Genomic DNA, 55,469 nt, shown 5'->3' with positions numbered 1-55,469 from the left:
CGTCGTCGCGGTGCTGAACACCATCGTCACCACCGCGCTCGGCGCGATCGTGGCGCTGCTGTACAATCTCAGCGTCAAGATCACCGGCGGCCTCCTGGTGGGCTTCACCAACCAGTAGGGCGCACGGTCCGGCCGATTGGGATTCCTGCTCGATGTCGGGTAGAGTCTCCTCTGGCCATTCCGGGGGTATAGCTCAGGCGGTTAGAGCGCTTCACTGATAATGAAGAGGTCCCAGGTTCAAGTCCTGGTACCCCCACCCGGTCCGAACGGCCCGTCACCTCGCGGTGGCGGGCCGTTCGACTCTCGGAGACGGATCGCCCCGTCTCCGGCCCGGGGCCTTAGCTCAGTTGGTAGAGCGCCTGCTTTGCAAGCAGGATGTCAGGAGTTCGAATCTCCTAGGCTCCACACTTCCTCCCCTCTCGCGGGTGCTCCCCCTTCGTCGGCCCTTCTGGTCTCCCGGCCCATGGCACTCCGGGTCCTCCGCCGTCGCGGGGTCACCGTGTCGAGGTCTTCGGCGGCCTCTCCTGTCGCCCGCCGCGCGGCCATGCGATCGAGGTCGCCACTCGGACGGCCGAGCCGCCCGCTCAGCGGTCCACGCAGGCGAGGCCCAGGAACTGCTGGACCGAGAGGGTCTCGGACGTGCCGTCGCGGATGTCGCCGACGATGATCTCACCGACGGAGAGCGTGTCGAACTGCTCGGCCGTGAAGACGACCGGGCGGGCGAGCACGGAGCGGTCGGTCGCGTAGGCGCCCAGCGCGAGGTCGACGCCGAGCGGGAACCGCTCGATCACCGTGTCGGCCGGCCAGACCGTGGATCCGGAGAGGTCGGTCGCGCCCAGCTGCGTGACCGGGGACGGGGAGACCCAGCGGGTGACCCTCCGCAGCCCGTCGCCGATGGTCAGGGGAGCGGAGTCGGAGGCGGCGAGGTCGAGGCCGTCGACGGACCCCGAGCACACGACGACGACCCCGAGGACCTCTCCTCGCTCGCCGCCCCGTCCGAGCCCGACCGCGGCCGTGGTCACCGGCTCCTCGGAGGCGCACCCCGAGAGCGCCAGGGCGCCGAGCAGCACGACGGTGCTCGCGAGCGCGGCGCGACGGTGCATGGGTCCTCCCGCGGCCACCCTACGCGGGCAGGGCGAGGGCCAGAGCGGCGAGAGCCTGCGGGAGGGAGGGGGCGCCCTCCGCTCGGAAGACCACCTCTCCGGCCGTGTCCCGCACGACGACCGTGGGGGTCGAGCGGATGCCGGCGGCCTCGGCCTCGACGGGGTGGAAGGCCACGTCGCGCTCGCGGATCTCGGCGGCGGGGACGAGCTCCGCGGCGCGCTCCAGCACCGAGCGCGCGGCATGGCAGGCGCCGCAGAAGGCGGAGGTGTAGAGCTCGACGATCACGACGAAGGGAACACCGGGGCGCGGCCGGGGATTCCCGGGCACCGTCAGCGGAGGAGCCAGGCCTCGTTCATGGTGAGGGCCGCGTCGACGAGCTCGACGCGCTCCAGCTCCTCGACGTCGCTCAGGGGGAACCAGGCGGCGGCGTCCGTGGAGCCGTCCACCTCGTGCGTGAGCTCGCCGCCCACGATGCGGGCGCGGTAGACGACGCGGATGGCGTGCAGGGGGCCGGCCTCGGGATCGCTGCGGCGGTGCGCGGGGATCACGTGCGAGTCCACGCCGATGAGGGCCTCGAGCTCGGCACGGTAGCCCGTCTCCTCGAAGATCTCGCGGACCGCGGCGTCGGCGGGCGACTCGCCCTCGTCGATCCCGCCGCCCGGAAGCGTCCAGGCCGACCACGGCCCCTGGCTCCAGTGCGCGAGCAGCATCCGCTCGCCGTCGATGATCACGCCGTACGCGGCGACCCGGATGTCCACCGCAGAAGCCTAACCCGGGCATGCGAAGGAGCCGGACCCCCTGAGGGGCCCGGCTCCAGCGACGAGAACGTCAGGAAGCGGTCGAGGCCGCGTTCTGCGCGGCGCTCTGCGGCTCGTCCTCGGCGACCCACAGCTCGTCGTCGGCGCGGAACGTCTGCCAGACGGCGTAGCCGATGCCGCCGACGGCGACCAGCGCGGCGCCGATCGCGAAGACCGTGCCGACCTTGCTCTTCTTCTTCGGGGGAGTGGTGAGCTCCTCCCAGCGCGCCTTCGAGATCTCGGCGAGCTTCGCGCGGTTCTTCGAGTCCTTGGCGGCCTCGAAGGCGGCGGCGGCCGTGCCACCGACAGCGGCGAAGGTCGGGACGACCTTGTGCTTGTAGGCGTGGCGGGCCGAGGAGTACGTGCCCTCGACGGCCGAGACGCCGTTGTCGTAGACCGGCTTGACGCGCGAGTCGTACGTGTCCTTGACGAAGGGGACGAGCTCCTTCTTGGCGTACTTCGACGCGTGGCGGCGGCTCTTCTCGAGCACGGAGGCCGCGTGCGCCAGCACCTCCTGCTGCTCGCCCCAGACCGCCTCGGCGTTCTTGCGAAGACGCTTGAGATCCTTCTTGTGCTTACGTGACAGACCCATGTTGGTCCTCCATCGGCTACGAGCAGCGAACGCCTCAATACTGCCACTCATCGATCGGCGTCCGCATCGCGCACCCAGCGCATTGACACCGGGCGTTGCAGGGGCCTACAGACGCGCTGTGCGAGAATCCGATCATGCCTTTGCACACCGCAGTCGCGACGTTCCACACCAACAAGGGCGACATCGTCGTCAACCTCTACGGGAACCACGCTCCCAAGACGGTCCGCAACTTCGTCGGTCTCGCGACCGGCGACATCGAGTGGACCCACCCCGCCACGGGTGCGAAGACGAAGGAGCCGCTCTACAACGGCACCGTCTTCCACCGCATCATCCCCGACTTCATGCTCCAGGGCGGCGACCCGCTCGGTCAGGGCATCGGCGGCCCGGGCTACCAGTTCGACGACGAGATCAACTCGGAGCTCGACTTCACCCAGCCCTACATCCTCGCGATGGCGAACGCCGGCAAGCAGGCGGGCCGCGGCACCAACGGCTCGCAGTTCTTCATCACCGTGGCGCCGACCACCTGGCTCCAGGGCAAGCACACCATCTTCGGCGCCGTCGCCGACGAGGAGTCGAAGAAGCTCGTGCAGTCGCTCTCGGCGGTCCCCACCGACGGCCGTGACAAGCCGCTCGAGGACGTCGTGATCGAGAGCGTCGAGATCACCGAGGTCTGATCGCCTCATCCACCACTCATTCGAGGGCCGGGTCCGTCAGGGCCCGGCCCTCGTTCTCCCCGGAGGCACGTCCGTGACCCAGGTCCCGCCGAGCAGCACCTACTCCTGCTACCGACACCCCGACCGGCAGAGCTTCGTGCGCTGCCAGCGGTGCGGCCGCACCATCTGCGGCGAGTGCCAGACGCCCGCTCCGGTCGGCGTGATCTGCCCGGACGACATGGCGCAGCAGCGCGCCACCGCGCCGCGCACCCGCGGTCCCCTCCTCTCCCGCGTGCGGGCCATGACCCGCGCCGACCAGCCGACGGTGACCTACGCGATCATCGCGCTCTGCATCGTGCTGTGGATCGTCGAGATCCTCCCCTTCGTCGGCGGGCCGGCGGTCAACGCGCTCCTGTACGCCCCCGCCTACACGCTCCCCGGCTTCGGTGCCGGCTTCGAGCCGTGGCGGATGCTCACCTCGGTGTTCCTCCACAGCACGTCGCTCTTCATCGTCATCCCGTTCCACCTGGTGCTGAACATGTACACGCTGTGGGTGTTCGGCATGGTGCTCGAGCGCATGCTGGGCCGCGGGCGCTACCTCACCCTCTTCCTCCTGAGCGGTTTCGCCGGATCGGTGGGCGTCCTGCTCCTCGCGGACCCGCTGACCCCGGTGATCGGCGCCTCCGGTGCGATCTTCGGGCTGATGGGCGCGTACCTGGTGATCCTCCGGCATCTGGGCGGTCAGGCGTCGCAGCTGCTGGTGCTGGTCGGACTGAACCTCGTCATCGGGTTCCTGCCCGGGATGAACGTGGCGTGGCAGGCGCACGTCGGCGGTCTGGTGGCCGGCGCGCTCATCGGGCTGGTCTTCACGAAGACCCGGCAGCGCGCCCAGCGGCGCACGCAGAACCTCCTCGTCGGGCTCATCGGAGTCGGACTGGTGGCGATCACCGCGGGCGCCTACGTCCTCGGCTGATCCCGTCCCCTCCCGCAGCGGCGGGTCCGGCAGTGCCTTGCGCACTCCCGGGCCCGCCGCTTCGTCGTTCCCGCGGCGACCGTCTCCACCGCTGTCCACAGGTGCTCTCAACAGGTGGGGAGGAAGTTATCCACAGAGTTGTTAACACTGGGGAGAACGTCCCGGGTGTCCTCCTCGGGAGGACGATCCGGGGACGGCGACGCGTCCGAGGACCGGCGGACTGGTGCGGATCCGGGCCCTCCTCGCCTCGAGCAGGCCAGCGCGGCGGAAACCGCGGAGTTCTCCACAGGAGATTCCACAGCTGGGGATAATTACAGCGGTGTAGTTCTCCGGCGGACGGCCACCAGGGCCGTCGCCTCACGGTCGTCGTCGCGGTGCAGCGAGGTGGCGAACCCGGCCGCCTGGAACGCGGAGGCACTCGCCGCGGCCTGATCCGCGCCGACCTCGATCACGACGACGCCGTGGGGTGCGAGCCACGCTCCCGCCTCCTGAGCGATGCGGCGGTGGAGGGCGAGCCCGTCCGACCCGCCGTCGAGCGTGAGCATCGGCTCGTGCACCCGGGCCTCCGGCGGCATGAGCGCGATCGCCGCGGTGGGGACGTAGGGGGCGTTGACGACGACGACGTCGATCCGCCCGCGCTCACTCCGGGGGAGAGCGTCGAAGAGGTCGCCCTCGTGGACGTCGGCGCGGCCTGCGAGCGTGCGGCGCGCGCAGGCGACGGCGGCGGGGGAGAGGTCGGCGGCGAGCAGGCGGACGTCCGGCCGCTCCTCCGCGATCGACCGGGCGAGGGCGCCGGATCCGCAGCAGAGGTCGAGCACCACGGCGCCGCCCGGGAGGACCTCCAGGGCGCAGTCGACCAGCCACTCGGTGCGCACGCGGGGCACGAAGACGCCGGGTGCGACGGGGACGCGCAGGCCGCGGAAGGCGACCCAGCCGAGGATCTGCTCGAGGGGCTCGCCCGTCTCGCGGCGGCGGAGCAGCAGCTCGAGGTCGGAGGAGGAGTCGGCGGCCTCCTCGAGCAGGCCCGCCTCCTCCTCGGCGAAGACGCAGCCGGCGGCGCGCAGACGCTCCACCGACGACGAACGCCCCGTCGGCGGACCGGACGGGGCGTCGTTCACGACTGGGGGAGGCTCAGCGCCAGCGCGTCGTCATCAGGAAGCCGATGAACGCGATGCCGAAGCCGATCAGGATGTTGAGGTTGCCGAGATCGGGGATCGGCAGGGTGCCCTGGCTCACGTAGAAGACGATGATCCAGGCGAGTCCGAGCAGCATGAAGCCGAACATCACCGGCTTGAACCAGACCGGATTCGGTGCGTTCTCGCCGGTCCGGGCCTCGTCGCGCTCGGGCTTCGGGCTCTTCGTCGCTCGTGCCATGCCGACCACTGTACCGGGCGGAGGCTCCGGGCCGGGAGCGCCGGGGCTGCGCGGGTGCTGTGCGGACTCGCGGAGCGGCCGGTGCGGGCGCTCGAGTGGTCCCCTCGGCCCTCCTCAGGCGGCGACTCGGGAGGGCTCTCCACAGGTCCGGATCGTGCGCCACAGCCGGTCACGGCTCGCGCCTAGACTCGTCGCATGACCGCCCAGAACTCCGACGGGGCGGCTCTGCGGCCGCGAGCGAAGCGACGGAGGGCCCGCCCGGTCCGACGACTCTCGTTCTTCGGAGTCGTCGGCGAGCTCCTGATGACCGCCGGCGTCCTGGTCCTGCTCTTCCTGGCCTGGCAGCTCTGGTGGAACGACGCGGTGATCGCGGGCCGGCAGACGACGCAGGCCGCGGAGCTCCGCGAGACCTGGGGCGACTCCTCTCCGGCACCGCAGCCGACCGAGGCCGCCCCGGCGGAGCCGGTCGTCGCGTCGGTCGCCGCCCTCGACACCTCCTTCGGCAACCTCTACATCCCGCGCTACGGCGAGGGGTGGGTGCGCACGATCGCCGAGGGCATCGACGCCGAGAACGTGCTCGACGAGGGGAGCATCGGCCACTACCCCGGGACGCAGATGCCCGGCCAGGCCGGCAACTTCGCGCTCGCCGCGCACCGCAGCGCGTACGGCGGAGGCATGCACCTGATCGACGAGCTCCAGCTCGGCGACCCGATCTACATCGAGACGGCGGACGGCTGGTACACCTACCGCTTCCGCAATCTCGAGTACGTCCAGCCCTCCGACGTCCAGGTGATCGACCCGGTCCCGTGGACTCCGGACGCGGCTCCGACCGACCGCCTGATCACGCTGACGAGCTGCAACCCGCTCTACTCGACGGCCGAGCGGATCATCGCGTACGGCGTCTTCGACTCGTTCCAGCCGCGGTCCGCGGGCGCCCCCGCCGAGATCGCCGCCTCGCTGGCTCAGGAGGGCTGACCGTGTACGCAGCGCTGTGGCGGCTTCTGCCCGGGCCGTGGTGGGTCCGGCTCCTGATCGTCCTCGTCCTCGTAGCGGCGGTCCTGGTCGCGCTCGACGAGTGGGTGTTCCCCTGGGTGCAGTCGCTCGTGCTCGACCGGAACGTGACCGTCGGCTCGTGACCGGCGGCGCGGCCCCGCGGATCCTGGTCGTCGACCACCACGACAGCTTCGTCTTCACGCTCGTCTCGTATCTCCGCGAGCTCGGTGCCGAGGTCGACGTGGTCGAGTTCGACGACCTCGGGACGACGGCGCTCCTGGCTCTCGCGGAGGAGGCGGACGGAGTCCTGGTCTCACCCGGACCGGGCCGCCCCGAGGACGTCCCCGCGTCGACGGCGCTCGTGCAGCGGGCGGAGGCGACCGGGCGGCCGCTGCTCGGAGTCTGCCTCGGCCACCAGGTGCTCGCCCACGCTCTCGGCGCCCGCGTCACGGAGGCGCCGGAGCTGCTGCACGGCCGGACGTCCGCGGTCCTCCACGACGGAGATCCGCTCTTCGACGGCCTGCCCTCCGGCTTCGCCGCGATGCGGTACCACTCGCTCGCGGTCGACGGCGAGAGCCTTCCCGAGGAGCTGCGGGTGACGGCGCGGACACCGGAGGGAGTGGTCATGGCCGTCCGGCACCGGAGTGCTCCGCTCGTGGGCGTGCAGTTCCATCCGGAGTCGGTCCTCACCGAGGGCGGGCGGCGCCTTCTCGAGAACTGGCTGCGCGAGGTGACGTCGATCCGGTCGTCCGTATCGGCCGACGACACGCCCGGACTCTCGATCTCGACTCGGTGAGGCGGAATTCGCCGGGCTTATCGGGCTCATTATCGAGTCGAGAGCATTGAGAATGATCAGCGACCACCGTCCCCCGAACGGGGATGCCGCCCTGAGTGCGTTCTCACGTAGAAATCCGCCATCTGACGGCTAAATGACGGCGGGCGGAGGAGAACGCCGCGACAGGGTATGAGGGTGACCTTGTCCACCCCCTTGCGCACCCCCCGATCAGGTGGCGGGATTTGACGGGCTCCCGGCGGAGGATGCGGCCCCTTTTCCCTGCATAATCAGAGGGCGTCGACAGGGGGTCGGCGCCACAAGAGAAGTCCGGGGGGACCAGATGGTCGCATCGATCTCCTGGGCTTTCTCGGGAATCCGAGAGCTCGAGAATCTCGGACCGCGCATCGTCGTCAAACCCGGCACCGTTCCGAGCATCACCGGTTCGGGATTCGGCACCGCCGATCTGAGCGTCGTGCTGATGACGGTCTCGCCGCTGCGCGTCCTCCGCGGGACGTGGCCGGCCGACGACACCTCCTTCCTCACCTTCAGCTTCCTCATCGACGGCTTCGTGCGCATGGTCGCCCCGGACCGAACGGTGCTGCTGCGTCCGGGCTCGATCTCGTACCAGCAGGGGACGACGACTTTCACGACCGAGTCGACGACTCCGGCCACGATCCTCCACCTCTCACTGCGCGCCGACGAGATGCGCCGCTACGGCTTCGACACCTCGGCCCCGGTCTACGCGCTCGATCCCGACGCCCGGTCCACCCGCGCCGCGTACGCCTTCACGACCGCCTTCGCCCTCGCGGCGGAGTCGGGGACGGGGCTGCCCGGCGAGGGCGAGGTCACCGGCTTCGCCCACGTGGTCAAGCAGCTCCTCACCAGCGCGTTCCTCGCGGCGGCGAGCTCGCAGCCCGGCACCACGAGCGTGCGAGCCGCCACGCTCGGGCGCGCGCGCACGGTCATCGACCGGACGCACCGCACGCCGCGCTGCACTCCGGAGGCGGTGGCCGACGCGGTCAACGTGTCCACCCGCTCCCTCCAGCGGCTCTTCGAGGATGCGGGCACCACGGTCGCGAGCGAGATCGAGCGATCCCGGGTCGCCAGCGCCGTGGAGCTCCTGCGCCGCCGCCCGCGGGAGGTCCCGCTCGAGGCGATCGCCGCCGCGTCCGGATTCTCCTCGGCGGACCACCTCCGCCGTGCGCTCAAGCGCCGCGAGGGGCTCACCCCGAGCGACATCCGCGGCCGGATCGCACGCCCCGCCGACGGATCGGCAGGCGGCGAGGTCGTGCGGCTCCAGCCCCCGCTCGCCGACGCGCGCCGGGCGTAGCCGTTCACCTCGGGGCTGTCGGCCTCGCGGAGCATCGACCCGACGAGCAACGTCCGGACGAGCCCTTCTCGGCGCGCAGAGCAGCGGCCCGGCCTCCACCGAGCGCCGTCGGCCGACGCCGCAGCCGCAGCGGGCCGCAGGCCGGGTCAGCCCGCGCAGTAGCCGAGCTGGACGGTCGATCCCTGCGGGACGTCGCCCGGAGCCAGGGACTGGGTCGTGATGGGCGGGTTCGCCCGGGTCGCGTCGCAGGTCTCGTCCGGGACCTCGACCCCCACGAGCTGCAGCTTCTCGGAGGCGAGGGTGGCCAGCGCGCTGCTGAGGGACGTCCCGACGAGGTCGGGGAGCGTGACCTGGCCGGAGGAGACGGTGAGGTCGACCGGCGTGCCCTGGGCGACCTGCTGTCCCGCTCCGGGGGAGGCGGAGAGCACGACGTCGCCCGGGACGGTCGGCGAGTTCTCGCGGGTCTGGGAGCCCTCGACGAAGCCGACGGCGGTGAGCGCGTCGATGGCCTCGGCGAGGCTCTGCCCGACGGTGTCCGGCACGGCGACGGGCTGCGGACCCTGGGACACGACGATGCGGATGACCGTCTCGGGCGCGACGATCGTGCCCGAGCCCGGATCCGTGCGGATCACCTCTCCCTCGGGGACGGTCGAGCTGTACTCCGCGACCTGGCTCGGCACGAGGTCGAGCTCGGTCAGGGTCGACTGGGCGCTGTCGTAGGTGGTCTCGGTGAGGGTGGGGACCTCGCGCGACTGCGAAGGCAGCGTCGACGCGGGCTGGAGCGTCAGCACCCAGATCACGAGTGCGGCGACGATCACGGCCAGCACGACGATCGAGGACCAGATCCAGAGGACCGGCGGGCGGCGCTGGGTGCGGACGATCGAGTTGTCCTCGGCCAGCTGGCGGAGGGCGAGCTCGGAGTCGTTGACTCCACCCTGGCTGCGGGCCGCGAAGAGCGAGGTGGTCAGCTCGTCGATCGGGCGGTGGTCGGGGAGGCGTCCGGCGGCGGCGTCGCGCAGGTCGTCGCGGAACTCCGCAGCTCCCTGGAAGCGCTCGTAGCGGTCCTTGGAGAGTGCTCGGGCGACGACCGCGTCGAGCGCCGGCGTGACGGCCGGGTTGATGGAGCTCGGCGCCGGCGGCGTCTCGCTGACGTGCTGGTAGGCGACGGCCACCGGGGTGTCGCCGCGGAAGGGCGCACGGCCGGTGAGGAGCTCGAAGAGCACGATGCCGGCGGAGTAGAGGTCGCTGCGGGCGTCGACCTGCTCGCCCTTCGCCTGCTCGGGGGAGAAGTAGGCCGCGGTGCCGAGGATCGCCGTGGTCTGAGCGACCGTGGCGGCGGAGTCGGAGACGGCGCGGGCGATCCCGAAGTCCATCACCTTCACCTGGCCCGACGGGGTCAGCATGATGTTGCCGGGCTTGATGTCGCGGTGGACGACGCCTGCGCGGTGCGAGTACTCGAGGGCGGTGAGGATGCCCTCCGTGATGCGGACGGCCTCGTCCACGTCGAGGGGGCCCTCGGCGATCAGGTCCTTGAGGAGGCGGCCCTCGATGTGCTCCATGACGATGAAGGGCCGGCGCGACTCGGCGCCGTTGTCGTCGAGCGAGACCTCCTCGCCCGCGTCGAAGACCCGGACGATCGTGGGATGCGACATGCGCGACGCGGACTGCGCCTCCTGGCGGAACCGCAGGCGGAAGGCGGAGTCGGAGGAGAGGGAGAGCTTCAGCTCCTTGATGGCGACGGTGCGGCCGAGCCGGGTGTCGGTGCCGAGGTACACCTCGGACATCCCGCCGCGGCCGAGCCGGGGCCCGACCTGGTACCGTCCCGCGATCAGGCGACCCTCATCCGTCACGCGCACGCTCCCGCCCTGTACTTCCGTGTGGTGCGGCCCCGAGGAGCCACGGCAAGTGTACCTATGGGCCCCTGGTGTTCCGGGCGGGGGCGCGACGCGACGGCCGCGAGGCGCCGGGCCGGAGCGGTGCCCCGGCCCGGCGCGCCGCCGCTACTCGGAGGGGGTGGGCGTCGAGGTGGCCTTCGAGGTGGGGGTCGGCGCCGGGGTCGGAGCCGGCTCCTCGACGGTGACGGTGAGGGTGGGCGAGGCCGCCGACTCCGACTCGCCGCAGAGCACGGTGTACGTGACGTCGATCGTGCCGGCCGTGGTGCCGGCCTGGATCGTCGCGGTCGTCGAGTTCGACGGGTTGGTGCTCGTCACGCTCGCGCCCTTACCGGTCGCGGTCACCCGGTAACCGCTCACGGAGGTTCCGCTCGGGCACTGGTTGTAGTTGCTCCAGGTGACGTTGAACGTCGCGCCCGCCTCGACGCTGGAGGCGGCGGGGGTGACGGTCGGCACGGCGGTCGGTGCGTCCGGGGTCGCGACCTCGGTGAAGACGGAGACCTCGATGGTCGTGCCCTTCACCACGTTCGCGGTGGGGTTCACGTCCTCGACGAGTCCGACCTGCTCGGCGGTGGGGGCGCTCGGACCGTCCGCGCGGCGGACGCCCATGCCCAGGGCCTCGAGCTCGGTCTCGACGTCGTCGAAGGAGCGCCCGACGTAGTCGGCCTTGTCGATGACGACCGTGTTCGAGGTCGGCGTCGGCGTGGGAGTCGGAGTCTCGGACGGCGTCGGCGACGGGGCCGTGCTGGTCGTCGCGGTGGGGGAGGCGGCCGGGTCGCTGCTCCCGCCGGTCGTCAGGGCGAAGATCGTGCCCGCGATGACGACGGCGAGGATCACGATGAGGGCGATCAGCGGCCAGGTCCAGGGGCTGCGCCTGCGCGGCTCCTCGGAGGCCTCGAGCGGCTCCTCGATCGGCACGAACGGAGCGGCGGCCGCGGCCGCGGGCGCGCCGGAGGGGAGCACCGTGGTCGCCTGCGTCGCGCCCTGGTTGGAGGGGAGGACCGTGGTCGCCTGCGTCGCGGGCAGGTCGCTGAGGACCGCGGGGACGGCCAGCGCCGCTCCGCGCACGTCGCCCGAGCGCAGCGCCTGGGCCGCCCGCGCGAGGTGCGCGGCGGTGGCGGGGCGGTCGGCCGGCTTCTTGGCGATGCAGGAGTAGACGAGATTGCGCACCGGCTCCGCGACCGTGACCGGCAGCTCCGGCGGGGTGTCGTTGATCTGCGCCATCGCGATGGCGACCTGCGACTCGCCCGTGAAGGGGCGGCGCCCGGCCAGGCACTCGTAGGCGACGATGCCCAGCGAGTAGATGTCGGTGGCGGGGGAGGCGGGCTGGCCGCTCGCCTGCTCCGGGGACAGGTACTGGACCGTGCCCATGACCTGCCCGGTCGCCGTCAGCGGGACCTGGTCGGCGATGCGCGCGATGCCGAAGTCGGTGATCTTGACGCGGCCGTCCGGCGTGATGAGCAGGTTGCCCGGCTTCACGTCGCGGTGCACGAGGCCCGCGGCGTGCGCGGCGTGCAGGGCGAGCGCGGTCTGCGCGACGATGTCGAGGACCTTGTCGGTCGAGAGGACGCGCTCGCGCTCGAGGACGGTCGAGAGCGCCTCGCCGGGGACGAGCTCCATGACCAGGTAGGCCGACCCGTCCTCCTCGCCGTAGTCGTAGACGTTGGCGATGCCCTCGTGGTTGACCAGCGCCGCGTGGCGGGCCTCGGCGCGGAAGCGCTCGAGGAAGCCGGGGTCGCCGAGGTACTCGTCCTTCAGGATCTTGATCGCGATGGTGCGGCCGATGACCAGATCGGTCGCCTGCCACACCTCTCCCATGCCGCCGATGGCGATCCGGGACTGCAGCTCGTAGCGTCCCCCGAAGGTGAGGCCTGTCGTGGGTCTCATTTGTTCAGCACCGCCTCTAGTACCTGTTGTCCGATGGGTGCGGCGATCAGGTTGCCGTACCCGGTCTGGCCGAGCCCTCCACCGTTCTCCACGAGCACGGTGATGGCGTACTGCGGGTCGTCCGCAGGCGCGAAGCCGGTGAACCAGAGGGTGTACGGGTCGTCCCCGCCGTTCTCGGCGGTACCGGTCTTACCGGCCACAGTGACGCCCCCTATTGTTGCATTCGTCGCCGCGCCGCCCTGGACGCTGGCGACCATCATCGCCTTGACGGCGTCCGCGGTCTGCGTGCTCACCGCCCGGCCGAGCGACTTCTCCTGGAACTGCTGCAGCACGCTGAGGTCCTGCGAGCGGATCGAGTCGACCAGGTTCGGCTGCATCACCTCGCCGCCGTTCGCGATCGCCGCGGAGACCATGGCGATCTGCAGCGGCGTCGCGCGCACCTCGTACTGCCCGAAGGCGGTGAGGGCCGTCTGGGCGTCGTCCGTCTTCGTCGGGTAGGTGCTCGCCTCGACCGACATCGGGATCTCGAGCTCGGTGTCGAAGCCGAACTTCTCGGCCTGCGAGCGGATCGCGTCCGCTCCCAGCTGCACGCCCATCTCGGCCATCGGGACGTTGCAGGAGAGCGAGACGGCGGTGGCCAGCGTGACCGTCTCTCCGGAGCCGCAGAGACCGCCTCCGGAGTTGATCACCTGCGACGAGGAGCCGGGCAGCGTGTACGACTCGACGTTGGGGAAGCTCGAGTCGGCCGTGAAGCGGCCGGACTCGAGGGCGGCCGAGGCCACGACGAGCTTGAAGACGGAGCCGGGCGGATTGAGCGAGCCGCCGATCGCCCGGTTCACGAGGGGCTCGGAGGAGTCGTCGTTCAGCGCCCGGTAGGCGGCGAGGACGTCGTCGGTGTCGTGGGAGGCCAGCGCGGTGGGATCGAAGGTGGGCTTCGAGACCATCGCGAGGATGCGGCCGGTGGCCGGCTCCGTCACGACGACGGCCCCCGTGTAGTCGCCGAGCGCGTCGAAGGCGGCCTGCTGGGCGACCGGGTCGATCGAGAGCTCGACCGACGCGCCCTTCGGGTCCTGGCCAGTGACGAGGTTGTTGATCTCGTCGAAGAACTGCGAGTTCGAGGTGCCCGAGAGGTAGTCGTTGAGCGTGCGCTCGATGCCGGTGGTGCCCTGATTCAGGGTGAAGTAGCCGGTCACGGCGGAGTAGAGCGGGCCGTTCGCGTACTGCCGCTGGAACTTGTAGAGGTCGTCCGACGGCGTCGAGGAGGCGATCGGCTGACCGCCGGCGAGGATCGCGCCGCGCTCGGTCGAGAAGCTCTCGTAGAGGGTCCGCGTGTTGCGGCCGTCCTCGTCGAGGGAGTCGGCCTGGATCACCTGGATGGTGGTGGTGGAGAGGAAGAGGGCCACGAACATCGTCAGCACGACGAGGCTCACCCGTTTGAGTTCTCGGTTCATCGACGGATCACACCACCAGACGAGGCTGACTGCGGACTGTGTCGGACAGGCGCAGCAGCACCGCCACGATCATCCAGTTCGCCACGAGGGAGGAGCCGCCGGCGGCGAGGAACGGCGTGGTCAGGCCGGTCAGCGGGATGACACGGGTGACGCCTCCGATGACGATGAAGCACTGCAGGGCGATCACGAACGAGAGGCCGACTCCCAGGAGGCGCCCGAAGTCGTCCTGCCCGGCGAAGCCGATGCGGAACCCGCGCGAGACCAGCAGGAGGTAGAGGCCGAAGATCGCGAAGAGCCCGGCGAGGCCCAGCTCCTCGCCGAGGCTCGCGATGATGTAGTCGGACTGCGGGACCGGCGTGAGATCCGGCATCCCCTGGCCGAGGCCCGTGCCGAGCAGCCCGCCGTGCGCGAGGCCGAAGAGGCCCTGCACGAGCTGGTAGCTGCCGCCCGGATCCGCCCCGTAGCGCTCGGCGCTGAAGGGCTCGAGCCAGTTGGCGAAGCGGTTGCCCACGTAGTCGAGCGTCTGGCTCGCCAGCAGCGCGCCGCCGAGGAACAGGCCGACGCCGATGAGGACCCAGCTGGTGCGCCCGGTCGCGACGTAGAGCATGACCAGGAACAGGCCGAAGTAGAGCAGAGCCGTCCCCAGGTCGCGCTGGAAGACGATGACGCCCATCGTGACCGCCCAGACCACCAGGATCGGGCCGAGGTCGCGCAGGCGCGGGAAGCGCATCCCGAGGACGGTGCGGCCCACCATCGAGAGGGAGTCGCGGTTGCGCACGAGGTAGCCGGCGAAGAAGACCGCGAGGGCGATCTTGGCGATCTCGCCGGGCTGGAAGCTCGCCACGTCGCCGATCCCGATCCAGACGCGCGCGCCGCTGACCTCGCGGCCGATGAAGGGCAGGAGCGGCAGCAGGAGCAGCACGATCGCCGCGAACCCGGCGACGTAGGTGTAGCGGAACAGCACGCGGTGGTTGCGGATGACCAGCAGCACCACGATCGCCGCGACGACGGCCAGGGCGCTCCAGAAGATCTGCCGCACCGCGACCGACTCCCAGCCGGTCGCGCCGTCGGCGATGTCGATCCGGTAGATCTCGGCGACGCCCAGGCCGTTCAGCACGGTGGCGATCGGGAGGAGGAAGGGGTCGGCCGCCGGGGCCGCGAAGCGCAGCACGACGTGCACGGCGAGCACGAGCGCCGAGAGGCCGGCGCCCAGCGAGACCAGCGTGGTGTCGATCGAGCCGAGGGCGCCGAGCTGCACGAGCACGATCGCGCCGGCGTCGATCAGGCATGCGCCGATCAGGAGCAGGAGCTCGAGATTGCGCAGCTTCTGGCGGAAGAAGCCCTGCCGCTCGGGGGCGGGGCGGGCGGTGGCCGTGGCGGCGTCCGTCATGGTGCTCCGTTCGCGTCCGTGAGGCGCTCGACGATGTCGACCGCGCCGGCGTAGGAGTCGGCGCTGATCGTCTGCTCCAGCTGCTCGACGTCGTAGGCGCGGAGGGAGTCGAGCGGGATGCCCGTGTCCTCCTTCACCTCCGAGAGCGAGAGCGGGCCGACCGACTGCTGGATGCCCTGGTAGATGATCACGGTGTCCCCGTCGGTGCCGACGTAGAAGCGGGACTGCGTCCAGTCGTAGGCGAAGAGGATCCCGAGGAATCCGATGATCAGCACGAGGGACAGGCCGACGAGCCAGGTGATGCGGCGGCGCAGGTGCCGGCGGCGGTCCTCCTCGATCAGCTCGTCGAGGTAGTCCTCGGACGCGGGCTCGAAGTGGGTGGGGCCCTGCGCGGCGGGAGCCCGGGTGTGCAGGCGGAGGCCGGGGATCCGGACGCGGTTCTGCGAGTCGTCGGTGCTGAAGGGCGTGGGCGCGGCGGCCGATCCGACGACCACCGGCTCCTCCACGGGGGCGAGGATGCGCGCGGTGTCGCCCGCCCCGGGGATGTCGAGGACGACGACGGTGACGTTGTCCGGGGCGCCGTGCGAGAGGCTGTCGCGGATCAGGCGGTCGGCCACCTGCTGGGCGGTCTCGTCGCGGCTGAGCTCCTTGAGGATCTCGTCGTGCGGGACGACGCCGGAGAGGCCGTCGGAGCAGATCAGCCAGCGGTCGTGCGGCTCGGTCTCGAGCGTGAGCGTGTCGATCTCGGGGTTGGTGTGCACATCGCCGAGGACCCGCATCAGGACGGAGCGGCGCGGGTGCGTCATCGCCTCCTCCTCCGTGATGCGGCCGGAGTCGACGAGGCGCTGCACGAAAGTGTGGTCGGTCGTGACCTGCTCGAGTCGGCCGTCGCGGAGGACGTAGATGCGGGAGTCGCCGATGTGCGCGATCGCCACCGACTCGCCGACGCGGGCGATCGCGCTGACGGTGGTGCCCATGCCGGTGAGCTCGGGGTGGTCGACCACGGCGTCTGCCAGCAGGGTGTTGGCCGCCAGCAGGGTGCGCTTGAGCTCGTCCTCGGCCTCGTAGGTGGAGGCGTAGACGCGGTCGGCCTCCGCGACGCGCTTGATCGCGATGGAGGAGGCGACGTCGCCGCCCGCGTGGCCGCCCATGCCGTCGGCGACGACGAAGAGCTGCCGGCCCGCGTAGCCGGAGTCCTGGTTGTTGGAGCGGATCCTGCCGACGTGCGAGACGGCGGCGCTCTCGCGCACCGCGCCGTGGCCGGAGCCGCTCTCCGGAGTGGGGGCCACGCGCTACGACCGTCGCAGTTCGAAGGTGGTGGTGCCGACCTTCACGGGCGTGTCCAGCGGCACCTTGGTGGGCGCGCCGACGCGGCGGCCGTCGAGGAAGGTGCCGTTGGTGGAGTCGAGGTCCTGGATCATCCACTCGTCGTTCCAGAGGAGCAGGCGCGCGTGGTGGGTCGAGGTGTAGTCGTCGCGGATGACCAGCGTCGACTCCGCGGAGCGGCCGATCGTCAGCGGGTCGCCGGTCAGCTCGAGCTCGGTGCCCCGCTTGGGGCCCGAGGTGATCACGAGGCGCTGCGCCGTGTGGACCGTGGCGGCGCCTCCCTGCTCGGCGCGCTCGGCGGCGGCCTCGCGGCTCCTCCGGGCCGAGGGGGCCGACGGGGAGGCGGGCTGCGCGGGCGCGGGAGCCGGGGCGGCCGCGGCGACCACGGGCTGGGCCGCCGTCACGAACGGGGCCTCGGGGGACGCGGCCTGCGCGCCGGGCGGCAGCTTGCGCACGCGCTGCCCGAACAGGTCGGAGCGCAGCGCGTAGACGATGCCGAACACGAAGAACCACAGCAGCGCGAGGAACGCGATGCGCAGGAGGAAGAGAGTGAGCTCGCTCATAGCCGGTCGTCCCAGAATCGCTCGGAGCCGCGTCCGGCTGCCCTGCCGGACGACGGGCGGTCGGTGCGTGCGGGCGCGGAGCCCTGCACGACGCGGTAGACGATCGAGGTGCGCCCGATCGTGATGGTCTGCTCGGGGGCCAGGGGCGCCTGCGTGACGGGCCGGCCGTCGAGCTTGGAGCCGTTCGTGGACCCGAGGTCGTGCACCTGGGCGCGGGAGCCGTCCCAGAGGATCTCGACGTGCTTGCGGGAGGTGCCCGAGTCGTCGACGGTGATGTCGGCGTCGCTGCCGCGGCCGATGACGGTGCGCGCCTTCGTGATCGGGTGGCGCCGGCCGTCGATGTCGAGGACGGGCGTGTAGGCGACGGTGCCCTTCACGCTGCGGGAGTCGACCTCGACCATGCCGTCGCTGAGCGCCGGATCGACGGCGAGGGAGATGTCGATCGGGCCGGGGAAGCGGAAGCCCTGCTTGGTGGCGTGCTCGGTGGCGACCGTGGTGAGCTCGTCGATCAGCGTGGCGCCGAGGCGCTGCATCCGGTCGAGGTCGGTCGCGGACATCCGCAGGACCAGGCTGTTGGGGACGAGGATGCGGTCGCGGCTGACCACGGCGGCGGAGGTGTCGAGCTCCCGGCGGAGGGCGGAGGCGAGCTCGACCGGCTGCAGACCCGACTTGAAGGTCCGCGCGAACGCGCCGTTGACGACGCGCTCGAGTCCCTTCTCGAAGTTGTCCAGTATGCCCACAGTCTTCCGATCTTCCGGTTCTTCGCCTTCTCGGCGGTCGCGCACGGATCGAGATGTCTGCGCGCCCGTCGCCGCTTCCTCTTCTTGGTCTGCGCCGCGCACGGCTACGGGCATGTTACTGGGATGGTCTGGATGCGCGATCCTCCGCGGTGGTTTCGCGGCCGGAGTGCCGTGTGCGCGCTCTCACCGGGGCGGCCCGGAGGCGGCTCCCGGGGGAGCGACGGCCCGGGGCGGCGGGTGCCGGTTCGGCTCGGAGGCCGGGGGATGCTACGATTTCTCGTCGGCGCTTCGGTGCCGCTGGTGAGCGCGAGTGGCGGAATAGGCAGACGCGCACGGTTCAGGTCCGTGTGCCCGAAAGGGCGTGGGGGTTCAACTCCCCCCTCGCGCACCAGAGTTCATGAGAACCGGAGTTCGTGAGAACCGGGTTCGAGAGAACCGGGCGAGAAGCCCCCGATCGGATGTCCGGTCGGGGGCTTCTCCCGTTCCCGGGTGCGGTGCGCTCCGGGGCGGGCTCCTGTCGTGTCGTTCTCGCGGACGGCGTCCCGCGGAGGCGCGGTGTTCACCGGGAGGTCGGCGGAAGGTCGTCCGGCGCGGGCACGCTCGCGGGGTGATCGCCCTCCGTGCCGACGTGTCCGCCCTCGATCCGCGGGCGCTGCCCGAGCTGCTCCGACGCCTCCGTCGGCACCGGAGCGTGCAGGTGGGGGAGTGCCAGTGGATCGCGGTGCTGCCCGGATCGGGCCCGGTGCTGCTGACCTCCGGCGACCGGCTCGTGCTCGACCTGCTGATCGAGCGGCGCGCGCTGCTCCCCGTGGTGATCGACGCGCTCGAGGCGGAGCTGCGCAGCGGCGGCTTCCGCGAGCGGATCGCGCTGCGCTGGAGCATGCCGGACACGGTGCCCGTGCCGCTGCGCTGACGAGCCGCGGTCAGCGGCGGGTGAGCTCCACGACCGGGATGATGCGGGTGGTGCGCTTCTCGTAGTCGAGGAAGCCGGCGGAGGCGGTGGTGAAGCGGGCCCAGCCGGCGTCGCGCTCCTCCCCGGCGAGGACGCGCGCCCGGACGTCGACGGTGCCGTCGTCGGGGGTCTCGATCGCCAGGTCCGGGTGGGCGATCGTGTTGTGGAACCAGGCGGGGTGCTTGGGCGCACCGGCGGCGGACGCGGCGAGCAGCCAGACGTCCTCGGAGGGGTGCAGCGCCATCAGCGGAGTCACGCGCTCCTCACCGGAGCGGGCGCCGCGGTGGTGCACCAGCACGAGGCTCCTCCCGAAGCCGCCCGTGGTCACGGTCCCGCCGTTCGCGCGGAACTCCTCGATGATCGTGTCGTTCCAGTCGGCCATGCTCGTCCTCCTCGACGCGGTGCCGGCACTCGAGTGCCGGGGTCAGGCTCGGGCGCCCAGGGCGTCCTCGCGGCTGCTGCTCCCACCCGGCGGCTGTGCGCCCCCGGTGACGGCGGCGGGATCCGCCAGCGCCCGCCGCCAGGGTAGCTCCGCGGCGCCGACGAGTTCCAGCCTCGAGCGCAGGGCGGCCCGCTCGATCCGCACGCCGCGCGCGAGGTCGCTCAGAGCCCGGGCGGAGACGCGGGCGGCGAGGCGCTCGCGGTCGACGGTGAGCAGCGAGCCGAGGAAGCCGCCGAGCACGACCGCGGTGGGGTTGAAGAGGTTGATGTAGGTGGACAGGCCCTCCGAGAGCAGGTCGACCTGGCGGGCGACCTCGCCGAGGACGGCGGGGTCGCGGGAGGTGCCCAGGGCGATGTCGAGCTCGTCCTGGTCGAGGACGCGGGCGCCGAGGACGTCGAGGAGGGAGCGCATCCGGACCTCGGCCTCGAGGCAGCCGCGCCGGCCGCAGCCGCAGAGGCGGCCGTTCGTGGCGACGAGGGTGTGGCCCAGCTCGGCCGCGAACCCCGAGGAGCCCTGGAGCGGGACGCCGCCGATGATGACTCCTCCGCCGATGCCGCCCGCGCCGCCGGTGACGTAGACGACGTCGGCCACGCCGTGCGCGGCTCCGAAGAGGGACTCGCCGATGGCGCCGAGGGTCGCGTCGTTGCCGACGGCGACCGGGAGGTCGAGGGCGCGGCTGAGCTGGGTGGCGAGGTCGACGTCGCGCCAGCCCAGGTGCGGGGCGCGGTGGACGAAGCCGGAGTCGGCCTGGACGAGGCCGGGGACGGCGACGCCCGCGCCGACCAGCGTGCGCAGCGACTCCCGCTCGGAGCGGAAGCCCTCGACGATTCCGGTGACGACGCGGACCACCGTGGCGGGGCTCGCGGGCTTGGGGGTGTCGAAGCGGACGCGGCGGAGCAGCTCGCCGTGCAGCCCGACGAGGCCGACGATGATCGCGTCGGTGTCGAGGTGGACGCCCACGGCCGCGAACCGGTCGCCGGGGACGACGGTGGCGCTGGGGCGGCCGATGCGGCCGTCGGGCGCGGTGGTCTCCTCCGCCACCCAGCCGAGCTCGCTCAGCTCGCCGACGAGGTTCGCGACGGCGGAGCGGTTCAGCCCGGTGAGGCGGCCGAGCTCGGCGCGGCTGGTGGGACCGGAGCGGTGCACCAGGGTCGCGAGGCTCGCGAGGTTCGTGCGGCGCAGCAGCGCGTTGCTGGAGGCTCCGACTGCTCCTGCCATGATCGCCTGCCTGTCGCTGGACCCCGACGGGTCTCGGATGCACTCGGGCGCGGCTCCCCCGAGGAGAAGCCGCGCCCGAGAACTGTAGAAGAGAAGGACGAGGAGCGCCGCTGGGCGGCGCCCGGCGTTCGTCTAGCGGCCGCCGGCGCGGCGCTTGTTGAAGATGTCGAACGCCACCGCGAGCAGGAGCACGAAGCCCTTGATCGCCATCTGCCAGGCCGCGTCGACCGAGAGGATGGAGAGGCCCATGTTGAGCACGCCCATCACGAGTCCGCCGATGACGGCTCCGACGACGGTGCCCACGCCTCCCTGGACGGCGGCGCCGCCGATGAAGACCGCGGCGATCGCGTCCAGCTCGTAGTTCTGTCCGGCCGAGGCGACCGCACCGCCGGCGCGGGCGGTGCTGACGATGCCCGCGACTCCGGCCAGTGCGCCCATGTTGACGAAGATGAAGAAGTTGACCCACTTCGTCTTGACGCCGGACATCATCGCGGCGAACAGGTTGCCGCCCATCGCGTAGATGTGGCGGCCGAAGACCGTCCGGCCGAGCACGAAGCTGTAGGCGAGGATCAGCACGGCGAGCACGATCAGGATGATCGGGGTTCCGCTGTAGCCGGCGAGCAGCCAGGAGAGGGCCATGATCGCGATGACGGCGATGGCCGACTTCGCGATCAGCGAGCCGATGGGCTCGCGGGGCAGCTCGAGACGGCGGAGGGTCGCGCGGCTGCGGAGCTGCTGGGCCACGAGGACGACGCAGACGATCAGGCCGAGGACCAGGGTGAGCGCGTCGCGGCCGGCGATGCCGCCGAGGACGCCCGGCAGCCAGCCGGCGCCGATCGCGGTGAATTCGGTGGGGAGGCCGTTGATCGTTCCGCCGGTGAGGAGGACGAGGGTGAAGCCGCGGAAGATCAGCATGCCAGCGAGGGTCACGATGAATGCCGGTATGCCGACGAAGGCGACCCAGAAGCCCTGCCATGCTCCGACGGCGGCGCCGGTGACGAGGGCGACGACGACGGCCGCCCACCAGGGCAGGCCCCAGTTGTTCATCGCGATCGCCGAGATGGCGCCGACCATCGCCACGACCGAGCCGACCGAGAGGTCGATGTGGCCGGCGATGATGACCATCACCATGCCGATCGCGAGGATCAGCACGTAGGCGTTCTGCTGGATCAGGTTGTTGACGTTGCCGGGCAGGAGCAGGCGCCCGCCGGTCAGCACCTGGAAGAGCAGGATGATGATGGCCAGCGCGGCGAGGATGCCGTACTGCCGGAGGTTGATGTTCAGCCGGCGCGAGCGCTTGGGCGGGGTGGAGGGCGTGTTGGCGGGCGTGTCCGCCGGCGCTGTGGTGGTCGTGGCGCTCATCGGGCCTGTTCCTTTCCGGCGGTCATGTAGTGCATGAGGTGCTCCTGGGTGGCGTCGGCGCGATCGATCTCGCCCGTGATCCGTCCCTCGGAGATGGTGTAGATGCGGTCGGCGAGGCCGATCAGCTCGGGCAGCTCGGACGAGATGACGACGACCGCCTTGCCCTGGGCCGCGAGCTCGTTGATGATCCCGTAGATCTCGTACTTGGCTCCCACGTCGATGCCGCGGGTGGGCTCGTCGAGGATCAGCACGTCGGGACCGGAGAAGATCCACTTCGAGAGGACGACCTTCTGCTGGTTGCCGCCGGAGAGCTTCCCCGTGACGGCCGAGACGGTCGGCGCCTTGATGTTCATCTTCGATCGGTACGAGTCGGCGACCTTGTACTCGCGGTGCTTGTCGATCACGCCGAGCCGGGCCAGGCGCGAGAGCGCGGCGGCCGAGACGTTGACGGTGATGTCGCCGATGAGGTTGAGCCCGTAGCGCTTGCGGTCCTCGGTCGCGTAGGCGAGGCCGTTGCGGATCGCCTCGTCGACGGTGCGGGTCTGGATCTCCTCGCCGTCCTTGTAGACGCGGCCGGAGATGCCGGTGCCGTAGCTCCTCCCGAAGATGCTCATCGCGAGCTCGGTGCGTCCGGCGCCCATCAGGCCCGCGAAGCCGACGATCTCGCCGGCGCGGACGGTGAAGGAGGCGTCGTCGACGACCACGCGGTTGATGTCGACGGGGTGGTGGACCGTCCAGTTCTCGACGCGCAGCTTCTCCTCGCCGATCTGCGGGTCGCGCGGCGGGAACATGCTGTTGAGGTCGCGGCCGACCATCGCGCGGATGATCCGGCTCTCGGACGCCTCCTCGCCGGCCATCGGGAAGCTCTCGATGGTGCGGCCGTCGCGGATGATCGTGACGGTGTCCGCGATGGCGCGGATCTCCTTCAGCTTGTGGCTGATGATGATGCAGGTGATGCCCTGCTTGCGGAGCTGGTCGATCAGGCCGAGCAGGTGGTCGCTGTCCTCGTCGTTGAGGGCGGCGGTGGGCTCGTCGAGGATGAGGAGCTTCACCTCCTTGGCGAGGGCCTTGGCGATCTCGACGAGCTGCTGCTTGCCGACGCCCAGCTCGAGGATCTTGGTCGCGGGGCTCTCGGCGAGGCCGACGCGGGCGAGCAGCTTGGCCGCCTCCGCGTTGGTCGCGTTCCAGTTGATGACGCCGCGGGTCGACTTCTCGTTGCCGAGGAAGATGTTCTCGGCGATGGAGAGGTAGGGGCTGAGGGCGAGCTCCTGGTGGATGATCACGATGCCGTCGGCCTCGCTGTCGTTGATCGACCGGTACTGCGCCTCCTCGCCCTCGAACTCGATGGTGCCCTCGAAGCTGCCGTACGGGTACACGCCGGAGAGGACTTTCATCAGGGTCGACTTGCCGGCGCCGTTCTCGCCGCAGATGGCGTGGACCTCGCCGGGCTGGACCGAGAGCGAGACGCCGTCGAGGGCGCGGACGCCGCCGCCGAACTCCTTGACGATGTCGCGCATGATGAGGATGGGACTGGCCAACAGGGCCTCACTTCGTTGGGGGGGAGTGGTGTGCGGACGGGGAGGCGGGGGCGGGGAGGATCACTCCTCCCCGCCCCCGCCCGACGGATCAGAGTCCGACGTCGCCGGCCTTGAGGAAGCCGGAGTCGACGAGGACCGACTGCACGTCGTCCTTCGTGACGACCTGCGGCTCCAGCAGGTAGGACGGGACGACCTTCTCGCCGTTGTCGTAGGTCTCGGTGTCGTTGACCTCGGGCTCCTCGCCCGCGACGATCGACTGCACCATCTGGAAGACGCGGTCACCGAGGGTGCGGGTGTCCTTCCAGACCGTCATGGACTGCTCGTCGGCGAGGATCGCCTTGACGTTGGCCTTGTCGGCGTCCTGGCCGGTGATGACCGGGTAGTCGGCGCCGGGGGTGTAGCCGGCCGACTTCAGCGAGGCCTCGATGCCGATGGCCAGGCTGTCGTTGGGGGAGAGCACGACGTCGACCTTCTGGCCGCCGGTGTAGAAGGACGAGAGGCGGTTGTCCATCTCGGACTGCGCCTTGTCGGAGGCCCAGCCCTGGATGCCGATCGAGGCCCAGTCGTCGTCCGACGCGGGCGACTTGCCCGAGGGGACGGTGAGCTTGCCGCTCTCGATGTAGGGCTGCAGGACGTCCCACGCGCCGGAGAAGAAGAACTTCGCGTTGTTGTCGTCGGGGCTGCCGGCGAAGGGCTCGAGGGTGAAGGGGCCCGCGGCGTTCTTCAGGTCGAGGGTCGACTCGATGTACTGGCCCTGGAGCTGGCCGACCTTGTAGTTGTCGAAGGTCGCGTAGTAGTCGACGTCCGCGGTGCCGTTGATGAGACGGTCGTAGGCGATGACGGTGGCGTTCTGCTTCTTCGCCTCGGCGAGGACGGGCGCGAGCGCCTCGCCGTCGATCGCGGCGATGACCAGGATCTTGGAGCCGCCGGCGATCTGGTTCTGGATCTGCGAGATCTGCTGATCGGTCTTGTTGTCGGCGTACTGGAGGTCGACGGTGCAGCCGTCGCCCTCGAGCTGCGACTGGAGGCCTTCGCCGTCGTTGATCCAGCGCTCGAGGCTGCGCGTGGGCATCGAGATGCCGACGGTGCAGTCGCCTTCCGCGCCGGCGCCGGCAGCGGCGCCTCCGGAGTTGGCGGGGCTCGCGGAACAGGCCGCGAGGCCGAGGGAGATGATGCCGGCGGCGGCCAGCGTGGTGATGCCGCGGGAGAACTTCATGGAGTGCATTCCTCTCTGAAAGCAGTGTCCGAGGGAGAGGACGACAAGAGGCGTGCACGTGTGGCGCACGTCGTCGTGTCGTCGCCCGGGAGGGCGGGAGAGCCCCGAGGGGCTTTGTCCACGGAGAGAACATATTCCTTCGATCGGGGGGAGTAAAGCGCGGGCGGCGAATTTGTTCAGGCGATGCCGAAATGTGATCTTCGGGACGTCGACCCCCGCCGTTGCTAGGGGAGAACGCTCTCACCGCTCGGCTCCCGCCCGGCTCGCGCCCCTCCGCCGGGCGCCCGCCGCCGTCCGCGTGAGGGAAACGCGAGGACTCCGGGCCGGGCCGTAGGGGAACCGTGAGGACCGCTCCGAGGAGCCCCCGCGAGGTGTTGCATCGCTTCCTGTGCCGCTTCCCGGCAGGCGTCCGGTCCCGGGCGTCGTCCGCTCCCCGGATGGAGTCCTCCGTGCTCGACCTCGCCTACCTCCTCGGCGTGCTCGCCCTCTTCTCGCTCATCGCTCTCGCTGCGAAGGGGGTCGAGCGGCTGGGCGGACCGCCCCCCTCGGCGACCCGCGGGACCCGCGAGAAGGAGGCGGGCCGGTGATCGTCTTCGACGCCCTCGCGGCCGTGCTGGCGCTCGCCGCCGTCGTCTACCTCGTCGCGGCCCTGATCCGACCGGAGCGCTTCTGATGGATCCGCTCCTCGCCGTCCTCCAGGTCGCGACCGTCGGCCTGGCCGTCGCCCTCCTCCACCGCCCCCTCGGCGACCACATGTTCCGCGTCTACACCTCGACGCGCGACCTCGCCCTCGAGCGCGGCGTCTACCGCCTCATCGGCGTCGACTCCGCGGGCGAGCAGAGCTGGCGCGCCTACCTCCGGGCCGTGCTGGCCTTCTCGCTCGTCGGCGTGCTCCTGCTCTACGGGATGCAGCGCCTCCAGGCGGTCCTGCCCGGCTCCCTCGGCCTGCCCGCGGTGCCGGAGGGGCTGGCGTTCAACACCGCCGTCTCGTTCGTCACCAACACCAACTGGCAGTCCTACTCCCCGGAGGCGACCCTCGGCTTCGCGGTGCAGCTCGGCGGCCTCGCCGTGCAGAACTTCGTCTCGGCGGCCGTGGGCCTGGCCGTGGCGGTGGCGCTGATCCGCGGATTCGCGCGCCGCTCCTCCGGAACGCTCGGCAACTTCTGGGTCGACCTCGTGCGCGGCACGCTGCGCCTCCTGCTGCCCCTCGCGGTGGTGGCGGCGGTCGTGATGATCGCGGGCGGCGTGATCCAGAACCTGAACGGCCCGCTGACGGTGACCACACTCACCGGCGGCGAGCAGAGCATCCCGGGCGGCGCGGTGGCCTCGCAGGAGGCGATCAAGCTGCTCGGCACCAACGGCGGCGGCTACTTCAACGCCAACTCCGCGCACCCGTTCGAGAACCCCTCGGCGTGGGTGTCGCTGCTGCAGATCGTGCTGATCCTCGCGATCCCGTTCTCGCTGCCGCGCACCTTCGGCCGGATGGTCGGCGACGTGCGGCAGGGCCGCGCGATCCTCGCGGCGATGGCGACGATCTTCGTCGTGTCGCTCGCGGCCCTCACCGCGCTGGAGGCGGCGGGCGGCGGATCCGCGGCGCAGGCCGCCGGAGCCGCGATGGAGGGCAAGGAGACGCGCTTCGGCATCGCCGGCTCCGCCCTCTACGCGACCGCCTCGACGCTCACCTCGACCGGCGCCGTCAACGCGATGCACGACTCCTTCACCGCGCTCGGCGGCATGCTGCCGATGCTCAACATGATGCTCGGCGAGGTCGCCCCCGGCGGCGTCGGCTCGGGCCTCTACGGGATGCTCGTGCTCGCGGTGCTGGCCGTGTTCGTCGGCGGGCTGCTGGTCGGCCGGACGCCCGAGTACCTGGGCAAGAAGCTCGGCCCGCGCGAGATCAAGCTCGCGAGCCTCTACATCCTCGTGACGCCGACGCTCGTGCTGGCAGGCACGGCCCTGAGCTTCGCGATCCCGGCGGTGCGGGAGGACGTGGAGAGCACGTCGATCCTGAACCCCGGGCTGCACGGGCTCTCGGAGGTGCTCTACGCCTTCACCTCCGCGTCCAACAACAACGGATCGGCGTTCGCGGGGCTGACGGCGAACACGCCCTGGCTCAACACGGCGCTCGGCGTCGCGATGCTCCTCGGCCGCTTCCTCCCGATCCTGCTGGTGCTCGCCCTGGCCGGCTCGCTCGCGGCGCAGTCGCCGGTGCCCTCCAGCGCCGGCACGCTGCCCACCCATCGGCCGCAGTTCGTCGGCCTCCTCGTGGGCGTCACGGTCGTCGTGACCGCGCTCACCTACTTCCCCGTACTCGCGCTGGGCCCCCTGGCGGAAGGACTGCGACTCCGATGACCACTGCACTCACCGAGGCCCCCGCGGAACCCGCGCGCCCCACCCGCGCCGCCCTCGGGCCGCGCCAGCTCGCCGCCGCCCTCCCCGGAGCGCTGCGCAAGCTCGATCCGCGCCTGATGTGGCGCAACCCCGTCATGTTCATCGTCGAGGTCGGCGCCGTGCTGACGACGGTGCTGGCGATCGCCGAGCCGTTCCTCGGCGGGCCGGAGGAGTCGGGCGGATCCACGGTGCCCGTCACCTTCACGGCCGGCATCGCGATCTGGCTCTGGCTCACCGTGGTGTTCGCGAACCTCGCGGAGTCGGTGGCCGAGGGCCGCGGCAAGGCCCAGGCCGAGAGCCTGCGTGCCACCCGCACCAGCACTCCGGCCCGGCGCGTGGCCGACTACGACCCCGCGGACCCCTCCGCCCTGTCGGCCCGCCTGGTCGAGGTCTCCTCGGCCGAGCTGCAGCTGGGCGACGTGGTCGTGGCGGAGGCGGGCGACCTCGTCCCCGGCGACGGCGACATCGTCTGGGGCATCGCCTCCATAGACGAGTCGGCGATCACGGGCGAGTCGGCCCCGGTCGTCCGCGAGAGCGGAGGCGACCGCAGCGCGGTGACGGGCGGCACGCGAGTGCTCTCGGACCGGATCGTGGTGCGCATCACCTCGCGGCCGGGCGAGACCTTCGTCGACCGGATGATCGGCCTGGTCGAGGGCGCGTCGCGGCAGAAGACGCCGAACGAGATCGCGCTCGACATCCTCCTGGCGAGCCTCTCGATCGTGTTCGTCGTGGTCGTGCTGACCCTGAACCCGATCGCCTCGTTCGCGGGAGCCTCCGTGAGCGTCCCGGTGCTGGTCGCCCTGCTCGTCTGCCTCATCCCGACCACCATCGGCGCCCTCCTCTCGGCCATCGGCATCGCCGGCATGGACCGGCTCGTGCAGCGCAACGTGCTCGCGATGTCAGGCCGGGCGGTGGAGGCGGCGGGCGACGTCACGACGCTCCTGCTCGACAAGACGGGGACGATCACCTACGGCAACCGCCGCGCGGTGGCGTTCCTCCCCCTCGACGGAGTGGCGCAGGCCGCCCTCGTCGACGCGGCCGCCTCCTCCTCGCTCAGCGACCCGACGCCCGAGGGGAAGTCGATCGTCGACCTCGCGGGAGACTCGGGCCGCCCCGCCGTCGAGCCCGCTCAGGCCGCCGTGGTGCCGTTCACCGCGCAGACCCGGATGAGCGGGCTCGACCTCCCCGACGGCTCCTCCATCCGCAAGGGCGCCGGCTCGGCCGTGCGCGCCTGGGTGGAGGAGGAGGGGCCGCTGCCGTCCGCGGTCGCGGCGCGCCTCACGGTGCTCGTCGACGGCGTCTCGGAGAGCGGCGGCACGCCCCTGGTCGTCGCGGTGAAGGACGCCCACGGCGCCCGCCTGCTCGGCGTCGTGCACCTGAAGGACGTGGTGAAGGACGGGCTCGCCGAGCGCTTCTCGGAGCTGCGCGCGATGGGCATCCGCACCGTGATGATCACGGGCGACAACCCGCTGACCGCGAAGGCGATCGCGGCGGAGGCGGGAGTCGACGACTACCTCGCCGAGGCGACCCCCGAGGACAAGCTCGCCCTGATCCGGCGCGAGCAGGAGGGCGGCGCGCTGGTCGCGATGACCGGCGACGGCACCAACGACGCCCCGGCCCTCGCGCAGGCCGACGTGGGCGTGGCGATGAACACCGGCACCTCGGCGGCGAAGGAGGCGGGCAACATGGTCGACCTCGACTCCGACCCCACCAAGCTCATCGACATCGTGCGGATCGGCAAGCAGCTGCTGATCACCCGCGGCGCGCTCACCACGTTCTCGATCGCGAACGACGTGGCGAAGTACTTCGCGATCATCCCGGCGATGTTCGCGGGGGTCTTCCCCGGGCTCGCGGTGCTGAACGTGATGCAGCTGCACTCGCCGGCCTCGGCGATCCTCTCGGCGATCGTGTTCAACGCGCTGGTGATCGTCGTGCTGATCCCGCTCGCGCTGCGCGGAGTGGCGTACCGCCCGGTCGCCGCCTCGCGCATCCTCAGCCGCAACCTCCTGGTCTACGGGCTGGGCGGAGTGATCGCTCCGTTCCTCGGGATCAAGCTCGTCGACCTGATCGTCGCCGCGATCCCCGGCTTCTGACCCGTCCGTCCCGACCACCGAAGACAGAGAGAAGAGACCATGTTCCGTCCCTACGGTGTCGCGCTGCGCGCGATGATCGTGCTCACCGTGCTGCTGGGAGCGGCGTACCCGCTCGCGGTGCTCGGGATCGGGCAGCTCGCCCTGCCCGCCCAGGCGAACGGCTCGCTGCTGCGCCAGGACGGCGCGGTGATCGGCTCGTCGCTGATCGGCCAGTCGTTCACGGACGCCGACGGAGCGCCCCTGCCGGAGTGGTTCCAGTCGCGTCCCTCCGCCGCGGGCTACGACGCCGCGGCCTCGACCGGCAGCAACCTCGGCCCCGAGAACGCCGACCTGGTCGCGTCCGTCGAGGAGCGCCGGGCCGCGATCGCCGCCTCCGAGGGCGTCGACCCGGCCGCGGTGCCGGCCGATGCGCTGACCGCCTCCGCCTCGGGGCTCGACCCCGCGATCAGCCCCGCCTACGCGCAGCTGCAGGCGCCCCGCGTCGCCGCCGCCCGCGGGCTCGACGTGAGCGCCGTGCGCGCGCTGGTCGAGGAGCACACCGCGGGCCGCGAGCTCGGGTACCTCGGCGAGCCGACGGTGGACGTGCTCGAGCTCAACGCCGCTCTCGCGCGGCTGTGACCGCTCCGGTGGCGCCTCCGGCTCGTAGAATCGCGATCGGCTCGTCGGGACCGTCCGATCGAGCGGATCGACGCCGGTCCCGCGAGCCCGGGACGCCCCGGAGCCGCGAGCACGAGGGGAGGCCGGGAGCATGACGAAGGGCCGCCTGCGCGTGCTCCTCGGAGCCGCGCCCGGAGTGGGCAAGACCTACACGATGCTCGAGGAGGGCCGCCGGCTCGCCGCCGAGGGCCGCGACGTCGTGGTGGCCGTGGTCGAGACGCACGGCCGCTCCGCCACCGCCGCGATGGTCGAGGGGCTGGAGGTCGTGCCGAGGAGGGCCGTCGAGCACCGCGGCGTGCTGCTCGACGAGATGGACCTCGACGCGGTGCTCGCCCGCCGGCCCGACGTCGCGCTGGTCGACGAGCTCGCGCACACCAACGCCCCCGGCTCCCGGCACGAGAAGCGCTGGGAGGACGTCAGGACGCTCCTCGACGCCGGCATCACCGTCTTCTCGACCGTGAACATCCAGCACATCGAGTCGCTCAACGACGTGGTGCACGCGATCACCGGAGCGCCGCAGCGCGAGACGATCCCGGACGCGGTCCTCCGCGCCGCCGACCAGATCGAGGTCGTCGACCTGGCGCCCCAGGCGCTGCGCGACCGCCTCGCCGACGGCCGCGTCTACCCGCCCGAGCGCATCGACGCGGCGCTCTCCAACTACTTCCGGCTCGGCAACCTGACCGCCCTGCGCGAGCTCGCGCTGCTCTGGCTCGCCGACGAGGTCGACAGCGCGCTCCGCGACTACCGCGTCGAGCACGGCATCGACAGCACCTGGGAGGCGCGCGAGCGCGTGGTCGTGACCCTCACCGGCGGGCCGGAGGGGGAGACCTTGCTGCGGCGCGGCGCGCGGATCGCGGCCCGTGCCTCCGGGGGCGACCTGCTCGCCGTGCACGTGGTGACCCCCGACGGCCTCCGCACTCCCCGGCCGCACGTGCTCGAGGCGCAGCGGGTGCTGGTCGAGAAGCTCGGCGGCAGCTACCACCAGGTGGTCGGCGAGGACGTGCCGCGCACGCTGGTCGAGTTCGCCCGCTCGGTCAACGCGACGCAGCTGGTGATCGGCGTGAGCAGGCGGAGCCGCCTCGCCTCGGCGCTGACGCCCGGCACCGCGTCGACGGTGATCCGCGAGTCCGGCAACATCGACGTTCACATCGTCAGCCACTCCGCCGCCGGGCGCACCGCGGTGCTGCCGAGGCTCGACGGCGCCCTGACGCTGCGGCGCCGCCTCCTGGGACTGGCCCTCGCCCTCGTGGGCGGCCCGCTGGTGACCTGGCTGCTCTCGAGCCTCCGCAGCGACGAGTCGATCACGAGCGACGTGCTCTCGTACCAGCTGCTGGTGGTGGTGGTCGCGCTGGTCGGCGGGCTCTGGCCGGCCCTCTTCGCGGCCGTGCTCTCGGGGCTGACCCTCGACTTCTTCTTCGTCGATCCCCTCTACACGATCACCGTCGACGAGCCTCTGCACGCGCTGGCGCTGGTGCTCTACGTGCTCAACGCGGCGCTCGTCAGCGCCGTGGTCGACCGCGCGGCCAGACGGGCGCGGGCCGCCAAGCGCTCGGGGGCGGAGTCGGAGCTGCTGGCGACGATCGCCGGTGGCGTGATCCGCGGGCAGGGGGCGCTGCAGGCGATCCTCGAGCGCTCGCGCGAGGCGTTCGGGCTGACCGGCGTGCGGCTGCTGCGCGGCGGCGAGCTCGTCGCGGCGGACGGTGAGCCGCAGCCGGAGGGCGATCCCGCGCGCATCGCGGTGGGCGAGGGCGCGGTGCTCGAGCTGCACGGCCGCGAGCTGGAGGGGAGCGAGCGGCGACTGCTCCAGGTCGTCGCCGCCCAGCTCGACTCGGTGCTCGAGAACGCGGCCCTCAGCGAGACGGCCAGCTCCCTCGCTCCGCTGGCCGAGACCGACCGGGTGCGCAGCGCCCTGCTGTCGGCCGTCAGCCACGACCTGCGCCGGCCCCTCGCCGCGGCCACCGCGGCGGTCAGCGGTCTGCGCTCGCCCGAAGTGGTCTGGAGCGAGCGCGACCGGGAGGAGCTGCTCGCCACCGCCGACGAGAGCCTCATCGTGCTGGCCGCGCTGGTCACCGACCTGCTCGACGTGACGCGGCTGGAGGCGGGGGCGCTCGCCGTGGCGCTCGCTCCGCTCGACGCCGCCGACGTGGTGCTCCCCGCGCTCGACGAGCTCGGTCTCGGACCCGGCGAGGTCGACCTCGACCTCGATCCGGAGGGCCCGGCGCTGCTCGCCGACGCGGTTCTGCTGCAGCGCGTCGTGGTCAATCTGCTCGCGAACGCCGTCCGCTACGCGCCGTCCGGCACCCGGGTGCGTGTGGCCGCCAGCGCCTTCGGCGGGAGCGCGCAGCTGCGGATCGTCGACCACGGCCCCGGGGTGCCCGAGGAGCGCCGCGCGGAGATCTTCGTGCCGTTCCAGCGACTCGGCGACGACGACAACCTGACGGGCCTCGGCCTCGGCCTCGCGCTCTCGAAGGGGTTCACGGAGGGCATGGGCGGCACGCTCGAGACGGAGGACACTCCGGGGGGCGGGCTGACGATGGTGGTGACGCTGCCGCTGGCGCCGGAGACTGCTGCCGCTGCTCCTGCGGCTCACGTCGCTCCTGCCGCCCCGCACGACGGCGGGTCGGGCACCGCTCCGCACGAGGACTCCGGAGGAGCCGCATGAAGATCCTGATCGCCGACGACGACCCGCAGATCCTGCGCGCCCTGCGCATCACGCTCACCGCCCGCGGATACGACGTGGTGACGGCCGGCGACGGCACCGAGGCGATCAACCGCGCGGTGGACGAGCATCCGGACCTCTACATGATCGACCTCGGCATGCCCCGGCTCGACGGGGTGGAGGTCATCCACGGACTGCGCGGCTGGACGAGCGCGCCGATCCTGGTGGTGTCGGGGCGGACGGGCGCGGCCGACAAGGTGGGCGCGCTCGACGCCGGCGCGGACGACTACGTGACCAAGCCGTTCTCGATGGACGAGGTGCTCGCGCGCATCCGGGCCCTCTCGCGGCGGGTGCAGCCGGCCGACGGCGAGCCGCTGGTCGTGATCGGCGAGGTCACCGTGGACCTGGTGGCCAAGAGCGCGACGCGGGACGGCGTCTCCGTGCGGCTGACTCCGACGGAGTGGCAGGTGCTCGAGATCCTCATCCGCAACGCGGGCAAGCTGGTCACCCGCCGCTCGCTGCTGGCCGAGATCTGGGGCCCCGCGCACGTCACCGACACCGGCTACCTGCGCCTCTACCTCGCGCAGCTGCGCAAGAAGCTCGAGCCCGACCCCGCGCATCCGCGGCACTTGCTGACCGAGGCCGGCATGGGCTACCGCTTCGTGCCCTGACCGGCCTGTGCTCGGCGGGGGAACCCCGGACCGTCGAGGGGGCCCGCTGGCCGTGGCTCCCTCGACGGGCCGGGATCGCCTCGGCGGAGGGGGGCAGGTCACCAGTCGTGGACGGTGCCGTCGGCGAGGCGGTTGAAGGGCAGGTACGCGCGCACGTAGGGGTACTTCCCGGCGGTGTCGACGTCGAGCTCCACGCCCAGACCGGGGGCGTCGCCCGGGTGCAGCCGTCCCTCGCTCCAGGTGAACGACTGCTGGAAGACGCTGTCGGTCCGCTCGCCGTGCTTCATGTACTCCTGGATCCCGAAGTTGTGGATCGCCAGGCCCAGGTGCATCGCGGCCGCCATTCCCACCGGGGAGACGTCGGTGGGTCCGTGCATCCCGGACTTGATCTGGTACTGCGCGGCGTGGTCGAGGATCCTCCGGAGGTGGGAGACGCCTCCGGTGTGCGTGACCGCGCTCCGGATGTAGTCGATCAGCTGCTCGCGGATGAGGAGCTGGTAGTCCCAGACGGTGTTGAAGACCTCGCCGATCGCCAGGGGCGTGGTGGTGTGCTGCCGGACGAGGCGGAGGGCCTCCTGGTTCTCGGCGGGCGTGCAGTCCTCGAGCCAGAAGAGGTCGTACGGCTCGAGGGACTTGCCGAGGGCCGCGGCCTGGATCGGCGTCATCCGGTGGTGGCCGTCGTGGAGGAGGGGGAGCCCCGGCCCGAACTCGTTGCGGACGGCCTCGAAGACGCGGGGGATGTGGCGCAGGTAGGCGCGGGTGTCCCAGTCCTCCTCGGTCGGCAGACCGCCGCGCTGCGCCGGCTCGTGGTCGTAGCGCACGCCGGCGTTGCCCTCGAGGACGGCGTTGGAGGCGATGCCGTAGATCGAGGTCAGCCCCGGCACCGCGGTCTGCACGCGGATCGCGCGGTACCCCTGCTCCTGGTGCTCGCGGATGCTGTCGAACAGCTCCGCGTCCGTCCGCCCGGACGCGTGGCCGTAGGCGAGCAGGCCGGTACGGGACGCGCCTCCGAGCAGCTGGTAAAGCGGCATGCCGGCGGCCTTGCCCTTGATGTCCCAGAGGGCGGTGTCGACCGCCGCGATCGCCGCCATCGTGACCGGCCCGCGGCGCCAGTAGGACGACCGGTAGAGGAACTGCCAGGTGTCCTCGATGCGCGAGGCGTCGCGGCCGAGGAGCAGCGGCACGACGTGGTCGGCGAGATAGGAGACCACGGCGAGCTCGCGGCCGTTGAGGGTCGCGTCGCCGAGGCCGGTCAGCCCGTCGTCGGTCGTGAGCTTGAGGGTGACGAAGTTGCGGTCGGGACTGGTGACGACGACCTCGGCCTTGTCGATCTTCATGGGGTGCCTTTCGTGGTGGGGGATCGGGTCAGGGGTTCCGGCCGGGAGCGCGGTCCATCGAGAACGCGGCGGTCGAGAGGCCGGGCGCCACGGGCGCGGCCTGACCCGTGCTCTCGCGGCGCTCGGCGATCTCGGCGACGATCTGCGCGTGCCGGCGGTCGGTCAGCGGGTAGAACGCCATGATCAGCACCGCGAGCAGGGCCGCGACGGCCGGGATGAGGCCGGCGGCGGCGCGGATGCCCCACTCGGCGTGCTCGCTCTGCTCCGCGGCCCCGGCCACGTAGCCGCCCCAGGCCAGCGCGTACGCGGCGAGGGCGCCTCCGACCGCCTGGCCGGTCTTGCGGGTGAAGGAGAACAGGGCGTAGATCGTGCCCTCGGAGCGGATGCCGGTCTTCCACTCCCCGTACTCGACGGTGTCGGCCTCGATCGCCCAGACGAGCATGTTGACGAGCTGGATGCCGACGTAGGCGAGGACCAGTCCGCCGAAGCCGACCGCCACCGCGTCGCCCGGGGCGAGGAAGACGACCGTTCCGCCGCTGATCAGGACCGCGACTCCGGCCATGTAGGCGTTGCGCTTGCCGAACCGCCGCACGATCGTCGGGACGAGGGCGGCCAGGCCGAAGGTCAGGGCGAGCTGGATCAGCGACATCGCGGCGTAGAGCTGGACCGATCCGAGTACGTCGCGCAGGTAGTAGAGCTGCACGGTCTGGAGCGCGAGCGTCCCGGTGAGGAACAGGAACGAGCTGAGGCAGAGGAAGAGCAGCGGCCGGTTGGAGCGGAGGGTCGTCATGCTCTGACGGAACGTGACGTGCGCGACGTCGCGCTGGACGCGCTCCTTCGCGGTCAGGATCGTGAGGAGGTAGAGCGCGGAGCCGACGACGACGAAGCTCAGCGTGACGATCGAGAAGAGCGACTGCAGATCGGCGCCGGGGACGACCAGCGGGGCCATGAAGGTGCCGAGCCCGGCCCCCACGATCGCGCCGCCGATGGCGCGGGCGCTGGCGAGCTTCGCGCGCTCGGTGCCGACCTGCGTCATCGCTCCGGCGAGCGAGCCGTAGGGGATGTTGACGAGGCTGTAGGCGAGGCCGAGCGCGGCATAGCTCAGGTAGGCGTAGAGCAGGGTTCCGCTCTCGCCGATCTGCGGGACGGAGAAGGTCGCGGCCGAGAGCAGCAGGAGCGGAACCGACCCGAACATCAGGAAGGGCCGGAACTTGCCGAAGCGCCTGCTGTAGGTGCGGTCCACGACCCGGCCGGCGAAGACGTCGGCGAACGCGTCGAAGATCCGCACGACGAGCAGCAGCGTGCCCGCCGCGGCCGCGGAGATCCCGGCGACGTCGGTGTAGTAGACGAGCAGGAACATCGTGGCGGTGGTGAAGGCGAGGTTGTTCGCCGTGTCGCCGGCGCCGTAGCCCACGATGCTCAGCTTCGAGAGCTTCTCAGCGGCGGGCGCTCCGGGCGCGGTGGTGCGGGGGGTCATGCGGGCTCCTTTACCCGGGCGCGGACCCGTCGGGGATCCGCGCCGCATCGAGACGGTGCGAGGGTGGCAATCGGTTGCCGACGGTGCCGGAAGGCACTGCGCGGAGAGGCGGGGTGGAGGTCTAGGCCGCCTGAGCGGCGACCGCGGCGACGAGGGCCGGGTCGTCGACGAGGCGCGGGTCGACGAGCCGCAGCAGCGCCTCGACGGGCCGGGCGGAGCCGAGGGCGCGGTCGAGGGCGGGGCGTTGCGCGTCGGGCAGGTGGTCGCCCTGGAGCAGCAGTGCGATCCAGTCGGCGACGGCACGGAGGGAGGCGGCTCCGCCGTGTCCGCCCGCGCGCTCGGCGAGGAGCACGGGCACGATCCGGATGCGGAGCTTGGCGGTCGCGTCGGCGCCGATCTGCTCGAGCCGGTGCTCGATCCGGGGGTTGCCGAAGCGCTCGAGGAGGGCGGCGCAGTAGGCGTCCGCGTCGAGACCGGCGGGGAGGCCGGCCGCCGCCTCCGCCCAGAACGCCTCGACGGCGCTCCGGCAGGCGGGGTCGGCGATCGCCTCCGCGACGGTGGCGAGGCCCCGCCGGCGGCCGGTGGCGGCGAGGAGCGTGTGCGCGCCGTTGAGGAGTCGCAGCTTGCGCCGCTCGAAGGGCTCGATGTCGTCCACGAAGCGGGCTCCGGCGCGCTCCCAGGCGGGTCGGCCGGCGGGGAAGCCGCCGCAGAGGACCCAGTCGCGGAACGGCTCGGTCACGACGGACGCGGCGTCGCTGATGCCGGTGAGCTCGGCCGCCGCCTCCCGGTCCGCCGCCGTGGCGGCCGGAGTGATCCGGTCGACGGAGGTCGACACGAACGAGACGGTTCGGTCGATCCAGTCGGCGAGCGACGGGTCGAGCCGCTCGGCGAGCAGGAGCAGCCCACGGCGCACGAGAGGGCCGTTGCCGGAGAGGTTGTCGCAGGGGACGACGGCGAGCGGGCCGGAGCCGGCGCCGCGCCGGGCGGTGAGGCCGAGGAGGAGGCGGCCGAGCGCGGTCGTCGGCGCTCCTCCCGATCGGAGGGCGGCGAGGTCGCTCCGGACGGCGGGGTCGTCCAGGTCGGGGCCGCCGTCCGCGGCGAGACGGTACCCGGCCTCCGTGATCGTCAGCGTGACGATCGCCGTCGCCGGAGCCGCGACGAGCTCGACGAGACGCGCGACGTCCGCGCCGTCGACCGCCTCGACGATGCTGCCCACGACCGTCGCCGAGTCGCCCTCCGGTCCGCGCTCGATCAGCGTGAACAGGCCGTCCTGCGCGGCGAGCTCCTCGGCCGCGCGGGGGCTCCGGCCGGTGAATGCGGCGATGCCCCACTCGTGGTCGTCGTCGACGGCGTGCGTGTACCAGGCCTGATGCGCTCGGTGGAAGGCGCCGAGGCCGAGGTGGACGATGCGGACGGGAGCCGCCGGCAGGCCCGTGGATGCGCGATCGAGCGCGCCTCCTCCGCCGTGCCCGCTCACAGCTTGAAGACCTTCCGCGGCTGGGAGTCGACGAGGTCCAGGATGACGGCGCTCGCCGTCTCGGAGTCGATGCGCCCCTCGGCGACCAGGCGCGCGAGGAACGCGGCGTCCAGCCTCCGCGCCATGTCGTGACGGGCCGGGATGGAGAGGAACGCGCGGGTGTCGTCGATGAAGCCGGAGCTCCGCGAGAAGCCGGCGGTCTCCGTCACGGCGGCGCGGAAGCGCAGCACCGCGTCGGGCGCGTCGAGGAACCACCACGGCGCTCCGAGGAACACCGACGGGTAGTAGCCGGCGAGGGGAGCGAGCTCGCGCGAGTGGGTGCTCTCGTCGATCCCGAAGAGGACGAGGTGGAAGCCCGGTGCGTTGCCGAGCTCCTGCAGCAGCGGGCGGAGGGGCTCGGCGAACCGGGTCGCGACGGGGATGTCGTGGCCGGTGTCGGGACCGAAGCGCTCGAAGGTCGGCCGATCGTGGTTGCGCAGCACGCCGGCGTGGACGGTCATCACCAGGCCGTCGTCGACGCTCATGCGGGCGGACTGCAGCAGCAGGTGCGCGGCGAGGACGCGGCTGCCCTCGGCGTCGATCGTGCCGGCGCGGGCGCGGGCGAAGAGGGACTGCGCCTCGGCGGGGTCGAGGTCGACGGTCAGCGGCTCCAGCACTCCGTGGTCGGCGGAGACGGCGCCGTGGTCGAGGAAGTACCGGCGCCGGGCGCGGAGGGCCTCGAGGAATCCGGGGAAGCTGGACTCCTTCGTTCCGGTGGCGGCGGCCAGGGCGGCGACGCGCTCGGGCCAGCCGGGGGTGGAGGGATCGAGATAGGCGTCGGGGCGGAAGGTCGGCAGCACGCGGCCCGGGAACGCCGGATCCTCCGCCAGAGCCCGGTGGACGGCCAGGTCGTCCAGCGGATCGTCGGTCGTCGCCAGCACCTCGATCCCGAACCGCTCGAAGAGCGCCCGCGGGCGGAAGGCGGCGGACGACAGCCGGGCCGCGATCGCCGCGAAGAGGGCGTCGGCGGTGGAGGCGTCGGGCTGCTCGGTGATGCCGAACTGCTCGGCGAGGATCGACTGGAGCCAGTAGCCCGAGGCGGTTCCCGCGAAGATCCGCCAGTGCGCGCAGAACGTGCGCCACACCTCCTCCGGGCCGGCGAGGCGCTCGCCTCCCGGGATGCCGAGATCGCCCAGGTCGATCCCGGCGGAGTGGAGCAGCCGGGTGACGTAGTGGTCGTGCCGGAGGAAGAGCTCGGACGCGTCGGCGAAGGGGCGGTCCTCGAGCAGGAGGCGCGGATCCACGTGCCCGTGCGGGGAGAGGATCGGCAGGTCGGCGACGCTCGCGTGGAGGTCGCGGGCGATCGCCCGGGTCGTCGGGTCGATCGGCAGGAGTCGGTCGGGATCGTTCAGCAGCTTCGTCGGCACGGGGCCATCCAAGTATGGGTGCCGAGGAGTGTCAACCGATTGCCAGAGGTGTCGCACCGGATGGCGCGCCGGGCGCGGACCGGGGTCAGGAGTCGCGGCGGGGTCCCGTCGAGGCGCGCGGGACGAACTCCGTCGGCAGATCGTCGGCCCGCTCCGGAGGCTCCTCGTCGCCGAGCACCCGGCGGACCGCCCGCTCGCCCATCCGGCCCAGCGGCGCGCTGATGGTCGACAGCGGCGGCGAGGTGAAGTCGCTGCCGAAGATGTCGTCGAAGCCGATGATGCTGAGCTGCTCCGGGATCGCGACGCCCGACTCCTGAGCCGCGCGCATCAGTCCGATGGCGACCAGGTCGTTGTAGGCGATCACCGCGCCGACGCCGGAGGCGGTCACCCTCGCGAGCGCGCTCCTCCCGCCCTCGAGGGTCGAGACGCCCGGCCCGATCTCGACGACCGTCATGCCCCGCTGCGGAGCGCGGTCGAGGAGGAGCTCCCATCGCGCGGCACTCATCCACGAGTCGGGCGGACCGGCGATGAAGGCGAGGGAGCGGTGGCCGAGGGCCGCGAGGTGGTCGAGCGCGGCGTCGATCCCGGGGGCGAGATCGGGCACGATCCCCGCGACGCCGGGGACCACGCGGTTGAGGACGACGACCGGGATGCGCCCGGCCAGCGCGATGATCTCCTCGTCGCTGAGGCGGGTGCTGACGAGGACGAGCCCGTCGGTGGAGGCGGCGATGCGGTCGGCCGCCTCGGCCTCGCGCTCCCCGGACTCCTGCGACTCGGCGAGGATCATCGTGAAGCCGCGGAGCGACGCCGCCCGCTCCGCTCCGCGCACGGCGGGGAAGAAGGCCGGGTTGGTGATGTCGGCCACCAGCAGCCCGAGGGTCGAGGTGCGGCCCGTCGGCAGCGCGCGCGCCATCGGGTTGAGCCGGTAGCCCAGCTCCTTCGCGGCGGCGCGGATCCGCTGCTCGGTCGCGGCGTTCAGCCGTCCGGGCGTGCTCAGCCCGCGGGAGACGGTGGAGGGGGCGACGCCGGCGAGTCGGGCGACGTCGTAGATCGTCGTCGCGGAGCGGCCGCGGCGTCTCGCGGCGGAGGGGCCGGTGGGCGCGTCTTCGCTGGGCACGATCGCGGTCTTCTCTCGAGGGGCACGGCGGCGGACGGGGCGCCGTCCGCCGCCCATGCTGCCACAGGGCCGAGAAGCCCGCCCGGCCCGTCGCTCGCGTCCGGGTCGCGCCGGATCGGGGAGCCCGCGCTCCGGGAGGCCGCCGTCGCCGGTCGGCCGCCCACCGCTCCGGTCCTGTCCAGCGCGGCCGCCCCGTCAGCTCCGCTCCGGGAACGCCCCCTCGTCGCGGATGCGCTCGTTGAGCGCCGCCAGGAACACGCCCTCGTCGAGGTCGAGCGGTACCTCGCGTCCCGTCCAGCTCGAGTAGTGGATGGCGTTGGCGAGCCGGACCCCGAGGATCCCCTCCGCCCCGGGTGCGAGCAGCGGCGTGCCGTGCAGGATGCTGTCCGCGAAGTCCTGCAGGACGGCCGTGTGCTGCTCGCCCCAGGCCGACGCCGACTCGATGCGCTCCGTCGTGGAGAGGCCCGCGGTGTCGTAGCGACCGCTGAGCAGGAGGCCCACGTCCTCGGCGCTGAGGGCGGCGCTGACCTCGCGCTCGGGGGCGTTCAGTCGGGTGATCGTCGCGACCCGGGAGTCGTCGACGACGATCCGGCCGCGGTCGCCGATTATCTCGAGGCGGTCGGTGCCGATCGGGTCGTGCGTCGTGGTGACCAGCACACCGGTCGTGCCCCCGCCGAAGTCGGCGAGCACCGTCACCTCGTCCTCCACCGCGATGTCGCGGCACCGTCCGTAGCCGGCCTTCGCGACCACCGACTCCGGCACCCCGCACAGCCACTGCCACAGGTCGAGCTGGTGGGGCGCCTGGTTGACCAGGACGCCTCCGCCCTCGCCTCCCCAGGTCGCGCGCCACGCGCTCTGGTCGAAGTAGGCCTGCGGCCGCCACCAGGTCGTGATGATCCAGTTCGAGCGCAGGATCCGGCCGATTCCGCCCTCGTCGACGACCTCCTTGAGTCGGCGGTAGAGCGGGTTCACCCGCTGGTTGAACATGATCGCGAAGCGCTGACCGGGACGGGCGGCGGCGGCCTCGTTCAGCTCCGCGACCTGCGCGGCGTAGACGCCCGCCGGCTTGTCGACCAGCACGTGCAGCCCGTGCTCGAGTGCGTCGATGCCGATCCCGGGGTGGAGGTAGTGCGGAGTGCAGACGACGACGGCGTCGACCTCTCCGCTCGCGAGGAGGGAGCGGTGGTCGGCGTGGAAGGACGCTCCGGGCGCGAGCGCGGCGGCCGCCGCCTCCCGGGCGGGGTCGACGTCGGCGACGGCGGTGACGACGAGGTCGCGCACCCTGCCGTCGGCGAGGAAGCGGGCGTAGGAGGAGCCCTGGGCGCCGAATCCGATGATGCCGAGGCGGACGGTGGTCATGGAAGGAGTCCTTCGTTCGGGGTGGAATGGGGGATCCGCGCGGGCGCGCTCGGGGCGTAGGCGGCCTGGACGATCGCGAGCGACCTCGCCGCCTCGCGGGGCGAGATCCAGAAGGGCTCGTCCTCGCCGAGGCGGGCGTAGAAGTCGTGCACGAGCAGCTCGTGCGAGGCGCCCCAGTACGAGCGCCCGCCGGATCGGCGCTCCGTGTCCGGGACGACCTCGACGGGTCCGTCGTCGCGCCGCACGGTGAGGGCACCGCGCAACGAGACGGTGGCGCGCTCGGCGCGCAGGCGGAGCTCGACCGGCTCGTCCCACGCGTTCGCCACGGTCGCGTAGAGGACGCTGCGCGCGCCGGAGGCGTGGGTGAGCACCAGGTCGGCGGTGTCCTCGACCTCGATCGGCAGCAGGCGCGTGGAGGCGGAGCCGCTCACCGCGACCACCTCGCCGAGGAGCCACTGCAGGAGGTCGACGGTGTGGATCGCATGGTTCATCAGCATCCCGCCGCCGCCCTCGGCCCGCATCCCGCGCCAGGGGCGGTCGAGGTAGTAGCCGGGAGCGCGGTGCCAGAGCACGGTCGCGGCCGCACCTGTCACGGCACCCAGGGAGCCGGACGCCAGCAGCTCGCGGAGGCGCTGCACGGGCGGGTTGTAGCGGTTCTGGAAGCAGACGCCGATGCGCGCCCCGCCCCGCTCGGCCGCGGCGATCACCTGCTCGCCCTCGGCGACGGAGGAGGCGAGCGGCTTCTCGAGGAGCACCGCGACGCCGCGGTCCAGGGCCGCGACCGCCAGCGCGGCGTGCGTGCTGTGCGGAGTGCAGACGTGCACGACGTCGGGGCGGACGGAGTCGAGCATCCGGACCGCCTCGGGGAAGCCCGGCACCGCGTGCCTCTCGGCGGCCGCGTCGAGCCGGCCCGGGTCGGTGTCGCAGACCGCCACCAGCTCCGCGCCGGGTGCGGTGCCGATCGCCGCGAGGTGGACGGAGGAGATGTCGCCGCAGCCGATCACCGCCGCGCGGACGGTCATCGCAGGTCGATCCCGAGCGAGGAGGCGAGCCCCCGGAAGGCCCGAGCGGCCACTCCGAACGACTCGGGGCCGGAGAATCCGCCGAGGGCGTCCGTGATCGCGAGGTGCGGCTCCAGCGAGGCGACGCCCGTCCAGCCGTCGTCGCGCAGGGCGGTGAGCGTCTCGCGCAGCTGGCCGTCGCCCTCGCCGGCGGGCACCACGGTGCCGGTCGCGGCCACCGCGTCCTTCACCTGCAGGTAGTCGACGTAGGGCCGCAGCGCCGTCCAGCCGTCGTCGAAGGGCCGCACCCCGCACTGCACGAAGTTCGCGTTGTCCCAGGCGAGGCGCAGGGCGGGCGAGCCGACGGACTCGACCAGGTCGAGGATCCGCTCGGGGACGTCGCCGTAGATGTCCTTCTCGTTCTCGTGCAGCAGCACCACGCCCTCGCGCTCGGCGCGATCGGCGAGCCTGCGCATGCGCAGCAGGACGTCGTCGCGGATGCTCTCGACCGGCACTCCCTCGCCCCGGTAGAACGAGAAGACGCGGATGCTCGGCGTGCCGAGGGCGTGCGCGGCGCGGATGACGCGGTCGAGGCGCGCGACCTCGAGCTCGGGATCGAGGGCGACGTCGACCTTGCCGATGGGCGAGGCGACGGCCGAGACGGACTGGCCGCCGCGCTCGAGCACGGCGGCGAGGCGGGCGAGGCGCTCGTCGTCGAGGTCGACGACGTTCCGGCCCCAGGCGCTTCGCACCTCGATGCTGTGCGCGCCGAGCGCTCGGAGGACGGCGACCTGGACGACCGGGTCGGGGTCGATCTCGTCGCCGAAGCCGGAGAGGGTCCAGGGTGCGGGGTTCGCGGGTGCGGTCGTCGCGGGTGCGGTGGTCACGGTGCGTGCCTCGTTCTCGTCGTCGGGAACCGGCGGGCAGGAGCGCCGCCGTGCCACGACCATACGCGTATTGGCAACCGATTGACAAGATCGGAAGCGCGCCTCTACCGTCGGGGGCGTTCCGGGCCGCGGAGACGCCGGCCCCCACCGCGACCGGGAGGACTGCCGTGACCAGGATCGGCGTGCAGGCGATGATGCTGAAGGACGCGTTCGCCTCGGCGGGCGCCTTCGCGACGCTCCGGGAGGTCCGAGCGATCGGCTTCCGGTCGGTGGAGATCTCGCAGATCCCGCTGACGGCGGCCACCGTGGCCGAGCTGCAGCGGGCGCGGGACGAGCTCGGCGTCGAGATCGCGGCGATCTCGGCGGGCCTGGCACCGGGGGACTCCCCGGGCGCCGCGCTCGAGGGCGGGCTCGCCGGGATCGTCGCCGACGCCCGCGCGCTCGGCACGCGCACGGTCCGGATCGGCATGCTGCCCGCCTCCGCGGCGGCCTCGCCGGCCGCTCTGCTCGACTTCGCCGACCGCTGCCAGGCCGCCGCGGCGAGGCTCCGCGACGACGGGCTGCGGCTGCTGCTCCACAACCACCACCACGAGTTCGCGCGGCACGACGGCCGCCTCCTGCTCGACGTCGTCGCCGACCGGGCTCCGCTGCTGGGGCTCGAGCTCGACGTGCACTGGGTGCAGCGGGGCGGGCTCGATCCCGTGACGACGCTGCGCCGGTACGGGGAGCGCGTCGCCCTGGTGCACCTGAAGGACTACCGGGTCGGGCCGCCCGCCGACATGTCCGGCGGGTGGTCCGTGCACGCCTTCACCTCGAACGTGCAGTTCGCCGAGGTGGGGGAGGGCAACCTCGACTTCCCGGGGATCATCGGGACGAGCCTCGCGCTCGGCGTCGACCACCTCCTCGTCGAGCAGGACGAGCGCTACGGGCGGAGCGCGCTCGACTGCCTGCGGACCTCGCACGCGAACCTCGTCGTGATGGGGTTCTCGGACCTGTTCTGAGGAGCGGCCGAGGCTCCTCCCCAGGGATCGGAGCGGCCCGTTCTCCACCGCCCAGGGGCCCGGGTCCCCGCCGCGTCGGGCGCGACGGCACGCTTGCTCTCCGTGCCCGACCAGTCCGTGGTCGAGTGGACCGAGGACGCCGCCCCGCACGCCGAGGAGGAGGAACGACGACCGGGAAGACGACTGCGAACGACGGCTCGACGGCCCTCCGCTACCCGCCCGCGTACGGCCGCCCCGCTCCGGCCACCCCTCCGCCCGGTCGATCGGGGATCTCCGTTCCGCCCTCGCATCCGGGCGCAGCCCCGGAGAAGAAGCAGCCGGATCCGCCGGGGTCGGCGTCCGCTCCGCGGAGCGGAGGACAATGGAGGGACCCCCAGTGAAGGAGACCACCGTGGATCAGCCGCGCATGAACGTCGAGTCGTTCAACCTCGACCACCGCACCGTCGCCGCGCCGTACGTGCGCCTCGCCGACGCGAAGACGCTGCCCGGAGGCGACCACCTCGTCAAGTACGACGTGCGCTTCACCCAGCCCAACCGCGGGCACCTCGAGATGCCCACCGTGCACTCGCTCGAGCACCTGTTCGCCGAGAAGTCCCGCAACCACTCCGACCGCGTGATCGACTTCTCGCCGATGGGCTGCCAGACCGGCTTCTACCTGCTCCTCTCGGGCGAGCCCGAGCTCTCCGAGGTGCTCGGCCTGGTCGAGGCGACGCTCCAGGACATCACCGAGGCCGACGAGGTCCCGGCCGCCAACGAGACCCAGTGCGGCTGGGGCGCCAACCACTCCCTCGAGGGGGCGCAGGAGGCGGCGCGCACGTTCCTCGCGCACCGCTCGGAGTGGGAGACGGTCACCGCGTGAGCACGGCGATCGTCCTGGTCGCGATGGACGAGGAGGCCGCGCCGTTCCTCGTCGCCGCGTCCAGAGCCTCCGAGCCGCGCGCCGTCGGCAACGCGCTGCAGTGGGAGCTCGAGCTCGACTCCCGCGCGGTGCTGCTCGTCCGCACCGGCATCGGCCTCGTCAACGCGGCCGGCGGTCTCACCGCAGCGATCCTTCGGGAGGGCGGCTCCCGGCCGGTCGTGGTGAGCGCGGGGACCGCCGGCGGCCTGGGCGCCGACGTCCGCGTGGGCGAGGTCGTGATCGGCGCCGAGTACGTGCAGACCGACGCCGATGCGCGGGCGTTCGGCTATGCGCTCGGGCAGGTCCCGGGGATGCCCGCCCGCTACTCCGGGGACGACGCGGCGCTCGCCGCGGAGCTCGAGCTGCCCGAGGGGCCCCGGGTGCGCCGCGGCCTGATCGTCTCGAGCGACGTCTTCGTCTCCAGCGCCCACGTGGACCGCGTGCGGAGCGACTTCCCCGGCGCGCTCGCCACCGACATGGAGTCGGTCGCGCTCGCGCAGACGGCGCACGTGCACGGGCTGCCGTTTGTCTCGGTCCGCGGGATCTCGGACCTCTGCGCCCCCGGCGAGTTCGAGGCGCACGTCGACGACGCGGCCGATCGCTCCGTCGCCGTGGTGCGGGCGCTGCTCGTCGAGCTCGGCGTCCGGGACTGACGGACGGGCGGCCCTCCGCGACACCGCGGAAGGGCCGCCCCGGGGGTCAGTCGTTGCCGACGTGCTGGTCGCCGGCCTCCTGGGCCTTGTCGACCTGCCCGGCGAACTTCCCGCCGGTCGCGGAGTCGGCGGCGTCGCCCGCCTTGTCGAGTCCCTTGTCGGTCAGCTCCTCGCCCTTGTCGCTGCTCGCGGCGTTCTTCGCCTTGTCCGCGAGTCCTCCGAGATCCACCATGGGGTCGTTCCTTCCGTCGATGAGCGCCCGTCGAGCAACGGGCCGTCGCCAGTCTCCGCCGCTCGGCGAGGGTCTGCGCGGGGGTTGCGGCTCACGGCCGCGCCGAGGACGATGCGCCTCCGGCCCGGCCCGTCAGCCCGCTGCGCCGAGCCCCGTCACCGCACCGGCGATCGCCGTCGTCTCCTCGCCGTCCGGCCAGCGCAGCCGCACGCCCGGCTCCGTGACGACGCTCCCCACCGCGGCCGTCGCGGTCCAGGGTGTGCCCATCCGCGACTCCCCCCGCCGGTCGGCGGTGATCATCGCGAAGCCGGGGAAGCAGCCGAGCCAGTCGGCGGTGCCGGCCGCCTCGGGGACGGGGACCGCCGCGAGGTCGATCACCGCTCCTCCTCCGCTGGCCTCGGCGAGCATGCCGACCGTCCCCACCAGCCCGGCCATGCTCACGTCCTTCGCCGCCCTCGGCCGCGCGAGTCCGACGGAGGCGGCCATCGCCCGGAGCTCCTCCGCGCGCCGGGACGACGTCGAGTCCCACTGGGCGCCCGCGAAGCCGGGCCGCCAGCCGCCGCCGAGGTCGGCCGTCAGCGAGAGCTCGTCGCCCGGAGCGGCGGCGCCCGGCACCGGCGCCGCGGTACGGCCGAGACCGGTGACGCTCAGGGCCGCCGGCACTCCGAGCTGGGTGTGCCCGCCGAGCACGGGGACGCCCCAGGCGGCGGAGGCGGCCCGCAGACCGCTCACGATGCGCGCGGCGGCGGCCGCGTCGCGAGCGCCGATCGCGTCCATCAGCCCGATGCCGGTCGCGCCCATCGCGGTGAGGTCGTTGACGTTGACCAGCACCGAGCACCACCCCGCCCACTCCGGGTGGCGCTCCACCATGGACGGGACGATCGCGTCGCAGACGGCGATCAGGTCGCTGCCCGGGACCGGTGCTCCGTCGTCGCCGACGAAGCCGGCCCCACCGAGGCCCCCCTCGGCCGCCAGCGGAGCCAGAAGGGCGCCGAGGGCCGCCTTGGCCGCGGTGGCCGCCCGGTCGAGCCGGTCGACCGGCCAGCGCATCCGGGCGTGCTCGACTCCGGCGACGGTGCTCGTGCCGATCCTCCGCCAGCCGAGCCGCCGGAACAGCACCTCGTTGCGCAGCTGCACCGAGGCCTCGAAGCGGAGCACCCCGCGCGCCTCCGCCTCCGCGCAGGCCGCGCGCACGAGGGCGGCACCGATCCCGGAGCCGCCCCGCGCCTCGCGCGCCACCACCAGGCGGCTGCCGGTCCACCAGCCCAGATCGCGTCCGCCGCCGACAGGCGCGATCCGGACCCCGCCGAGCACCGCGCCGTCCGGAGCCACCGCGACGAGCACCACCGAGCGCGGATCGTCGTCGGCGTCGTCGTGGTCGTCGCCCGCGAACAGCCCCTGCTCGGCGACGAAGACCTCGCGCCGCAGGGCCCGGTGCGCGGCGAGCTCGCGCTCCTCCGCCCGCACCACCGTGAACGCAGGCGCGACCCGAACACCCTCGAGGATCGAGAGCTCCACCATCAGGCGCCGGCCGTCTTCAGGACGCCGCAGGCCCCGCACGCCGCGCAGCCCGCACTCTGGCCGCTGCTCAGCATCCCGGCCTCGATCAGGAGCGCGGCGACCTCGGCGCTGACCCGCTCCAGCAGTGACCCGGCCGGCGGGAGCACGTGGTCGACCTCGGTCGCCAGGGTCCCGCGCAGCGGACGGAAGGGCACCACGAAGGGGTAGACCCCCATCCCGATCAGCTCGCGGGCGCTCGTGACCAGCTCGTCCGGGTCCTCGCCGAGGCCCACCAGGAGGTAGGTCGAGACCTGGTTGCGGCCGAAGATCCGCACCGCCTCGCGCCACGCCCAGCGGTACTCGTCCAGGCTGACCCGCGCCTTGCCCGGGGTCCAGCGCTGCCGCACCGCGTCGTCCATCGACTCCACGTGGATGCCGATCGAGACGGCGCCCGCGTCCTTCAGCGCCTGGAGCGCCGAGACGTCGGAGGGCGGCTCGCACTGCACCTGGATCGGCAGCCCGGGGACCGCCGCGAGCACCGCGCGGACGCAGCGCGCGAGGTGGGCCGCTCCGCGGTCGCGGCCCTTGGAGGTGCCGGTGGTCATCACCATCTGGCGCACGCCGTCGAGGCGGACCGCCGCCTCCGCGACCTCGGCGAGCTGGGCCGGGGTCTTGACCGCGATGGTCGCACCGGCTTCGAGCGAGGCCTCGATCGCGCAGAAGCGGCAGCGCTCCGCCTCGTCGTAGCGCATGCAGGTCTGGACGACGGTGGTCGCGAGGATGTCACGGCCGTGCAGCCGGGCGATCTTCTCGTAGGAGACGCCGTCGGCGGTGTCGAGATCGTAGAAGCGCGGGCGGCGGACGGGAGTCACGTCCAGGCCGATGTCGGCGCCCTCGAGCAGGAGGCGGTTCCCGCTCACCACGTAGGGGCTGTCGGGGTTCACCGGGATCGCGGCGCCCAGGCCGCCGAGCATCACGTGCCCGTCGTCGCTCGGGCCGGCGCCGGCCTCGCGGTGCACCGGTGCCTCGACGCGGATGCCCTGCAGGGCGATGTCGACGCGGGTGCGGAGGGCGGAGGGGCCGGTGCGGCGGATCCCGGTCGAGTGCGCCCCGCCCGGGGAGTGCGCCCCGCCGACCGGGTGCGGGCCGGCGGCCGGGTGCGCCGCACCGGTTGCCGGCGGCGAGGACGCGGGGGAGGGACTGCGGAGATCGGTCACGAGGACTCCTTCGTGGCACCGCGGAGCGGGCCGGACGGGCCGCGCACAGCGGCGGCCGGGATGTCGGTGCGGTCGTCTCACCCCCCAGTCAAGGCGCCTCGTGTTTCGCCCTCGTGACGGGAGGAACGCGGTCTCGTTACGGATCCGCCGTCACGGGAGCTTCTTCCGGTGGAAACCACTCCGAAACATCCCGGCCGTTGACTGGACGCGTTCCACTCCGCACCACTGCTCCACCCCGGCGGACGTCTTCCCGCGTCGTCTCAGCGCATCCCGCCGGAGCCATGCACTCGCACGCCGCTTCGGCGGACCGACACCAGGAGGAACCATGTCCGTCTCCCAGGAGATCGAAGACCAGGTCAGCGCCAACATCGAGAAGTCGCGCTCCGAGATCGCCCACCCGGCGCTCCCGAAGGGCAGCAACCTCTACGGCTCCACCAAGGTCTTCCCCGACTACCAGGCCGAGCCGGGGGAGTCGTACCTGACCCTCGTGCACGGCATCGCCCACGAGTCCTCGGTCAGCTTCGTCGCGGTGCTCCAGGCCACCCGCGCGGCGCGCAAGGGCTACGAGTCCGCGCTCTACTTCTACGGGCCCGGCACCATCAACGCGATGGCCACCCGCGGCTTCCCGACGGTCGGCGACTCCGGATTCCCCGGCGAGCAGAACCTCAACAACGCGATCGAGACCTTCATCCAGGAGGGCAACCGCGTCTTCGTCTGCCGGTTCGGCATGGCGCTGCACGGCCTCCGCGAGGAGGACCTCATCGAGGGCTGCATCCCCTGCCACCCGCTCGACGTGCAGGACGCGCTCATCCACTACGCCCGCAAGGGCGCGATCATCAACTCCACCTACAACCTGTAGGCGATCGCGATGACCCTCGTCGGATCGGTCGCGGCGAACTTCACCCGCGACCTGGATCAGAACTACGCGCTCATCGCCTCCCTGGCCGAGGAGGCCCGCGAGAGGGGAGTGCGCTTCCTGGTGCTCCCCGAGGCCGCGATCGGCGGCTACCTCTCCTCGCTCGGCAACCACGGCGACACGGTCGCCACCACCCGCCGCTCCCTTCCGCCGGCGGTGCGCCTGGACGGGCCGGAGCTGAGGCGGGTGCAGGAGATCGTCGGCGACCTGATGGTGGCGATCGGCTTCTGCGAGCTCGACGACGACGGCGAGACCCGCTACAACGCGGCCGCGCTGCTGGACGGCGGGCAGGTCTACGGCAGCTACCGGAAGGTGCACCAGCCGCTGGGCGAGCACCTCTCGTACTCGCCGGGCCCGGGCTACGGCACCTTCGAGACGCCGGTCGGCCGGGTGGGCCTGCAGATCTGCTACGACAAGGCGTTCCCCGAGGCGGCGCGGTCGATGGCGCTGGACGGCGCCGAGATCATCGCCTCGCTCTCGGCGTGGCCGGCCGCTCGGACGGCGACGGCCGAGAACCTGCAGGAGGACCGCTGGACGTACCGGTTCAATCAGTTCGACATCGCCCGCGCCCTCGACAACCAGGTGTTCTGGCTCGCCTCGAACCAGTCGGGGACCTTCGGCTCGCTCCGCTACGTCGGGAACGCGAAGGTCGTCGATCCCGGCGGCAACGTGCTCGCGACGACGCTGCTCGGAGCAGGCATGGCCGTCGCCGACATCGACGTGCGCGGCGCCTTCGAGGCGATGCGCGGCGGGATGTTCCACCTGCGCGACCGGCGGCCCGACGCCTACGACATCGACCGGGTCTGGAACGGAGGACTCGTCCATGCCTGAGATGACCTTCCACGTCCGCTGGCCGGACGGCTCGGAGGAGCGCTGCTACTCGCCGAGCCTGGTCGTGCACGAGTTCCTCGGGACCGGGACCGCCTACTCGCTCGAGGACTTCGTCTCCCGGTCCAGCGAGGCGCTGCGCATCGCGTCGGACCGGGTGCGGGAGCGGTTCGGGTTCGCCTGCACCTCCGCGATGCAGCAGGAGTCCGACATCCTCCGCACGGCGCAGCGCTTCGAGGGCGGCACGGTCAGGGTGCTCGCGATGGAGCCGCCGGCCCCGGCCGGGCAGCGGGTGCGGCCGTGAGCGCCGCGATCGAGCCCGGCCGCCACGTCGAGGTCGCAGTCATCGGAGGCGGGCAGGCCGGGCTCTCGATCAGCCGGCACCTGGTCGACGACGGCATCGAGCACCTGGTGCTCGAGCGCGCGAGCATCGGCCACGACTGGGTCGACCGCCGCTGGGACGCCTTCACCCTCGTCACGCCGAACTGGCAGTGCCGCCTCCCCGGGTACCCGTACGACGGGCCGGACCCGGACGGATTCATGACGCGCGACGAGGTGCACGCGTGGGTGCGCCGCTACGCGCAGAGCTTCGACGCCCCCGTGGTCGAGGGCGTGGAGGTGAGCCGGCTCCGCGAGCGCGCCGGGGGAGGGTTCGAGCTGGTCACGAGCGCGGGCTCGATCACGGCCGATCAGGTCGTCGTGGCGACCGGCGGCTACCACCGCCCGGTCCTCCCCGCCGTCGCCGCGCGGCTGCCGGCGGACGTGCTGCAGCTCCACTCCGCCGACTACCGCTCGCCGCAGGCGCTCCCGCCCGGCGGCGTGCTCGTCGTCGGCTCCGGGCAGTCGGGCGCGCAGATCGCCGAGGACCTCTTCCTCGCCGGGCGCGAGGTCCACCTCGCCCTCGGCAGCGCGCCGCGGGTGGCGCGCTTCTACCGGGGCCGCGACTGCGTCGCCTGGCTCCAGGACATGGGCGTGTACGACGTGCCCGTCCACGCGCAGGTCGGCGGGCTCACCAAGCGGGAGTCGACCAACCACTACGTGACGGGGCGCGGGGGCGGGCGGGACATCGACCTGCGCGCCTTCGCCCGCGACGGGATGCACCTCTACGGCCGACTGGCCGAGGTGGAGGGGTCGCGGCTGCGCTTCGCCCCCACGGCGGAGGCGTCGCTCGACTACGCGGACTCGGTCGCGGAGTCGATCAAGGACGACATCGACCGCTACATCGCGGCGCACGGCATCGACGCTCCCGAGGAGGCCCGCTACCGTCCGGTCTGGCGGCCGGAGTCCGAGGCGACAGAGCTCGACCTCGCGGGCATCGGCAGCGTCGTCTGGGCGGTCGGGTTCCGCTCCGACTACCGCTGGGTCGAGATCGGCGTGTTCGACGGTGCCGGCCACCCCACCCACCAGCGCGGAGTCACGAGCGTGCCGGGCCTGTCGTTCCTCGGGCTGCCGTGGCTGCACACCTGGGGGTCCGGCCGCTTCGAGGCGATCGCCCGCGATGCGGCGCACCTGGCGGAGGAGGTCCGGCGCGTCCGCGAGGCGGGGCGCTTCACGCGGGAGCGCCAGCCGGATCTCGCCGGATAGCCTCCTCGCATGACGGAGACGGTGATGGGTGCGGTCGCAGCGCACTTCGGTCGCGACATCGACCGCACCCTCGCCAAGCTCGCCGGCATCATCGCCCACGCGCGCGAGCGCTCGGTCGACCTGCTGGTGCTCCCGGACGCGACCCTCGGCGGCTACCTGCTCGACCTCCAGCACCCCGGGCCGGACCTGCCGCCGAGCCTCGAGCTCGACGGGCCGGAGGTCGCCCGGGTGGCCGAGCTGGCGGGCGATCTCACCGTGTGCTTCGGGATCGCGGAGCGGGCGCTCGAGGGCGGGCGCGAGCTCCGCTACGACACCGCGGTGTGCGTGCACGGCGGGCGCGTGATCGGCACGCACCGCAAGGTCCACCTGCCGCTGGGCGAGTCCGAGGCGTACCTGCCGGGCAGCGGCTTCGCCGCCTTCGACTCGCCGATCGGGAGGATGGGGATGCTGATCGACTTCGACAAGACCTTCCCGGAGTCCTCGCGCTCGCTGGCCCTGGACGGCGCGGAGGTGCTGGCCTGCCTCAGCGCGTGGCCCGCGAGCGTGACGGACCGCTCCGACCGGATCCGCAACGACCGCCAGGCCCACCTGTTCGATCTGTACGACTGCGCCCGCGCCGCCGAGAACCAGGTCTACCTCGTCTCCTCGAACCAGACCGGCGTGCTCGGCGGCTTGCGGTTCCTCGGGCAGGCGAAGGTCGTGGACCCGGCGGGAGAGATCATCGCGAAGACCTGGGCGAAGGGCGGGCTCGCACTCGCCTCCGCCGACGTCGCCGGCTCCGTCGCCCGCGCCCGCCGCACGATGCACCACCTCCGCGACCGCGCGGAGCACGCCTACCGGAGCTGAGATGCGGATCTGCCTGCTGACCTACTCCACCCGGCCGCGCGGCGGGGTGGTGCACACCCTCGCCCTCGCCGAGGCGCTCGCGCGCGCCGGACACGACGTCACGGTGCGCACCCTCGCCCGAGGTGGCGACGACTCCTTCTTCCGCCCCGTCGATCCGTTGGTGAGCGTGCGGGTGGTGCCCTTCCCGCACCGCGAGGGCGAGCAGGTCGGCGCCCGCATCGTGCGGTCCATCGCGGCGATGGCCGAGGCCCTGCGGGGTGAGGACGCCGCGGTCGTCCACGCGCAGGACTGCATCTCGGCCAACGCGGCACTCGCCGCCGGACTCGCGCCGATCCGCACGATCCACCACCTGGACGACTTCACCACCCCGGAGCTGCGGGCCTGCCACGACTGCGCCGTCCGGCTCCCCCGGGCCCGGCTGTGCGTGTCCGCCGCGGTCGCCGAGGAGGTGCGCGCGGGCTGGGGGCTGCTGCCCGACGTGATCCCGAACGGTGTCGACGCGGCGCGGTTCGCGGCCGCCGTCGACGATCCGCTGACCGGGGGGTGGCGGGCCGAGCTCGGCCCGTACCTCCTCGCCCTCGGCGGCATCGAGCCGAGGAAGGGCAGCATCGAGCTGCTCGAGGCGTGGGCTCTGCTGCGCGAGCGCGGCCACGACGTCGCGCTGGTGCTCGGCGGCGGCGAGACCCTGTTCGACTACCGCGAGTACCGGGCCGCCTTCGACCGGAGGGCTCTCGAGCTCGGGGTCGCCCCGGTGATCCTCGGCACCGTTGCGGAGGAGAGGCTCGCTCCGCTCGTCGCCGGCGCCTCCGCGCTGGGCTTCGTCTCGGTGAAGGAGGGGTTCGGGCTGGCGGCGATGGAGGCGCTCGCCGCGGGGGTGCCGGTCGTGGCGCGGGAGCTGCCGGTGATCCGCGAGGTGTTCGGGGACGCGGTCCGCTACGGGCGGGACCCCGCCTCCTTCGCCGACGCGCTGGAGGAGGCCCTGACGCTGCCCTCGCCGGACGGTCGGGCCCTGGCCGCCTCGCACTCCTGGGACGACGTCGCGGCCGCGCACCTGCGGTTCTACGAGCGCGTGCTCGACGGCTCGGTCCAGGACTCGGGAGGAACTCCTCCGGACGGGCCAGGATCCGCGAGAGCGGGCGCCCCCGGATGACTCCGTCCTGCAGCGTGGACACGATCGGGCGTCGCCGGTGACCCGCCGGTCGATCTCGCGCATCCTCACCGGCCTCGCCGACGCCGATCCCGACCGGATCGTCGCCGTGGCGGACGAGGGCGCGCTGACGGCGGGGGAGCTGGACCGCGAGAGCGCCCGCCTCGCCCGCGCCTACCGCGAGCTCGGCGTCCGGACCGACGACCTCGTCACCGTCTCGCTCCCGAACTCGCTGGACGCGCTCGTCGTCTGCGCGGCGATCTGGAAGGCGGGCGCCGTGCCGCAGCCGGTCTCGACCGGGCTGTCGGCGGCGGAGCGCGCCGAGGTGGAGCGGATCGCGCGGCCGGCGCTCGTCATCGGCGCGCCCTCCTCCTCCGCTGTCCCGTGGCGCGCGGGCGACTGGCGGCCCGGGCCGGAGGTGCCGGCCGGCCCGCTCGAGGACCGGTGGGCCTCGTCCTGGAAGGCGCCCACCTCCTCCGGCAGCACGGGGCGGCCGAAGGTGGTGCTGGCCGCGGGCCCGGCGCTGCTGGATCCGGACGCGCCGGTCGCGCCGTTCCTGCCGCGCGAGGGCGTGCAGCTGGTGAGCGGCCCGCTGATGCACTCGGCGACCTTCACCTACGCCTTCCGCGGGCTGATGACCGGGCAGCGCCTGGTGCTGCTGCCGCGGTTCGACGCCGCCCGGGTCCTCGCCGCGATCGAGGAGCACCGCGTGACCTGGACTCTGCTCGTCCCGACCACGATCCGCCGCCTGCTGGCCGCGCCCGAGCGGTCGAGGACGGACGTGTCCTCGCTCGCGACGGTGCTGCACCTCGGAGCGCCCTGCGCGCCCGCCGACAAGCGGGCGCTGATCGGCTGGCTCGGGCCGGAGCGGGTGGTCGAGGTCTACGCGGGCAGCGAGTCGAACGGGCTGACGATGATCACGGGCCGGGAGTGGCTGGAGCACCCGGGCAGTGTCGGGCGGCCGATCGGCGGGACGACGCTCCGCATCCTGCGGGAGGACGGCACGCAGGCTCCGACCGGCGAGCTCGGCCGCATCTGGCTGCACCGCGGGGAGACCCCCGCCTACCGCTACCTCGGCGCAGGCTCGCGGCGGACGGAGGAGGGCTGGGACACCCTCGGCGACGTCGGCCGCGTCGACGGGGACGGGTGGCTCTGGGTGGTCGACCGCGCCGACGACCTGATCCTCCGGGGCGGAGTGAGCGTCTGGCCGGCGGAGATCGAGCGGGTGCTGGAGGCGCTGCCCGGAGTCCGCGGGGCGGTCGCCTTCGGCGTGCCGGACGCGGAGCTGGGGCAGGCGGTGGAGGCGGTCGTCGACGTGGGCGAGGCGGACGCGGACCCGGCCGGCCTGCTCGCTCGGGCGAACGCCGAGCTGGGCGCCGAGCGGCGCCTCCGGGCTCTCCGGATCGTGCACGAGCCCGTCCGGAGCGATGCGGGCAAGGTCCGCCGCTCCGCGCTCGCCGCCGCGGCGGAGACGCTCGGGACCCGCCGTTCCGCCGGCGCCCCGGAGGGGCCAGAGTAGGCCCTGCGCCCCCGCGCACCGACCCCAG

General features: G+C 72.6%; 54 protein-coding genes and 3 tRNA genes (1 of these 57 only partly in view). 28 read left to right on the top strand and 29 right to left on the bottom strand.

Annotated features, from left to right (window positions below; genetic code table 11):
* The 3 genes from C5C10_RS02360 to C5C10_RS02350 all read left to right on the top strand — a co-directional run.
* A protein-coding gene (locus C5C10_RS02360; protein ID WP_104222673.1) for a DUF3566 domain-containing protein crosses the window boundary here: on the top strand, nucleotides 1-118 show its final stretch. Its footprint begins 293 nt before the window's first position; 118 of the gene's 411 nt are visible here — the last part of the coding sequence; the start codon falls outside the window, past its left edge; it ends in the stop codon at nucleotides 116-118.
* Nucleotides 119-182: 64 nt separating this feature from the next.
* Nucleotides 183-256 (top strand) — tRNA-Ile (locus C5C10_RS02355).
* Between the two features lie 76 nt (nucleotides 257-332).
* A tRNA-Ala gene (locus tag C5C10_RS02350) sits at nucleotides 333-405 on the top strand.
* Nucleotides 406-584: 179 nt separating this feature from the next.
* On the opposite strand, the gene C5C10_RS02345 is transcribed toward C5C10_RS02350, so the two are convergent.
* The 4 genes from C5C10_RS02345 to C5C10_RS02330 form a co-directional block, all read right to left on the bottom strand.
* The gene (locus C5C10_RS02345) at nucleotides 585-1,103 is read right to left on the bottom strand and encodes a hypothetical protein (RefSeq protein WP_104222672.1); all 519 of its coding nucleotides are present in this window, start codon (nucleotides 1,101-1,103) and stop codon (nucleotides 585-587) included.
* Between the two features lie 19 nt (nucleotides 1,104-1,122).
* Nucleotides 1,123-1,389, bottom strand: a complete 267-nt coding sequence (locus tag C5C10_RS02340) for a thioredoxin family protein (RefSeq protein WP_104222728.1) — start codon at nucleotides 1,387-1,389, stop codon at nucleotides 1,123-1,125.
* Between the two features lie 44 nt (nucleotides 1,390-1,433).
* Entirely contained in the window at nucleotides 1,434-1,862 is a 429-nt protein-coding gene (locus C5C10_RS02335) for an NUDIX hydrolase (protein ID WP_104222671.1), read from the bottom strand.
* A 70-nt stretch (nucleotides 1,863-1,932) separates the two neighbouring features.
* Nucleotides 1,933-2,493 carry a hypothetical protein gene (locus C5C10_RS02330; protein WP_104247539.1) on the bottom strand — a complete coding sequence of 187 codons (561 nt, stop codon included), beginning with the start codon at nucleotides 2,491-2,493 and terminating at the stop codon, nucleotides 1,933-1,935.
* Between the two features lie 134 nt (nucleotides 2,494-2,627).
* On the opposite strand from C5C10_RS02330, the gene C5C10_RS02325 reads away from it, so the two are divergent.
* Both C5C10_RS02325 and C5C10_RS02320 read left to right on the top strand, forming a co-directional pair.
* Entirely contained in the window at nucleotides 2,628-3,167 is a 540-nt protein-coding gene (locus C5C10_RS02325) for a peptidylprolyl isomerase (protein WP_104222669.1), read from the top strand.
* 73 nt (nucleotides 3,168-3,240) lie between these two features.
* Entirely contained in the window at nucleotides 3,241-4,119 is an 879-nt protein-coding gene (locus tag C5C10_RS02320; protein WP_104266568.1) for a rhomboid family intramembrane serine protease, read from the top strand.
* A 311-nt stretch (nucleotides 4,120-4,430) separates the two neighbouring features.
* Here C5C10_RS02320 and C5C10_RS02315 read toward each other — a convergent pair whose 3' ends face one another.
* Both C5C10_RS02315 and C5C10_RS02310 read right to left on the bottom strand, forming a co-directional pair.
* The gene (locus C5C10_RS02315; RefSeq protein WP_181073369.1) at nucleotides 4,431-5,237 is read right to left on the bottom strand and encodes a putative protein N(5)-glutamine methyltransferase; all 807 of its coding nucleotides are present in this window, start codon (nucleotides 5,235-5,237) and stop codon (nucleotides 4,431-4,433) included.
* A gap of 13 nt (nucleotides 5,238-5,250) precedes the next feature.
* The gene (locus tag C5C10_RS02310; RefSeq protein WP_104222667.1) at nucleotides 5,251-5,493 is read right to left on the bottom strand and encodes a cell division protein CrgA; all 243 of its coding nucleotides are present in this window, start codon (nucleotides 5,491-5,493) and stop codon (nucleotides 5,251-5,253) included.
* Nucleotides 5,494-5,688: 195 nt separating this feature from the next.
* Between C5C10_RS02310 and C5C10_RS02305 the strand changes: the two genes are divergently transcribed.
* From C5C10_RS02305 to C5C10_RS02295, 4 genes are all read left to right on the top strand, one after another.
* On the top strand, nucleotides 5,689-6,468 hold the full coding sequence (locus tag C5C10_RS02305; protein ID WP_104328415.1) for a class E sortase: 780 nt from the start codon (nucleotides 5,689-5,691) through the stop codon (nucleotides 6,466-6,468).
* Nucleotides 6,469-6,470: 2 nt separating this feature from the next.
* Nucleotides 6,471-6,629 (top strand): hypothetical protein, encoded by a 159-nt coding sequence (locus C5C10_RS17710; protein WP_167299010.1) that lies wholly within the window; start codon nucleotides 6,471-6,473, stop codon nucleotides 6,627-6,629.
* Nucleotides 6,626-7,282 (top strand): aminodeoxychorismate/anthranilate synthase component II, encoded by a 657-nt coding sequence (locus C5C10_RS02300; RefSeq protein WP_104328414.1) that lies wholly within the window; start codon nucleotides 6,626-6,628, stop codon nucleotides 7,280-7,282. The genes C5C10_RS17710 and C5C10_RS02300 overlap by 4 nt, the downstream gene beginning before the upstream one ends.
* A gap of 319 nt (nucleotides 7,283-7,601) precedes the next feature.
* The gene (locus tag C5C10_RS02295; protein WP_104323848.1) at nucleotides 7,602-8,591 is read left to right on the top strand and encodes a helix-turn-helix domain-containing protein; all 990 of its coding nucleotides are present in this window, start codon (nucleotides 7,602-7,604) and stop codon (nucleotides 8,589-8,591) included.
* A gap of 146 nt (nucleotides 8,592-8,737) precedes the next feature.
* Here C5C10_RS02295 and pknB read toward each other — a convergent pair whose 3' ends face one another.
* The 7 genes from pknB to C5C10_RS02260 all read right to left on the bottom strand — a co-directional run bounded on the left by pknB (nucleotide 8,738) and on the right by C5C10_RS02260 (nucleotide 17,840).
* Nucleotides 8,738-10,441 (bottom strand): Stk1 family PASTA domain-containing Ser/Thr kinase, encoded by a 1,704-nt coding sequence (pknB, locus tag C5C10_RS02290; protein WP_104328413.1) that lies wholly within the window; start codon nucleotides 10,439-10,441, stop codon nucleotides 8,738-8,740.
* A 150-nt stretch (nucleotides 10,442-10,591) separates the two neighbouring features.
* A complete protein-coding gene (locus C5C10_RS02285) occupies nucleotides 10,592-12,370 on the bottom strand; it encodes a protein kinase (protein ID WP_104328412.1) in 1,779 nt (592 codons plus the stop codon).
* Nucleotides 12,367-13,821, bottom strand: a complete 1,455-nt coding sequence (locus tag C5C10_RS02280; RefSeq protein WP_104232999.1) for a penicillin-binding protein 2 — start codon at nucleotides 13,819-13,821, stop codon at nucleotides 12,367-12,369. Before C5C10_RS02280 ends, C5C10_RS02285 begins: the two co-directional genes overlap by 4 nt.
* A 7-nt stretch (nucleotides 13,822-13,828) precedes the next feature.
* Complete coding sequence (locus tag C5C10_RS02275; protein ID WP_104225777.1) at nucleotides 13,829-15,211, bottom strand: FtsW/RodA/SpoVE family cell cycle protein; 1,383 nt, start codon at nucleotides 15,209-15,211, stop codon at nucleotides 13,829-13,831.
* Complete coding sequence (locus C5C10_RS02270) at nucleotides 15,208-16,500, bottom strand: PP2C family serine/threonine-protein phosphatase (protein WP_258060365.1); 1,293 nt, start codon at nucleotides 16,498-16,500, stop codon at nucleotides 15,208-15,210. The genes C5C10_RS02275 and C5C10_RS02270 overlap by 4 nt, the downstream gene beginning before the upstream one ends.
* Before the next feature lie 3 nt (nucleotides 16,501-16,503).
* Entirely contained in the window at nucleotides 16,504-17,100 is a 597-nt protein-coding gene (locus C5C10_RS02265; protein WP_104225776.1) for an FHA domain-containing protein, read from the bottom strand.
* Entirely contained in the window at nucleotides 17,097-17,840 is a 744-nt protein-coding gene (locus tag C5C10_RS02260) for a DUF3662 and FHA domain-containing protein (protein WP_104328411.1), read from the bottom strand. Before C5C10_RS02260 ends, C5C10_RS02265 begins: the two co-directional genes overlap by 4 nt.
* A 304-nt stretch (nucleotides 17,841-18,144) precedes the next feature.
* Between C5C10_RS02260 and C5C10_RS02255 the strand changes: the two genes are divergently transcribed.
* Together C5C10_RS02255 and C5C10_RS02250 are read left to right on the top strand one after the other, a co-directional pair.
* Nucleotides 18,145-18,231: transfer RNA gene (locus C5C10_RS02255), tRNA-Leu, on the top strand.
* A gap of 216 nt (nucleotides 18,232-18,447) precedes the next feature.
* A complete protein-coding gene (locus C5C10_RS02250) occupies nucleotides 18,448-18,753 on the top strand; it encodes a hypothetical protein (RefSeq protein WP_104328410.1) in 306 nt (101 codons plus the stop codon).
* Between the two features lie 10 nt (nucleotides 18,754-18,763).
* Here the strand turns inward: C5C10_RS02250 and C5C10_RS02245 are convergent, their stop codons facing one another.
* From C5C10_RS02245 to chvE, 5 genes are all read right to left on the bottom strand, one after another.
* Nucleotides 18,764-19,174, bottom strand: coding sequence for a nitroreductase/quinone reductase family protein (locus C5C10_RS02245; RefSeq protein ID WP_104255652.1), 411 nt, complete (start codon nucleotides 19,172-19,174; stop codon nucleotides 18,764-18,766).
* A gap of 42 nt (nucleotides 19,175-19,216) precedes the next feature.
* Entirely contained in the window at nucleotides 19,217-20,452 is a 1,236-nt protein-coding gene (locus C5C10_RS02240) for an ROK family transcriptional regulator (RefSeq protein WP_104222655.1), read from the bottom strand.
* Nucleotides 20,453-20,584: 132 nt separating this feature from the next.
* Nucleotides 20,585-21,814, bottom strand: coding sequence for a multiple monosaccharide ABC transporter permease (gene mmsB, locus C5C10_RS02235; protein WP_104328409.1), 1,230 nt, complete (start codon nucleotides 21,812-21,814; stop codon nucleotides 20,585-20,587).
* Nucleotides 21,811-23,331 (bottom strand): multiple monosaccharide ABC transporter ATP-binding protein, encoded by a 1,521-nt coding sequence (mmsA, locus tag C5C10_RS02230; protein WP_104222653.1) that lies wholly within the window; start codon nucleotides 23,329-23,331, stop codon nucleotides 21,811-21,813. Before mmsA ends, mmsB begins: the two co-directional genes overlap by 4 nt.
* A gap of 109 nt (nucleotides 23,332-23,440) precedes the next feature.
* Nucleotides 23,441-24,568: a multiple monosaccharide ABC transporter substrate-binding protein gene (gene chvE, locus C5C10_RS02225; protein ID WP_374952918.1), complete on the bottom strand. Its 1,128-nt coding sequence runs from the start codon at nucleotides 24,566-24,568 to the stop codon at nucleotides 23,441-23,443.
* 437 nt (nucleotides 24,569-25,005) lie between these two features.
* Between chvE and C5C10_RS17705 the strand changes: the two genes are divergently transcribed.
* The 7 genes from C5C10_RS17705 to C5C10_RS02195 all read left to right on the top strand — a co-directional run bounded on the left by C5C10_RS17705 (nucleotide 25,006) and on the right by C5C10_RS02195 (nucleotide 33,039).
* A complete protein-coding gene (locus tag C5C10_RS17705; protein WP_167299012.1) occupies nucleotides 25,006-25,155 on the top strand; it encodes a hypothetical protein in 150 nt (49 codons plus the stop codon).
* Entirely contained in the window at nucleotides 25,152-25,241 is a 90-nt protein-coding gene (gene kdpF / locus C5C10_RS02220) for a K(+)-transporting ATPase subunit F (RefSeq protein WP_068209492.1), read from the top strand. Before C5C10_RS17705 ends, kdpF begins: the two co-directional genes overlap by 4 nt.
* A complete protein-coding gene (kdpA, locus tag C5C10_RS02215; protein WP_104222651.1) occupies nucleotides 25,241-26,920 on the top strand; it encodes a potassium-transporting ATPase subunit KdpA in 1,680 nt (559 codons plus the stop codon). The genes kdpF and kdpA overlap by 1 nt, the downstream gene beginning before the upstream one ends.
* Nucleotides 26,917-29,052, top strand: coding sequence for a potassium-transporting ATPase subunit KdpB (kdpB, locus tag C5C10_RS02210; protein ID WP_104247546.1), 2,136 nt, complete (start codon nucleotides 26,917-26,919; stop codon nucleotides 29,050-29,052). Before kdpA ends, kdpB begins: the two co-directional genes overlap by 4 nt.
* Before the next feature lie 39 nt (nucleotides 29,053-29,091).
* The gene (gene kdpC, locus C5C10_RS02205; RefSeq protein ID WP_104328408.1) at nucleotides 29,092-29,670 is read left to right on the top strand and encodes a K(+)-transporting ATPase subunit C; all 579 of its coding nucleotides are present in this window, start codon (nucleotides 29,092-29,094) and stop codon (nucleotides 29,668-29,670) included.
* 130 nt (nucleotides 29,671-29,800) lie between these two features.
* Nucleotides 29,801-32,371, top strand: coding sequence for an ATP-binding protein (locus C5C10_RS02200; protein WP_104328407.1), 2,571 nt, complete (start codon nucleotides 29,801-29,803; stop codon nucleotides 32,369-32,371).
* Entirely contained in the window at nucleotides 32,368-33,039 is a 672-nt protein-coding gene (locus C5C10_RS02195) for a response regulator (protein ID WP_104222647.1), read from the top strand. The genes C5C10_RS02200 and C5C10_RS02195 overlap by 4 nt, the downstream gene beginning before the upstream one ends.
* A 98-nt stretch (nucleotides 33,040-33,137) precedes the next feature.
* Here C5C10_RS02195 and manD read toward each other — a convergent pair whose 3' ends face one another.
* From manD to C5C10_RS02155, 8 genes are all read right to left on the bottom strand, one after another.
* Nucleotides 33,138-34,376, bottom strand: a complete 1,239-nt coding sequence (gene manD, locus C5C10_RS02190) for a D-mannonate dehydratase ManD (RefSeq protein WP_104328406.1) — start codon at nucleotides 34,374-34,376, stop codon at nucleotides 33,138-33,140.
* A 28-nt stretch (nucleotides 34,377-34,404) separates the two neighbouring features.
* Nucleotides 34,405-35,853, bottom strand: coding sequence for a glucuronide transporter (uidB, locus tag C5C10_RS02185; RefSeq protein ID WP_104328405.1), 1,449 nt, complete (start codon nucleotides 35,851-35,853; stop codon nucleotides 34,405-34,407).
* 121 nt (nucleotides 35,854-35,974) lie between these two features.
* A complete protein-coding gene (locus C5C10_RS02180) occupies nucleotides 35,975-37,330 on the bottom strand; it encodes a mannitol dehydrogenase family protein (RefSeq protein ID WP_258060364.1) in 1,356 nt (451 codons plus the stop codon).
* Nucleotides 37,327-38,736, bottom strand: coding sequence for a glucuronate isomerase (gene uxaC, locus C5C10_RS02175; RefSeq protein ID WP_104328404.1), 1,410 nt, complete (start codon nucleotides 38,734-38,736; stop codon nucleotides 37,327-37,329). Before uxaC ends, C5C10_RS02180 begins: the two co-directional genes overlap by 4 nt.
* Nucleotides 38,737-38,821: 85 nt before the next feature.
* Nucleotides 38,822-39,853: a LacI family DNA-binding transcriptional regulator gene (locus tag C5C10_RS02170; protein WP_159940282.1), complete on the bottom strand. Its 1,032-nt coding sequence runs from the start codon at nucleotides 39,851-39,853 to the stop codon at nucleotides 38,822-38,824.
* A 195-nt stretch (nucleotides 39,854-40,048) separates the two neighbouring features.
* Nucleotides 40,049-41,212 (bottom strand): Gfo/Idh/MocA family protein, encoded by a 1,164-nt coding sequence (locus C5C10_RS02165; protein ID WP_104328403.1) that lies wholly within the window; start codon nucleotides 41,210-41,212, stop codon nucleotides 40,049-40,051.
* Nucleotides 41,209-42,234 carry a Gfo/Idh/MocA family protein gene (locus C5C10_RS02160; protein WP_104328402.1) on the bottom strand — a complete coding sequence of 342 codons (1,026 nt, stop codon included), beginning with the start codon at nucleotides 42,232-42,234 and terminating at the stop codon, nucleotides 41,209-41,211. Before C5C10_RS02160 ends, C5C10_RS02165 begins: the two co-directional genes overlap by 4 nt.
* On the bottom strand, nucleotides 42,231-43,100 hold the full coding sequence (locus C5C10_RS02155; protein ID WP_258060363.1) for a sugar phosphate isomerase/epimerase: 870 nt from the start codon (nucleotides 43,098-43,100) through the stop codon (nucleotides 42,231-42,233). The genes C5C10_RS02160 and C5C10_RS02155 overlap by 4 nt, the downstream gene beginning before the upstream one ends.
* A 167-nt stretch (nucleotides 43,101-43,267) precedes the next feature.
* Between C5C10_RS02155 and C5C10_RS02150 the strand changes: the two genes are divergently transcribed.
* The 3 genes from C5C10_RS02150 (at nucleotide 43,268) to mtnN (ending at nucleotide 45,652) form a co-directional block, all read left to right on the top strand.
* Complete coding sequence (locus tag C5C10_RS02150; RefSeq protein WP_258060361.1) at nucleotides 43,268-44,101, top strand: sugar phosphate isomerase/epimerase; 834 nt, start codon at nucleotides 43,268-43,270, stop codon at nucleotides 44,099-44,101.
* Nucleotides 44,102-44,507: 406 nt separating this feature from the next.
* The gene (locus C5C10_RS02145) at nucleotides 44,508-44,960 is read left to right on the top strand and encodes an S-ribosylhomocysteine lyase (RefSeq protein WP_104222722.1); all 453 of its coding nucleotides are present in this window, start codon (nucleotides 44,508-44,510) and stop codon (nucleotides 44,958-44,960) included.
* Entirely contained in the window at nucleotides 44,957-45,652 is a 696-nt protein-coding gene (gene mtnN / locus C5C10_RS02140) for a 5'-methylthioadenosine/S-adenosylhomocysteine nucleosidase (RefSeq protein ID WP_258060360.1), read from the top strand. Before C5C10_RS02145 ends, mtnN begins: the two co-directional genes overlap by 4 nt.
* 46 nt (nucleotides 45,653-45,698) lie before the next feature.
* On the opposite strand, the gene C5C10_RS02135 is transcribed toward mtnN, so the two are convergent.
* The 3 genes from C5C10_RS02135 to C5C10_RS02125 form a co-directional block, all read right to left on the bottom strand.
* A complete protein-coding gene (locus C5C10_RS02135) occupies nucleotides 45,699-45,884 on the bottom strand; it encodes an antitoxin (RefSeq protein ID WP_104282784.1) in 186 nt (61 codons plus the stop codon).
* A 132-nt stretch (nucleotides 45,885-46,016) separates the two neighbouring features.
* The gene (locus tag C5C10_RS02130; protein WP_104222637.1) at nucleotides 46,017-47,405 is read right to left on the bottom strand and encodes an MSMEG_0567/sll0787 family protein; all 1,389 of its coding nucleotides are present in this window, start codon (nucleotides 47,403-47,405) and stop codon (nucleotides 46,017-46,019) included.
* Nucleotides 47,405-48,601: an MSMEG_0568 family radical SAM protein gene (locus C5C10_RS02125; RefSeq protein WP_258059779.1), complete on the bottom strand. Its 1,197-nt coding sequence runs from the start codon at nucleotides 48,599-48,601 to the stop codon at nucleotides 47,405-47,407. The genes C5C10_RS02130 and C5C10_RS02125 overlap by 1 nt, the downstream gene beginning before the upstream one ends.
* A gap of 325 nt (nucleotides 48,602-48,926) precedes the next feature.
* Here C5C10_RS02125 and C5C10_RS02120 point away from each other — a divergent pair, with 325 nt between their 5' ends.
* The 7 genes from C5C10_RS02120 to C5C10_RS02090 are packed head-to-tail and all read left to right on the top strand — an operon-like array spanning nucleotide 48,927 to nucleotide 55,441.
* Nucleotides 48,927-49,460 carry an MSMEG_0572/Sll0783 family nitrogen starvation response protein gene (locus tag C5C10_RS02120; RefSeq protein ID WP_104275519.1) on the top strand — a complete coding sequence of 178 codons (534 nt, stop codon included), beginning with the start codon at nucleotides 48,927-48,929 and terminating at the stop codon, nucleotides 49,458-49,460.
* Nucleotides 49,461-49,469: 9 nt separating this feature from the next.
* Complete coding sequence (locus C5C10_RS02115) at nucleotides 49,470-50,348, top strand: carbon-nitrogen hydrolase family protein (protein ID WP_104328400.1); 879 nt, start codon at nucleotides 49,470-49,472, stop codon at nucleotides 50,346-50,348.
* The gene (locus C5C10_RS02110; RefSeq protein ID WP_104328399.1) at nucleotides 50,341-50,649 is read left to right on the top strand and encodes an MSMEG_0570 family nitrogen starvation response protein; all 309 of its coding nucleotides are present in this window, start codon (nucleotides 50,341-50,343) and stop codon (nucleotides 50,647-50,649) included. The genes C5C10_RS02115 and C5C10_RS02110 overlap by 8 nt, the downstream gene beginning before the upstream one ends.
* Nucleotides 50,646-51,929 carry an MSMEG_0569 family flavin-dependent oxidoreductase gene (locus tag C5C10_RS02105; RefSeq protein WP_219813225.1) on the top strand — a complete coding sequence of 428 codons (1,284 nt, stop codon included), beginning with the start codon at nucleotides 50,646-50,648 and terminating at the stop codon, nucleotides 51,927-51,929. The genes C5C10_RS02110 and C5C10_RS02105 overlap by 4 nt, the downstream gene beginning before the upstream one ends.
* 9 nt (nucleotides 51,930-51,938) lie before the next feature.
* Complete coding sequence (locus C5C10_RS02100; RefSeq protein WP_104308168.1) at nucleotides 51,939-52,775, top strand: carbon-nitrogen hydrolase family protein; 837 nt, start codon at nucleotides 51,939-51,941, stop codon at nucleotides 52,773-52,775.
* 1 nt (nucleotide 52,776) lies between these two features.
* Entirely contained in the window at nucleotides 52,777-53,925 is a 1,149-nt protein-coding gene (locus tag C5C10_RS02095; protein WP_104328398.1) for an MSMEG_0565 family glycosyltransferase, read from the top strand.
* Nucleotides 53,926-53,962: 37 nt separating this feature from the next.
* Nucleotides 53,963-55,441 carry an AMP-binding protein gene (locus C5C10_RS02090; RefSeq protein WP_104328397.1) on the top strand — a complete coding sequence of 493 codons (1,479 nt, stop codon included), beginning with the start codon at nucleotides 53,963-53,965 and terminating at the stop codon, nucleotides 55,439-55,441.
* Nucleotides 55,442-55,469 lie beyond the last annotated feature (28 nt).

It is taken from the genome of Rathayibacter sp. AY1A3 (assembly GCF_002930975.1).
In the GTDB taxonomy this organism is placed as follows: domain Bacteria; phylum Actinomycetota; class Actinomycetes; order Actinomycetales; family Microbacteriaceae; genus Rathayibacter.
This window is presented reverse-complemented; position numbering and strand designations above follow the sequence as displayed.

Excerpts from the sequence above, each read along its gene's own strand:
- C5C10_RS02275 (WP_104225777.1), bottom strand. The coding sequence starts at position 15,211 with ATGACGGACGCCGCCACGGCCACCGCCCGCCCCGCCCCCGAGCGGCAG.
- C5C10_RS02160 (WP_104328402.1), bottom strand. The coding sequence starts at position 42,234 with ATGACCGTCCGCGCGGCGGTGATCGGCTGCGGCGACATCTCCTCCGTC.
- kdpB (WP_104247546.1), top strand. The coding sequence starts at position 26,917 with ATGACCACTGCACTCACCGAGGCCCCCGCGGAACCCGCGCGCCCCACC.
- C5C10_RS02100 (WP_104308168.1), top strand. The coding sequence starts at position 51,939 with ATGACGGAGACGGTGATGGGTGCGGTCGCAGCGCACTTCGGTCGCGAC.
- C5C10_RS02280 (WP_104232999.1), bottom strand. The coding sequence starts at position 13,821 with ATGAACCGAGAACTCAAACGGGTGAGCCTCGTCGTGCTGACGATGTTC.
- mmsA (WP_104222653.1), bottom strand. The coding sequence starts at position 23,331 with ATGCGCGACATCGTCAAGGAGTTCGGCGGCGGCGTCCGCGCCCTCGAC.
- C5C10_RS02345 (WP_104222672.1), bottom strand. The coding sequence starts at position 1,103 with ATGCACCGTCGCGCCGCGCTCGCGAGCACCGTCGTGCTGCTCGGCGCC.
- C5C10_RS02165 (WP_104328403.1), bottom strand. The coding sequence starts at position 41,212 with ATGACCACCGTCCGCCTCGGCATCATCGGATTCGGCGCCCAGGGCTCC.
- C5C10_RS02195 (WP_104222647.1), top strand. The coding sequence starts at position 32,368 with ATGAAGATCCTGATCGCCGACGACGACCCGCAGATCCTGCGCGCCCTG.
- C5C10_RS02265 (WP_104225776.1), bottom strand. The coding sequence starts at position 17,100 with ATGAGCGAGCTCACTCTCTTCCTCCTGCGCATCGCGTTCCTCGCGCTG.
- C5C10_RS02295 (WP_104323848.1), top strand. The coding sequence starts at position 7,602 with ATGGTCGCATCGATCTCCTGGGCTTTCTCGGGAATCCGAGAGCTCGAG.
- C5C10_RS17705 (WP_167299012.1), top strand. The coding sequence starts at position 25,006 with ATGGAGTCCTCCGTGCTCGACCTCGCCTACCTCCTCGGCGTGCTCGCC.
- C5C10_RS02135 (WP_104282784.1), bottom strand. The coding sequence starts at position 45,884 with ATGGTGGATCTCGGAGGACTCGCGGACAAGGCGAAGAACGCCGCGAGC.
- C5C10_RS02240 (WP_104222655.1), bottom strand. The coding sequence starts at position 20,452 with ATGGCAGGAGCAGTCGGAGCCTCCAGCAACGCGCTGCTGCGCCGCACG.
- C5C10_RS02110 (WP_104328399.1), top strand. The coding sequence starts at position 50,341 with ATGCCTGAGATGACCTTCCACGTCCGCTGGCCGGACGGCTCGGAGGAG.
- C5C10_RS02095 (WP_104328398.1), top strand. The coding sequence starts at position 52,777 with ATGCGGATCTGCCTGCTGACCTACTCCACCCGGCCGCGCGGCGGGGTG.
- uidB (WP_104328405.1), bottom strand. The coding sequence starts at position 35,853 with ATGACCCCCCGCACCACCGCGCCCGGAGCGCCCGCCGCTGAGAAGCTC.
- C5C10_RS02120 (WP_104275519.1), top strand. The coding sequence starts at position 48,927 with ATGTCCGTCTCCCAGGAGATCGAAGACCAGGTCAGCGCCAACATCGAG.
- kdpA (WP_104222651.1), top strand. The coding sequence starts at position 25,241 with ATGGATCCGCTCCTCGCCGTCCTCCAGGTCGCGACCGTCGGCCTGGCC.
- C5C10_RS02245 (WP_104255652.1), bottom strand. The coding sequence starts at position 19,174 with ATGGCCGACTGGAACGACACGATCATCGAGGAGTTCCGCGCGAACGGC.
- C5C10_RS02130 (WP_104222637.1), bottom strand. The coding sequence starts at position 47,405 with ATGGTGGAGCTCTCGATCCTCGAGGGTGTTCGGGTCGCGCCTGCGTTC.
- C5C10_RS02115 (WP_104328400.1), top strand. The coding sequence starts at position 49,470 with ATGACCCTCGTCGGATCGGTCGCGGCGAACTTCACCCGCGACCTGGAT.
- manD (WP_104328406.1), bottom strand. The coding sequence starts at position 34,376 with ATGAAGATCGACAAGGCCGAGGTCGTCGTCACCAGTCCCGACCGCAAC.
- C5C10_RS02145 (WP_104222722.1), top strand. The coding sequence starts at position 44,508 with ATGAACGTCGAGTCGTTCAACCTCGACCACCGCACCGTCGCCGCGCCG.
- chvE (WP_374952918.1), bottom strand. The coding sequence starts at position 24,568 with ATGAAGTTCTCCCGCGGCATCACCACGCTGGCCGCCGCCGGCATCATC.
- C5C10_RS02310 (WP_104222667.1), bottom strand. The coding sequence starts at position 5,493 with ATGGCACGAGCGACGAAGAGCCCGAAGCCCGAGCGCGACGAGGCCCGG.
- C5C10_RS02330 (WP_104247539.1), bottom strand. The coding sequence starts at position 2,493 with ATGGGTCTGTCACGTAAGCACAAGAAGGATCTCAAGCGTCTTCGCAAG.
- mmsB (WP_104328409.1), bottom strand. The coding sequence starts at position 21,814 with ATGAGCGCCACGACCACCACAGCGCCGGCGGACACGCCCGCCAACACG.
- kdpC (WP_104328408.1), top strand. The coding sequence starts at position 29,092 with ATGTTCCGTCCCTACGGTGTCGCGCTGCGCGCGATGATCGTGCTCACC.
- C5C10_RS02285 (WP_104328412.1), bottom strand. The coding sequence starts at position 12,370 with ATGAGACCCACGACAGGCCTCACCTTCGGGGGACGCTACGAGCTGCAG.
- C5C10_RS02325 (WP_104222669.1), top strand. The coding sequence starts at position 2,628 with ATGCCTTTGCACACCGCAGTCGCGACGTTCCACACCAACAAGGGCGAC.
- C5C10_RS02200 (WP_104328407.1), top strand. The coding sequence starts at position 29,801 with ATGACGAAGGGCCGCCTGCGCGTGCTCCTCGGAGCCGCGCCCGGAGTG.
- C5C10_RS02305 (WP_104328415.1), top strand. The coding sequence starts at position 5,689 with ATGACCGCCCAGAACTCCGACGGGGCGGCTCTGCGGCCGCGAGCGAAG.